Origin of the sequence: Dysgonomonas termitidis (genome assembly GCF_042654545.1) — a bacterium.
GTDB classification, from domain to species: Bacteria; Bacteroidota; Bacteroidia; order Bacteroidales; family Dysgonomonadaceae; genus Dysgonomonas; species Dysgonomonas termitidis.
Map to the genome: position 1 here is coordinate 1 of NZ_JBHSGN010000094.1, position 57,671 is coordinate 57,671.

The window sequence follows — 57,671 nt, forward strand, 5'->3', positions numbered from 1 at the left end:
GGCTCCTTTGCTTTGGGTTGTTTCCTGCTGTTTGTCATAAGGATCAATATTAAATTAAAAATTAAACCGGGGGCAAGATACAAACAAGGAACGACATGGCAAAGGAAAATAAGGATTAATTACCTTTTGATATATATGTTTTTAAATAACTAATAATTAGATATTATATAAATACAAGAAACATAATAATTTACGAAAAACAAATAAAGTAACAATTATAAAAAGTCATAAGTAACAAACAGGTAACAAATAATGGATAAAAAACGATTATGTAAATGAAAAATAAAAATCTGTTTTTACTCTTATTAACTAATTTAAACATCTGTATATAAGTATATTTATTTTCATTAATATCCCTTTTATTTTCGTTTGCTTTCTTGGCGAATTTTGGTGATAACTTTTAAGGTAACAAAGGTTACACTTTTCATTACTTTTTCTAATCAATCTTTAAATTCTTAAATATTAAATTTTTAAATCCTTCCAAATCTGTCAAAGAACCATCAGCTAATAGCTAACGGCTAAAAGCTATATATAGATAAACTTTCCGCCAAAATATACAATTTCGTTTAAATTAAGGACGGAGGTACTGTCGTTCATTGGGAAGACAGAAAAACAGGATATGCCGGACAGTGGCAATAGTTTAAAATGTTTTAAAACAAGAGTGATTCTCTCGACTATATAAAATAAATAAGTATTTTTGATCCCATATTATATCTACAACATGGATGACAGAGTAAAATTATCAGTACTGGGTTTTTCGTTCAACCAGACACAATCAGGGGCATACGGATTGGTTCTGGCGGAAGAAGACGGTGTACGCCGGCTGATGATTGTGGTTGGAACTCCCGAGGCTCAGTCCATAGCATTCAAGCTGCAAGGCTCTTATCCTCCAAGACCCCTTACACATGATTTATTCCGTTCGCTTTTACATCAGTTCGGTATTATCCTGCGTGAAGTGGAAATATATAAATATGAGAACGGGGTTTTCTTTTCCCGCATGATATTAAGCCAGGGTGATAAAAACATTCAGATAGAATCCAGGACTTCCGATGCCGTGGGAATTGCATTAAGGACGAAGTCGCCTATATATACATCGGAAGCCATTATGCAGGAACAGGCAATAGTCTTCGATAAAAATTCTATTCAGGACGCAGCTAGTCCGGAAAACGAAAGAGACCATCTGGCTTTGGATTATTCGCTTCTTAATCTCGATGAGCTGGAGACGCTGCTCAAAGATGCAATCGAAGGCGAGGATTACGAATTGGCCTCTTTGCTGAGGGACGAATTGAAAAGGAAAGGTAAAAAATAGCATAATATTCATTTACTGCACGGAAAAACTACACGGTAAAAACATCTTTTAAGCTTTATAAACAGTACTTTACGCAACGAATCCACGTTTGTTCAGTCTTCTTATTATGAGACAATAAGAAGTAACATTCCTTTTTAGTTTAGCCGTCTCTTCTGTTAACGGGCCGGCCTTTGAAGCGGGGCGCTAAAGCGTTTTCGGTTCCTTTTGCGGCTTTGGGCAAAAGTAACACAAACAATCTTTGATTGCGCGTAGCAGAAAACAATCCAATATTAAACTTGGCATAAATAACAGATACATCTTATAACATTGGCTTTCGCGGTAAACATTATCTCATCGGTCACAAGATTAATGGTGGGTACTGTGGAATATTTGGGAATCTATGGGGCCGGGATTTCCAGGTCGTACAAGCGGATGTTTCCGGTCGCGCAAAACGCCAAGTCAATCTTCAGACCGCTATGTTTAAACACTATGAGAAAGGGTATCAGTAGATTGATACCCTTTTTTTTATCGGGCTCCCTGACATAAACAAGTCTGTTCCCGATCCGTATTATTTATATATCCTTTATCCGTTCACTTTCTTATAATCGGCCAGGAAAGTCGCCAGCCCGCTATCGGTAAGCGGATGCTTCAGCAACCCTTTAATAGCCGCCAGCGGACAGGTAGCGACATCCGATCCTGCTTCAATGCATTGTATAATATGTTGTGTACTGCGGATCGAAGCTGCCAGAACCTGAGTCTTCATATTGTATGTAGAATACATATCCACGATCTTGCTTACAAGCTCGATACCGTCGCTGGAGATATCATCGAGACGGCCAACGAACGGGGAAACATAAGTGGCTCCTGCTTTTGCGGCCAGCAGAGCTTGTCCCACGGAAAAAACGAGAGTACAATTAGTACGGATACCTTTTTTGCTGAAATATTTTATAGCTTTGATTCCCTCCTCTATACAAGGTACTTTTACCACAATGTTTTTGTGAAGGGCAGCAAGTTCCTCTCCTTCTTTTATCATACCGGTATAATCCGTCGCTATTACCTCAGCGCTGACATCACCGTCAACGATATTACAGATTTCCACATAATGTTTCCGCTGGTTTTCTACACCTTTTATCCCTTCTTTTGCCATCAGGGAAGGATTTGTCGTTACCCCGTCCAGTACTCCGAGATCGTTGGCTTCACGGATCTGGTCTAAATTGGCTGTGTCGATAAAAAACTTCATAATGTATTATTTTTTAATGGGTTATTATCTGTCCCTCTAAGTTCCGAATATATTTTAATAAAAACAATTCTAAAGAACAGATTGTTTTTTTAGAAATAACACCGAGTATCGATTCACATCGATATTTAAAAATCTGGTATCATTTTATCCCATGCATCATTTTCATTAAGCGCCTTGACAGGAAGAACAGAATGACTGACGCCGCCCCCGCCATAAATACAAAGAGCATGAAGAAATCATAAAGGTTGGATATCCTGTATCCCATAAATACTTTCGGATTCTCCAGCTGTTGCTTTTCCAATGAATTTTGTATTTCAGCCTTCAAGGTTCTATCCTCCACTTTGTAGAACATTATCCGGTCGAAAGGAATGACTTTTGTTCCGTCTTTTTCGCTGATATCCTTCTCAAATTCTTCGGGTAATAAAGTTAAGGTATTTTCTTTTTCCACCAATTGTACTGCTGCCAGTTCGATAAGCGGCTCGGGGTAATAACTGCTCAAGGTTCCCGAAAATTTATTGGCAGCCGATGTACTCATATACCAGATAGCCATCAGCAGAGAGGCAAACCGTATTGGAGCAAGCTTATTTACCATCGACAATCCTATCGGGGATAAGCAGAGCTCACCGAATGTATGTATGGTGTAAAGGCTTATCAGCCAGAGCATGCTCACTTTTATACCCGGCGCAAGGCCTTTCACGCCAAAGGCTATAATCAGGTAACCGATTGCCAGCAGAAACAAACCTATCGATTGTTTATAAGGGGAGGCAGGCTCTTTTCCTTTTTTGCTCAGCTTTGTCCAGATGGCAACAAAGACAGGTGCGAAAATGATAATGGCGACAGCATTTACCGACTGGAAATACGATGTCGGTATAGTCCAGTCAAACAGCCCCACATGCCTGTCGGTTTGTTCTTCTGCAAAATAGGTTAACGATGCCCCGGCCTGCTCGAATGCCGACCAGAAGAATATCACGAAAAAAGCGATAATATAAATTACCCAGATACGCGACCTCTCTATTTTGGTCAGTGACGGGTCCGATATTACATATCCCGGCGCCGCAATAGCGAGAGAGAATATAATAGACCCGATGATATCGGTCTTCAGCACCGTATAAAGCAAAATGAATAAACCAATCCAGACTGTACCCCATATGACGGCCAGTTTGGCCGTTGACTTACCCTTTGCGGCTGTCGGAGTGTCCCCGGCAGGTTTCTTCTCAGTATCCATCCGCCGCGTGTCGTGGCTATTGGGAATGACACCTATCGCATCCCCCCCGGGGGTTCGCAGGTATTTATCTTTTAAGAAGATAAAAACAACAACACCGAGCAACATGCCGATACAGGCGGCAAGGAATCCCCACTTAAAATCGGCCGGATGTCCTGTGTCTCCCAAGACACCACAAACAATGGGGGCAAAGAACGATCCGGTATTCACTCCCATATAGAAGATCGTATAGGCTGAGTCTTTCCGTTTATCGTCGGGCTTGTACAATTGTCCCACCATGGTAGAAATATTAGGCTTGAAGAAGCCATTGCCGAATATAAGGAATCCCAACCCCGAAAACATCAGCGTGGTAGCCAATTCCACGTTCTCGAAATAGCAGCCGGAAAGAAACATAAGGAATTGTCCTATTGCCATGAGCAATGCGCCCGCAATGATGGAGCGGCGGTTTCCCCAATAGCGATCGGCGATGTATCCGCCAATCAGCGGAGTGAGGTACACAAGGCCTGTATAGCTGCCGTATATCTGCGCGCCGTAGGCCTTGTCGAAAAGCAGCGCCTTTGTCATATACAGTACAAAGAGAGCCCTCATTCCATAATAGCTGAACCGTTCCCACATCTCGGTGGCGAAGATCAGGTATAGTCCTTTTGGGTGTCCTTTTTGAGTTATTTCTGTTTCGGGAGTCATTTATATAAAGTTATTCTATTCAAAACCGGTAAAATAAAAAATCCGGTTGTTTTGAGGAACCGGACTTTTTGCTTTATTTCTTTATGTTTGGTAATTCCAGCCCGTAGCCTTTTTTCTTGTCTTCGCGTTTCAGCAGGAAAGCGACTATGAGGGCGAGTATTCCGAAGCAGGTGAAGATAATCATGGGGAGAGTGTAGTCATAAATAGGGCTGCCATCGGGATTTGTTCCTAAAGTACAATATTTATTCAGGATTGTACCAATAAGCAACGGAACCATACTTAATCCGATATTCTGCACCCAGAAAATAAGGGCATATGCAGACCCCAGTTTATTTTCAGGGATAATTTTCGGTACAGACGGCCACATCGCCGAAGGCACAAGCGAAAATGCGATTCCCAGAAGTACCATTAAAATTGTAGCAAACCACCAGACATTCAGTAGTGGTAATGAGAACAGGAAGTGGATACCTATCAGCATGGCAGCTCCTATTACCATAATTGTCGCTCCCTTTCCTTTTTTATCATAAACCCCGCCAAAGAACGGAGTTAGAAGGATTGTTCCAAATGGAAGTATTGCCGGGATATTCCCGGCCAGTTCAGGATCTAATCCATACTTATTTATCATCAGGGAGGTTGCATATTTAAGGAACGGGAATACGGCTGAATAGAAAAGAACGCATAAAAGGGCGATTAACCAGAATCCTTTATTTGATATGATCGAGCCTATGTCTTTAATACGGAAAGGCTCTTCCGCTTCTTTATCCATATCTGCAACAGATGCGTCCAGACGCCTGTCCATCACACAAAAAACAAGATAAGCGATAAGTCCGATACAAAGAAGCACTACTCCAAACAGTACAGGAGCTGATATATGTTGAAAGTGTTTCGCTAATGGAATTGCAGCAGATAGTGCCAGTGCTGTGCCTATACGGGCAACAGCTACCTGAAGTCCCATTGCCAGCGCTATTTCATGGCCTTTGAACCAACGCACGATTACTTTTGTAACTGTTATTCCGGCTGTTTCTACCCCTACTCCGAAAATGGCAAATCCGATAGCGGCAACCATCACCTGGGATTTGAATCCAAACATTGTCCCTTCAAAAGAACCCAGTCCGGATACGGCATAATATTTAAGGCTACATCCTATGATCATCAAAATGCATGCGCCTAATCCGGTAAACCGCACGCCCATTTTATCAAGGATAATGCCGCTGATAATAAGCATAAACAGAAATACATTGAACCATCCGTATGCACTGGTAAAGAAACCATAGTCACCGGCATCCCACCCTAATTCCTTTGCTAACATATCTTGCAACGGAGCCATTACATCAGTAATAAAATATCCGCAGAACATGGTAAATGCAACAACGCACAGCACAGTCCACCGGGCTGCCTTCGAGTCGCTTAGTTTTTGTCTCAGTATTTCGGTCATTTTTTGCTTGATTAAGTGATTGTTTTAAATTTTTGCTAGGCAAAAGTATGTAAAAGAATTAGAAAAGTATAGTTTGATGCTCTAAAACATAGATATTTGATACGTTAAATAGATGAAAGGTAATTTTTGATACAATATTATTTAATTATAACCGGCTATTTTGTTGAAGATACAATAGTAATAAACAGGTCTGCGACCCTAAGATTTAAATAAATTTTATATCCATTTGAATACTCATATTCCTATTAACCGTATCTTTGCTTTTAAAATGTATCGGAAATATGACACTGAAAGATAAACATATCGTATTAGGTATTACAGGGAGCATCGCGGCATACAAAGCAGCATCGCTGGCCCGCCTTTTGATTAAGGCCGGCGCGGAGGTGCAGATCGTAATTACCCCGTCCGGGAAAGAGTTTATTACTCCCGTCACATTGTCGGCGCTTACAGGAAAACCTGTTGTCAGTGAATTTTTTACCGCTAACGACGGCACCTGGCACAGCCATGTCGATCTTGGCCAATGGGCTGACCTCATGCTTATTGCTCCTGCAACAGCCTCCACCCTGGGTAAAATGGCGAATGGAGTAGCAGACAATATGCTGATTACTACATATATGTCGATGAAAGCGCCTGTGGTGATCGCGCCCGCTATGGATTTGGATATGTTTGCCCATCCCGCAACAACCCGGAACCTCGAAATACTGCGCTCGTATGGAAATATCATTATCGAACCGGCTTCTGGGGAACTCGCGAGCCACCTGACAGGCAAGGGAAGAATGGAAGAACCTGAAAAAATTCTGGCTACTGTTGAGGATTTCTTCACGAAGCAGGAAGTTCTTTCAAAAAAAAAAATACTGATAACAGCAGGACCGACTTATGAACGGATAGACCCGGTTCGATTTATCGGCAACTACTCATCGGGAAAGATGGGTTTTGCCCTTGCCGAAGAATGCGCCGTCCGGGGAGCTGAGGTTACCTTAATTGCAGGTCCTGTATCGTTGACGATAAATCACCCTAACATTACACGTATAGATGTAGAATCTGCGGAAGAAATGTATAATGCTTCCGTAAAGGCTTTTCCTGCAATGGATGTGGCTATATTATGCGCGGCTGTTGCTGATTTCCGGCCCGAAGAGCAGTATGCGGAAAAAGTAAAGAGGAACGGTGATATACTTAATATATCACTTGTACCGAACAAAGATATCGCGGCATCACTGGGTAAAATGAAAAAGGCAAACCAGCTTCTTGTCGGGTTTGCTTTGGAGACGAATGACGAGGAAAACAATGCCCTGAAAAAGATTGTGAAGAAAAACCTCGATTTCATCGTACTTAACTCTTTAAATGACGCAGGGGCAGGATTCAAATACGATACAAACAAAATAGCAATACTTAACCGCAATGGCGAACGTAAAGACTTTGGACTGAAATCCAAGAAAGACGTCGCGTCCGATATTATAGACGAAACCTTTCTCTAAACACTTTCTCCGGCTGACAACCGGAAAACAAATCCTCCCTGTATTTGTTGATAATAAGATAACTAAACAAAACGACATTGTTTAATGACTAAAAAAGGGAAGAAGAGACTAAGGATCATACTTATCACACTTGCATTATTCATTGCAGGCGGATTTGGCCTTAACTGGTATCTGACCTATCAGTTGGAAGACAGTCTGAGACAAAAATTCAGGGAAGAAGTCTCGAAAGCTACAAATGGCTTCTACAGCTTTTCATACAATAATCTTTCTGTCGGGTTCTTTAGCGGGGAACTTATAATTAATGGGGTTGAACTGATACCCGACTCAGCTGTTTTCGAAAAATGGAAAAACGGGGACAGTCTCCCCGACCTCTATTACAAAGTAAAAATAGATAAGATTCACTTCAAAGGCATAAACCTTACATGGCGCAGGAATTATAAAAATCTGGATTTTAGCCTGTTCGAGCTTAAATCCCCTGATATAAAGGTCTTTCAGCCTCAATTACATTCTTTTCTGAAATCATCGTTGGATGGGCAGCAAAACAGAGAGCGGGAAACTTTATACCAGATGATCTCGACATATATAGATGTTCTCACCGTGAAACAAATAAATCTGGGGAATGCCAATATTTATTATATAGTTGAAGACTCCATTTCCCCGGTTCAATATGCACTTAGCGATGCAAATTTCAACGCTTACGGATTCAGACTGGATAAGGATTCGTATTCATCGGGGAAATTACTTTATTGTGATAACTTTGAATTTACAGCAGACAAACCTCAGCAATTATTATACAGCAACCAGCTTATCCTGAATACAAGGAACATTAAGCTGAGCACGATCGACGAACTGGTACGGATAGAAGGCGTGCACCTGCATCCGACCGATGACTTCTGGGCGGGCAGGACGGAGAAAACGGGTGCTTATCTGGATGCGACCATCAAATCGGTGTTTATTAAAGGAGTCAAATTTAAGAGAGAAAATGCTTTGAGTTATCTGAATGCCGATTCTTTCGATATTTCTTCCACCGATATCCAATATTATAGTGTGAAAGACAAATCTGTTGCCCGGAATGGAGATTCTTTGAAGCAAAATAATGCGGATAATGATCAAACATGGTCTTTATACAGTATTACATCTCCCATCCTCCAAAGCATATCCATTGGGAAAATAGGTATTGAAAAAACCAAGTTCCACTATACGTTTACTCAAGACGGCAGGTCTGACGAATATTCTTTAGAGCAATTTGATTTCCACGCAAAGAATTTCGTCATCGATTCCTTATCTGAAAAGCTCAAAAGATTCTGGTATGTCGATAATTTTGCCATGGAGGCAACCAATATAAAGGGACTGATTGCCAGCAATAATTCAAATCTCAATATAGCAACCCTAACGCTCAACACAGAAAGTAAACACTTCAATATCTCTGATATAAGAGTTAATCCGATATCAACCGTAAATGCGCGAAAAGATTATTTTTCGGGTACTATAAAATCAATCCGGATCGACGGGCTTAATTACGACACCGGCGTTTCGGCAGAGCAACTCAAAATAGAATCGCCCGATATCAGGTATTTCAAAGTAAAAAAGAAGAATAAACCGGATTCATCGAAAAAAGACGAAATAGAAATAGCCGATGATGCCCTGGATATATTCAATCCCTATGCAGACTATTTATCTGTAAAAAACATAAATCTGGCTAATGCGAATATTATTATACATGATTTAGGTACCAAAGATAATTTCCGTTTGCAGAAACTTAATTTCTATGCGGTAAAATTCCTGATCGATGAAGAAACCCGAAAGACAGAAAAATACTTATTCACCTGCGACGATATCGGGCTTTCATTTAAAGATTTCGACAACTTTCTGCCGGGAAAGAATTACAGATTACAGATAAAGGATGCAAATATTTCGACGCTCACAGGATTATTACTCTTGCGTGATGTGAAGCTGATCCCCCAGGAAAATATATGGGATAAAGCCCCGGCAACTTATTACGATATCGATATCCCGCTGATAAGAGTGAAAGGGTTTGACAACGACAGCTATCTGAATAAGGAAAGAGCAAAGATAAAATCCCTTGAAGTTGATTCTCCCCGGATACAAATCACTAAAACTGCCAATTCACCGGTAGATAAGGATGATAAAACTTCTTCCGGCAATGCAATCTCTGTTATCAAAAGTCTTGTAGCAGATGATATAGATATAAAGAACGTGCAGGTATCCTATATTGACCGGGTATCTCGCGACAGCCTGCAAACAACATTACAGGCTTTACAGCTGCATTCGTTACAATGGGATTTAAACAGGAATTTCAGAATAGATAAGTTTATTCTGGAATCTCCCGAAGTAGATTATATTGCGAAACATATAAACCCTCACTCGGAAAACAAGCACCAAGCGGAAGGTAATCCCCGGGATATAGATGAATTACTAAAGATATTTGGAAAAAAAGTAACTATCGGAACATTCGCCCTCTCCAACGGTAAATTTAATATTCAAAAACCGGATATAAGCTTCGGCGCAGAATTTGAGGATTTTGATTTATCCGGTATTGATTGGGATCGCCTGACAGGGAAATCTTTTTTGGATATGGTCTCTGTCAATATAACAAAACCAACCCTGGATATAAGGAAGAGAAATTCCGGCGATACTATTCCGAGGCAGAAGAAAGATTCTTCGGGTACCGGCCTGTATTCTTCATTGCATCCATATATAAACAAACTATCAATTAAAAAATTCAATCTGGCCGACGCACATATAAACTATGAGCATTCCCTTGATGAAAAACAACAGGACCGTCAAACAGTAAATACGACGAATTTTGGCATGACCGGATTTTTCATTGACACCGATGCCCGGAAGATAGACATGGAAGATATCCGCTTTAATACTAAAGACCTGCATTTCCCTATTATGAATGGCTTTTATACAATTGATATAGGAGAGATAGATGTAAACAAGAAAAATGCAAGCCTGGCTCTTTCGGGTATAAAAATGACATCTGTTTATCCCAAAATGGATTTTGCCTATAAGCATCCGACACACATGGATTGGTTCGATGTCACCACAGGGAATATCAGCCTTTCGGGCATCGATTTCCAACGCTATTTCTCAGATAATATACTGAATGCTAATCGACTTGTAGTAAAAGATGTTATGCTTCAGAATTTGAAAAATAAAAAGATATATACACCGCCTAAGCTCCAACCCCTTATCTATACTAAATTGTATGATCTTTCGTTCTGGATAGCTATAGACACGACCGATGTTTCTAATTTCTCTGTTATATATGAAGAATTGCCTAAGAATGGAACAGTGCCGGGGCAAATTTCATTCATGGGTATGAATGCCCGTATAGACGGACTTACCAACATAGCCTCACATCCTCAGCAATACATGCATCTCGATGCAAACGGCAATCTTATGGGGACGGGTTATTTTACTGCAAAATGGGATATGTCTGTCAGCCCCGATTATGACTGTTTTGTTTTGGATGCACATTTGCATCGTTTCGATTTACGCGACCTGAACCGGATTATAACCCCATTGGCTAAAGCGGAAATAAAGAGCGGCATGCTCAAAGATCTGACTTTTAGGACAGAAGCCTCAAGTATGAATGCGTCTGTAGGGATGAAATTCCTCTATAATGATTTGAGCATAAATATACTGAAAGGCGATGATCCGGAGTCTTCAAATAAATTTGTCACTAACGTTGCGAATGCATTTATACGGTCAAACAATCCGAACAAAGAGAATTCAAGACCGCGTGAACCCTACCTCTATATAGAAAGGGACCCCTATCATTCGACATTCAATTATTTTTGGCAAATACTACAGCCTGCCGTTGTGGAATCTGTCGGAGTATCACAGAAGAAACAGAATTTTGCGAAGAAAGTTACCGGTTTCTTCTCCAAAGTGAAAAACTTCTTCACAGGTAAAAAAGATAATAAGCCTTCTACATCACAGGAGGATGTAAGGCCGAAAGTGCTTAAGTAAGGTTATTTATAGAAAAGCCGTCCCTGCCATGTCTCCCTTTCTGCAAACCTCTTTAATACTTTAGCGGTGAATTCGAAATTTTTCAAGCCCCAATCGGGAGCGATAAGGAGCTGCTTAGGAGACTGTGAAATAAAACGCTCGATAATAAAATCAGGATTTAACCTTTCCGAAAAATCAATGATTAAGTCGATATAATCATCTGCATCGAACAGGTTGAACCATTCGGGGTGCTCACGATATTGCTTTGCCATAACCGTGCCTTTTATCAATTGTAACTGATGCAACTTTAAGGTTGTCAGAGGTAACTTCGATACCTCGCCGGCATGTGCCAATACCTGCTCTCTGCTTTCATTGGGCAATCCCAGAATCAGATGAGCACCCGTATAAATACCTTTCGCGGCTGTTTTATGGATAGCGTCCACACTTTCGGCATGCGTATGCCCGCGGTTGATAAATTCGAGAGTAGAATCGAGTGTCGACTCCAATCCATATTCTATTATAAGGAATGTTCGCTTATTCAGTTCTGCGAAATAATCGAGTAATTCGTCAGGCATACAATCGGGGCGGGTGCCTATTATCAGCCCCACGACGCCGGGATATGAAAGGGCTTCCTCATATAACGAAATCAGCTTATCAATACTGTCATATGTATTTGTGTAAGACTGAAAATAAGCGAGGTATTTCATTTCAGGATACTTGTAGGAGAAGAAAGCAATGCCATCCCTCAACTGGTCGCTTACGCTACGCTGTTTTCCTCCATATCCGGGACTAAAGCTCTGGTTGTTGCAATAGGTGCATCCCCCCACTGCTTTCGACCCATCACGATTCGGGCATGTAAACCCTGCATTTATCGAGATTTTTTGAACTTTATAGGGAAAATGTTTGGACAGAAGGGTTCCAAATTCTTTATAATATCTGTTATCCATTAGTTGTATTCGAATCTGTGTGCAAAGGTAATACTTTTTCAGTAAACGGCTAGCAGTCAACAATTCGTATCTCGTATAATTTTTCACTTTTCATTTTTCACTATCTTGTAACTTAAAAAAGACCTTTTGTAATTCGCTGCTTTTTCCGTAACTTGTCGCCAATTTTTAATTTATCCCGATGAAATTATTTCTATTAGACGCTTACGCATTAATATACCGTTCATATTATGCTTTTATCAAAAGCCCCAGAGTAAACTCGAAAGGGCAGAATACATCCGCGGTATTCGGATTTGTGAATACACTGGAAGAATTGCTTCGTAAGGAAAACCCGACGCATATAGCCGTTGCATTCGACCCGCCCGGCGGTACTTTCCGGCACGATGCCTACGAACATTACAAAGCTCAGCGGCTGGAAACACCCGAAGACATAAAAGCGGCAGTGCCTGTTATTAAGGAAATTATAGCCGCTTATAATATCAAGGAGCTGGAAGTCGCCCGCTATGAGGCGGATGATGTAATCGGCACAATTGCAAAGAAAGCCGAGAAAGAAAACTTCGATGTGTATATGATGACCCCCGACAAAGACTACGGGCAGCTAACCAGCGACCATATATTCATGTACAAGCCGAAGTTTGCAGGAACAGGATTCGACACGCTCGATGCTAAGGCAATCATGGAAAAGTATGAATTATCATCTCCCGGACAGATGATAGATTTACTCGGGCTAATGGGCGATGCCTCCGATAATATACCCGGATGTCCGGGTGTGGGGCCAAAAACCGCGCAGAAATTACTGGAGGAATATGGTACTATCGAAAACCTGCTTGAACATACTGCCGATCTGAAAGGCACACTGAAGTTAAGGTTGGAAGAAAACAAGGAGCAAATTATTTTCTCTAAATTCCTTGCAACCATCAAAACGGATGTTCCTATCGAATTCAATAAGAATGAGTTTAAACGTCAGGAAATCAACGCGGAGAAGCTCTCTGCCTTGTTTGAAGAACTGGAGTTCAGAACACTTATAAACCGTGTATTGAAAAAAGACGGCACTCCGGCAAATCCTGTGCGGATAACAACCACGCACGAAGCTATACAAGGCGATCTATTCGCGGAATTATTGCCACCAAAAGCCGAGTCGGCGGATACAGTCAACTATTCAGGATTGCAGGAACTGAAGGATATCCCACATACTTATCATTTAGTAGAAAAAGACGATGAAATCGCCAATTTAGCAAAAACAATAGCCTCACAACAATCTTGTTGCTTCGATACGGAAACCACAGGACTTGATCCGAATGTAAGCGAACTGGTGGGCATGTCGTTCGCCTTCAAAGAAGGAGAAGCCTACTATGTGCCTGTACCTGCGGACCTTGAAAAAGCAAAAGCCATTGTAGAGCAATTCAGGCCGTTTTTCGAGAATGGGGAAACAGAGAAAATCGGACAGAATATAAAATACGACATCATCGTATTGAAAAAGTATGGCATTCATGTGCGGGGCAGGCTCTTCGATACCATGATTGCCCATTACCTTATCAATCCGGAATTGCGTCATAATATGGATTATATGGCAGAGACTTACCTGAAATATAAAACCATCCATATCGACGAACTTATAGGTTCGAGGGGTAAAAACCAACTCAATATGCGTAGCCTGCGCCCCGATCAGATAAAGGACTATGCCTGTGAGGATGCCGATGTTACACTGAAATTGAAAGCAATACTGGAAAAAGCAATAGAAAAGCAGGATTTAGGTAAATTGTTATACGACATAGAATTACCATTGATCTACGTGCTTGCCGATATGGAATATACCGGTGTACGCCTCGATAAAGCGGCATTAGCCGAATACTCGAAAACGCTTACACTGGAATTGCAAGGGATAGAATCGGAAATATATAAAGCCGCCGAGCAGGAGTTTAATATCAATTCTGCCAAGCAGGTAGGTGAAGTTCTTTTCGATAAACTCAAGATTGTAGAAAAACCGAAAAAAACCAAAACGGGCCAGTATGTGACCAGTGAAGAAACACTGGAAAGCATGAAAGATGCCCATCCTATTGTAGGTAAGATCCTCGAATACCGTGGACTGAAAAAGCTGTTGAGTACATATATAGATGCTTTACCTCTGCTTGTAAGCCCGCTCGACGATAAGCTGCATACTTCTTATAACCAAACGGTAACCGCTACAGGGCGGTTAAGTTCGAGTAATCCGAACCTGCAAAATATACCAATCCGCGACGCGCAGGGGAAAGAAATACGCAAGGCATTCATTGCAGATGAGACGTGTATCTTCTTCTCTGCCGACTATTCGCAGATCGAACTCCGCATAATGGCACACCTGAGCCAGGACCCTACAATGATCGATGCGTTCAACAGCGGAGAGGATATTCACGCCGCTACTGCTGCCAAAATATATAAGATCCCGATCAGTGAAGTAACAGGCGATATGCGCCGGAAAGCCAAGACTGCAAATTTCGGTATCATTTATGGCATATCGGTTTTCGGATTAGCGGAACGCTTATCTATCCCTCGCGGAGAGGCCAAAGAATTGATAGACGGCTATTTTGCTACTTACCCGAAAGTAAAGGAATATATGGATAAGAGTATATCCGTAGCCCGTACCAATAATTATGTGGAAACTGTTTTCGGCCGTAAACGCTATCTGCCGGACATCAATTCACGCAACACGACCGTACGCGGATATGCCGAGCGAAACGCGATAAACGCGCCTATACAAGGAAGTGCAGCCGATATTATCAAAGTGGCGATGAACCGCATATTCGACCGTTTCGAACGGGAAAATATTAAATCGAAAATGATCCTGCAAGTACATGACGAGTTGAACTTCAATGTGGAAAGCAATGAATTGGATAAAGTGCGGAAAGTGGTAATAGAGGAAATGGAAAATGCTTATAAACTGGTCGTTCCATTGAAAGCTGATTGTGGAAAAGGGAAAAACTGGCTGGAGGCGCATTAATTACAAATAGTGTCTGATGCATGAATATCGATAACCTATCGGGGGGAATACAATCGAATAAGAAAAGCCAATACTACATATTTTTTGTGGTTTTGGTTTTTCTCACCTTATTTATGATGTTTTGCTTCGGTTCGTCCTCTTCCGGTTCCGGTTTCGATTTCAGCTTTCATTACAGGCGGTTGTACACATTGATTGACGCATTAGAACATGGAGTTTATCCTTCGTTCTATGTCGATTTCGCCAATGTGGATGGATACGGCTATTTTACCAAAGGATTCTATTCCGATGTCATCATGGTTCCCTTTGCCTTTGTCGGCACCTTTACAAGCGTGTATTTCGCTTATGACGTGATGGTATTTACCATGACGATATTGTGCGGCGTATTTATGTATCACACAGTCAGTGTCGTTTATAAAAGCTCATATACCGCATCCATAGCAGCGATACTTTATACCTTTGCCGTTTACCGCCTGTACGATTTCTATCAGCGGGGGGCACTCGCCGAGGCCCTGTCTTTTACATTCCTGCCAATTGTCTTTCTCGGTGTTTACTATATCATAAAAGGAGATTACAGGAGGAAATGGTATGTGCTTGCCACCGGATACAGCCTGCTTATTTATACCCATACCATAGCATCGGTGCTGATGTTTGTAACATTACTTGTCTTATTGATAATCTATTCCAGATCATTGATCAAAGAACAGAAACGCCTGATATATCTCCTATTAGCCGGTATAGTCACAATTTTTGTCACATCTTACTATACCTTCCCTATGCTGGAACAATTGTCGTCCAACTCCTTTTACCTCGATTCGCGTAGTCCGGGAGGAGGGGCAGGATACGGCAAAGTAGGTTTTGATTATATTTTATGGGGATTTATAAGCGGAATAGCCTATCCTGACAGGGAATTATGGACAGGGACAGGTATCCTGCTTACACTGCTCCTGTTCTTTCGCTTTTTCATAAAAAGAAAAAAGGATGATAAGTTGAGAAGTGCGGATATAGGTGTAATAATAGGAATATGCTTTATCATAGCCATTTCCCGGATTTTCCCGTGGGGAAGGTTTCCGTTCAGCCTGCTCTCTTTTATACAATATCCGTGGCGGTTATATGAATTTGTATCTTATTTCTTTGCCATAGCAGGGGCATACTATCTGTCTTCGGTAATTATCAAGGACAGGCAGCGGTTAGTGGTAGCGGCTATTATTGTTCTTGCAGTAATGGCAACCACATATATGCAGAGCGAGAACTATAAATCTATCGATTCGTCGAAAGACCTACCCGCCAGTGTAAAAGCATTAGCGTTAGAACCTACCTATGAGAATGGATATAACCTCATCGGGCGCGAATATCTGCCGTCTGCATTGGAAGATATCCATTATGTCCATAGCAGAGGTGAGAAAGTGGAAGGGATGAACGACAGCACCCAAATAAGTAATCTGAGGAGAGAATATAATACGGTTGTATTTAATGTTTCGTTAAATAAACCCGACACCCTGACCCTTCCGTTACTCTACTATCTTGGCTATATGGCTACCCTCGATGGGGAAAAGTTGGACGTAATGCAAGGCGACATGGCCTTTGTGAATGTACCGGTAACCCGGTCGGGTGAAGTAAGAGCCTGGTATGGAGGAACAACGATTCAGAGAATAAGTTTATACATATCTCTGATAAGTGTATTATCTTTGTGTGTTTATATAACTTTACTAAACAGAAAAAAGAAAAATGGACTGGTTCAGCCGCATCCCCGATAATATTGCAGCAAATAAGAAAAGCCACTTCTGGCTGTTCTTCATCTTGTTGGTGTTCCTGTCACTGACAATGATGTATTTATATCAGCCGCTTTGTCCCGGGCAGGATTTCTTTTTTCATTACAGACGGTTACAGGCATTGATGGATGGAATGAAAACAAGCCCCCTGCTTATTTACCTCGACTATAACGCTATCGATGGATACGGTTATTTTACAAAAGCATTCTATCCTGATTTTGTACTGATTCCTTTTGCGTTTATCGGCAACCTGACAAACCTCGAGTTTGCTTATCAGGTTATGGTATTTACAATGACGGTCTTATGCGGGGTATTCACATATATCACTGTAAATCGTATTTATAAAAAACCGTTTGCCGCCGCAATAGCAGCTTTGCTATATACCTTCTGCGTATACCGGTTACTGGATTTGTATCACCGGGCGGCACTGGGGGAAACGCTTACATTCACATTTATCCCCGTAGTCTTTCTGGGGCTATATCACATTATCAAGGGAGATTATAAGAAATGGTATATTCTGGCAATAGGCTTCAGCCTGATGATTTTCACTCATCTGATATCTTCTGTGCTGATGTTCTTCACCTTGCTGATCCTCCTTCTTGTCTACTACAAACCGCTCATTAAAGACCCAAAACGGTTACTATATCTCCTGGTGGCAGGCATTGCTACTTTGGTCATCACATCTTATTACTTTTTTCCGATGCTGGAACAGGCGATAACCGCCACATTTTATTACGAAAGCCGTGAACTGACCATCAAAACGCAGGATTCGGCCCTGCCGTTCCATTGGATTATCTGGGGCATGTTTACGGGGGTTGTTATACCGGCGCAGGCCTTCATTCCGGGGGTGGGTTTTTTGCTTACGGTCGCGGTCGGGTTAAGATTGTTCGTTTATGGGAAATCATCCGCATTGCGGAGTGTGGATGTAGGTGTTGTTATAGGATTGGTCTATATTATAGCTTCTTCCCCTCTGTTTCCTTGGTCTGTTTTCCCGTTCAATAAACTGAACTTTATACAGATGGCTTGGAGGCTGTTCGAGTTCACAAGTTTCTTTTTTGCCGTTGCCGGAGGATATTATCTGTCATTGATACTAAAGTCGAACAAGCGCAAATTCGCGGCAGGATGGATAGTTGTGATATTATTGGTATTTGTTATGGTCAACGATGCCAGATCGTATGAAATGTACCGCTGCGGGCGTCCCATTACCCAAGTGGCAGCCTTCAATAACGACTATCATTTGGGGGGGTTGGAATATGTCCCTTCGGCAGTGCCTTCGATTGAATATCTACATCAGCGTGGGGATAGTATCGGTACTCTTTATGGGGGAACAAGCATTGCAAATTTCAGAAGAATAAAAGGCGTCACTTCTTTTGATGTAAATGCCACAGGCAATATAGGGAGCGAAACACTGGAGCTTCCGTTGATATATTACAAAGGTTATGTAGTTAAACAAGATAATAAGGAAATACCGCCCGTTGCCGAAAGTAAAAACGGGCTGGTGGAAATTCTTATCGATAAACCCGGACATATAACCGTTTACTATGGAGGTACACCGGTTCAGAAACTGAGCTGGATAATAACATTACTCAGTATCCTCGGCCTGTGTGCCTATATTTTCTTATCTAAAAAAGAAAGAAGAAATAAAAACAGCAGATGAATAACGCAACCGACATAAAGACAGACAGTAGATATCCCTTCCGGGTATTTCTGTCCTTATTATTCATCTTATCCCTGTTTATGGTGTGCTGGTTCGGGCCGGTATCGGTATATGCGGGGCACGACTATTTCTTCAATACCGGGCGATTCGATGTATTAATCCAGGCATTGAAAGCGGGTGATTATCCTATTTATATAGATTACAACGCTCTGGAGGGTTACGGCTATTTCACCAAAGGGTTTTATCCGGACCTTATTGTATTGCCGTTTGCGGCGTTAGGCATCCTTACAGGGACAGTTGCAGCTTATAATGTAATGATTTTCACCATGACATTCCTATGCGGACTATTTACATATATAGCGGTGGACAGGGTATTCAGGAATCCGTTCGCAGCATCGGCCGGCGCGATTCTGTATACATTTTCGGCTTATCATCTTTTCGACTGGTATAACCGTGCGGCTCTGGGCGAATCGCTTTCATTCACGTTTCTGCCCATTATATTCCTCGGGCTTTACCACATCATAAAGGGTGATTGCAGAAAATGGTATTTGTTGACAATCGGATACAGCCTGCTTATTTACACACATCTGCTATCATCGTTCCTTACCTTTATTACCCTTACCCTTATTGTCATCATCTGCTATAAACCACTGGTAAAAGAACCCAAGCGGATAGGCTACTTAGCATTGGCGGCAATAATTACCTTACCTATCGTTAGCAGCTATATACTGACATTGCTGGAACAAATGGCTTCCAATACATTCTATTACAGCACAAAAGAAAACATAACAGGGCAAACCAAACTCTATATGCAGGACCTCGGCTGGGGATTCCTCAGCGGAATATTATATCCCAAAACTGAAAATATGGCCGGTACAGGCCCGCTGCTTATACTACTTGTACTGTTGAGATTGTTTATAAAAGAGAAGAGCCCGGCTATCAGAATTGCTGATTTTTGTCTTTTAACCGGGATTATCTTGCTTGTCATTGCTTCTGCTGTTTTCCCTTGGGGACGGCTGCCTCTCGGATTCATCCAGTTTCCGTGGAGGTTGTATGAGTTTATTATATTTTTCTTTGCTGTTGGCGGGGCATATTACCTATCTGCGATAGTGAGAACTAAAAAACACAAAATTGCTGCGGGAAGCGTGATTGTACTTTTTACTCTCATCACCTTTGTTGTAAACAACAACAATTATAAATACTGGCAGTCACTGGCCTTCAGTGAGGCTCCGCATTGGTTCACAGGAATCGCCTCGGTAGACAATGAGTATTATCTGGGCGGACTGGAGTATCTTCCCGTAAAAGTGCCGTCATACCGTTATATACATGAGAGAGGGGATACGGTTATATCGGAAAATAAGGAAACTCTTATCTCTAATTTTACACGGAAAGAAGGTATTGCCTCATTTGATGTGAAGACAGGCAATCCTGATAAGTTGGAACTGCCTCTTGTTTATTACAAAGGATACCAGGCTGCTTATTCAGGCGGAAAAAGGGGAATACCCGTCACCGAAAGTGAAAACGGATTGGTGCAGATTGAAATTGATAAATCCGGGAGAATTGAGGTCGGCTATACACCCACGGCCACGCAACAGTATAGCTGGTATATTTCCCTATCAAGTACTATAGGGCTGATGATATATATCTTTATTTCCAAGCGTAAACGGAGTAATGCAAAGAAATGATGAATACAATAAATAGTCTTATAGCAGCCATAGCAGTGAACAGGAAATATCATTTCTTGATTTTCTTCGCTGTATTGCTGCTCCTTTCAGCATATATGACGAGGGTATTCGGTGCTGTGTATGAGCATCCGGGCTATGATTATTACTTTCATCTGAAACGTTTCGAAGCGCTTATTGCCGCGCTTCGTGAAGGAACTTTCCCTCATTACATAGATTATGCCGCTGCGCTGAATTACGGCTATTTGAGTAAAGTTTTCTATTCCGATGTGGTATTGATTCCTTTTGCTGCATTGGGCATTCTTATAGGTACGTACAATGCATTTGAAGTGATGCTGTTTGTGATGACCATCCTCTGCGGGACAATCATGTATTCGGTGGTGAGGACGATATATAAGAGTTCATTTGCCGCTTTTTTGTCCGGGATACTCTATACATTCTCCGTTTACCGTTTTTATGATATTTACAATCGGGGAGCCCTGGGAGAAGTCTTTGCCTTTACCTTTATTCCCCTGGTATTTCTGGGGCTTTACCATATTATCAAAGGCGATTACAGGAAATGGTATGTTATTGCCATCGGTTTCAGCCTGCTTATCTTCTCGCACGTGATTTCTACGGTTCTCACATTCATTACGGTGGTAATAGTTCTTATTTTCTATCACAAATCATTGATAAAAGAGCCGAAAAGGCTGGCCTGCCTGGTTCTGGCCGGAATTGTCACCTTAGCCATTACGGCAGTCTATATATTTCCCCTTCTGGAACAAATGCAGGCAAACACATACCGCTATGAGACGAATGACTGGACGCTGCCTGCCAATGCCAAGATCCCCTTCGGTTATGTTTTCTGGGGATTGATATGCGGATTTTATTATCCGGATGATATAACGATAGTGGGTATCGGTATCCTGCTTACTGCGGTTGTTCCTCTTCGTTTCTTTGTCAGGGGGAAACCGGAAATGCTCAGGAGTGCAGATACCGGGTTGCTTATCGGATTGTTCTATATTTTTGCATCTTCGAAACTGTTTCCGTGGGGACGGTTTCCGTTCACTTTGCTGTCTTTCATCCAGTATCCGGGCAGGTTGTATTTGCTGGTTACTTTTTTCTTCGCCATTGCGGCGGGTTATTACCTGTCGAGGATATTTATAAAAGAAAAAGGACGTTTTATCGTCGCTTTAGCTGTTATTCTGTGTACTGCCGCGGTGATATATATGCACAATGACAATTTCAGAATTATGCATATTCACCATATCGGGCAAACCAACGAAAAGCCTGATGCCAGCAATTTTTTCTACCTGAATGGAGCCGAATATGTTCCCGATAAAGCGGAATCTGCCTATTATATTCTTCTCAGGGGCGACAGTATCGCCTCCATGAACGGGAATACAACGATTGAAAGCCATAGCCGTGACAAGCGCATACTAAATATCGAAATAAATACCCAAAGCGCGGATTCACTTGAACTCCCGCTTCTATATTACAAAGGTTACGCAGCATTGCTGAACAACAAAGAGTTACCAATTACCCAAAGCACACACGGGCTTATACAGATACCTGTGAACGAAACAGGTGATGTGAAAGTATATTACGATGGTACAATTATTCAAAAAGTGAGTTTTTATATATCTGTCGTAAGTATTATAGCATTATTTGTTTTCATATTTTTATTTTTAAAAAAAGATAGTAAACAAAAAGAATAATATATGTTTCCCTTGGTTCCGGATAAGAAATATCATTTCTGGATATTCCTGCTGATACTTTTGTACCTCTTGTTTTTGATGACGATCGTGTATGGTCGGTCTTTTGTGGGAGGAGATGATTATTTTTTTCATAACGCACGCTTCGAAGCATTGATGCAGGGGCTTCAGGATGGTATATTTCCTTCATATATCGATTATAAAGGCTTGTATAATTACGGATATCTGGTAAAACCGTTCTATTCTGACTTTATCCTGATCCCTTTTGCTGTTCTGGCCATCTTTACCGGTAAATCGTTTGCTTATCTGTCCCTCTTTTTTTCGATGACATTCTTATGTGGTATTTTCATGTATATCTTTATCCGGAAGGTATATAAGGACGGGTATGCGGCAGTTTTGGGTTCGTTATTATATACTTTTTGCCTTTATCGTCTTTATGATTTATATCATAGGGCGGCATGGGGTGAGGCATTTTCATTTACCTTTTTACCGGTCGTTTTTCTCGGCCTTTATTATATCATCAAGGGCGATTACCGGAAATGGTATGTTATCGCTATCGGTTTTTCGCTGATGATCTTTACGCATGTACTTTCTTCTCTGTTGTTATTTATTACAGTATGCATCATATTGGTAATTTATAACAGAAGCCTGTTGAAAGAACCTAAGCGGCTTTATTATCTGGTTTTGGCCGGAGCAGTCACAATTATAATGACGGGCTACTACCTGTTCCCTTTTTTTGAGCAGGTATTATCCAATACATTTTATTTTGGGAAATTCACATATTTACCATATACCACAGCGCAGAGCCTGCTTGATTTTCCCGCCATACTGTACGGTATGATTGCAGGGTTCACAACAGGAAGCCAATCCGTAGGAGTGGGGTTGTTGCTTTTACTGCCATTGTGTTTCCGCTTCTTTGTCAGAAGTAAAGACAAAGAGTCTGCAAAATATTTAAGAAGTATCGACACCGGGGTCATTATCGGTATTTTTTATATCCTTCTTACTTCCGGTCTGGCTCCCTGGACTAAGTTCCCTCTTTCGTATCTAAGCTTTATCCAGTTCCCGTGGCGGTTATATGAGTTTGTCTGTTTTTTCTTTGCCCTGGCCGGAGGATATTATTTATGCTTATTATGTAAGGGAAGGGGCAGTAAGATTGCTGTATTGTCGGCACTGATTATTCTACTATCCGTGGTTGTTGTCATTGATGCTTCTTCGTATAAAGAAATGAAAGTTCGTCCCCGCTTATCCGGTACCGGACTGAACGAAACAACCCACTATGCTATGGCCGGAATGGAATATTATCCTGCTGCAATGCCGTTTCCCGATCCTTTTATACGCGATCGCGGAGACAGCGTTATATCACAGACCCGTAAAACGGCAATTACGGCTTTCGTACGGAATAGAAATATTACGGCATTTAATGTAAATGTGGAAATGAAAGACAGCCTTGAACTCCCGTTGATATATTATAAGGGCTATGCGGCTGCCCTGAACGGAAAGGATATCCCTGTTGCCGGTAGTCGTAATGGGCTAGTACAAATTCCGGTAGATCAGACAGGTAGGGTGGAAGTCTTTTATAAAGGAACTTTAATACAAATGCTCGGTTTTTATACAACCATTCTCGCTATATTTGCATTATGTATTTATATTTTTATACAAAGAAGAAAGAAACCATTTAAAAATTTAAAGTAATGCAATATTCAAACTGGGATTACATATACGCTGTTTTCATGCTCATCTTCGGTATCTTTATGATTATCAGCCCGCGTTCACTCATGCGTAAGGCGAGGTATGACGAAGAAAGCCTGAAAACTGAATCGTGGGTAAAAAAAGCAGGAATAGGTTTATGTGTAATGGCACCTCTTTTTGCCTTCTTCATATATTATAAAATACATGCTTGACGGATTTGTCGAATATGGCTATATAGGTCTTTTTCTGGCATCTTTTCTGGCGGCTACTATTTTGCCATTCGGGTCGGAATTTGTCTTTGCCGGACTACTAGCTATGGGGATGAATGCGTGGGGATGTGTCATTGTAGCCTCGGTAGGCAACTGGCTGGGAGGTATGACAAACTATTATCTCGGTCGTCTGGGGAAAATAGAATGGATAGAAAAGTATCTGAAAGTAGACCGGGGCAAGATAGAAAAAATGCAGCAATGGCTCGAAGGCAAAGGTGCAATTATGGCCTTTTTCAGTTTTATGCCTGTTGTGGGAGACATTATCGCACTGGCTTTGGGGTATATGCGGGCAAATGTGTATATTGTCAATATAGCGATGTTCTCCGGTAAATTGTTACGGTATATATTGATTATGTATAGTGTAAGCTGGATTATATGATGGTATAGTCAAGATGATTCCGGTGTATATTTATTGAGAAAGTTTATCTATATGGTAAGCTAGCTATTAGCTTTTAGCTTATAGCTCTTTGAATAAATGGGAAGGATTTAAAGATTCAATGTTTAAGAATTCATTAATTAAAATGCGTAAAAGCTGTCACTTTTGTTACTTTTTAAGAAAGTTACGAGTTACTTCGCCCTTTGGGCAGTTACGAGTTACAAGTAAACAAGATACGAGTAAACAAGACACAAGATACAAGTTGTTAACTGATGACTGTTTACTGCTAACTGTAAAAAGTGTCAGTTTTGTCAGGTTTTAACAAAAGAATATATATCCGGAATGGAATAGAATAATAATATATGTATAAAATAAGTAAACAATTTTCGTTTTCCGCCTCACATATACTGGAAGGCCTCCCTCCCGCACATCCTTGTTCGAGGCTGCACGGGCACAATTATGTGATTACGGTACATTTGCGGGCAAAAGAATTGAATAATGTCGGTTTTATTAAGGATTACAGAGAACTCGATAGTGTGAAACGGTATATAGACGGCACGCTCGATCACAGGCATCTCAATGATGTATTACCATTTAACCCGACAGCCGAGAACATGGTAAAGTATCTGTATGATATTTTCAAGAAGGACATTCCCGAACTATATGCAGTAGAAGTATCCGAAACTCCTAAAACAACAGCCATCTATGAAGTTGATAGTGAATGAGATATTTTACTCTTTGCAAGGTGAAGGGGGGCGGGTAGGAGAGGCGTCCGTGTTTATAAGGCTTACAAAATGTAATCTGGCCTGCAGTTTCTGCGATACGGATTTTGCCGATGGAGAAGAAATGAGTATAGACGAGATACTGGAGGCTATCAGTGTTTATCCGTGCAAATGGATCATATGGACCGGTGGCGAGCCTACAATCCAACTGAAGGATGAACATCTGGCTGTTTTCCGTGAACACGGGTATAAGCAGGCAATAGAGACAAATGGTACGCGAAGGGTGCCTTCATTGATAGATTATATCACCTGTAGCCCTAAGCAGGACTATGAGACAATAAAGAGCCGGATTCCTTTTGTCCATGAGATTCGCATGCCTGTACAGGCCGGAGACCCGGTACCGGATATTTCGGTATTCCCGCAGGCCGATAACTATTTTCTGAGTCCGGTCTTTGACGCGGATAAAATCAATCCGGAGAATGTCGCCTATTGTGTGGAACTCATAAAACAGCATCCCCGTTGGCGGCTCAGCTTGCAAACACACAAACTGATACATATTGAATAGAAAGAATGGAAAAGTTTGAACTGGATATACTGGGTTGTGGCTCTGCTACACCTACAACCTTACATAATCCTTCATCACAGGTACTGAATATCAGGGAAAAATTATTTATGATAGATTGCGGAGAGGGGACTCAACTGCAATTCAGGCGGAATAAACTGCGTTTTGGACGTTTAAATCATATATTTATCTCGCACCTGCACGGAGACCACTGTTTTGGTCTGATCGGGCTGATCTCTACATTGGGGCTTCTGGGAAGAACAGGCGCCCTTGTCATACATACTGTTGCCGGGCTGGAAAATACGCTTCGCCCCGAAATAGATTTCTTTTGCAAGGACAATCCTTTCGAGGTCAAAGTGGAAGTGTTCAATCCGAAAGTAAGCGAAGTGATTTACGAAGACAGGTCTGTTTCCGTGAAAACGATACCTCTTCTGCACAGAATCCCCTGTGCCGGATTTCTTTTTCAGGAGAAGCAGAAAGAGGCGCATTTGCTGCCGGATATGATCAGGTTTTATAATATACCGGTCAGGGAACTGGCTAAAATAAAGCAGGGAGCTGATTTTGTAACGGAAGACGGCAAGATTGTCCCTCACGGAAGGCTGACGATTCCTGCCGGGCCTCCGCGTTCATATGCTTACTGTTCCGATACGGCTTATAGTGAGAAGATTATTCCTGTCATAGAAGGAGTAGACCTGCTTTATCATGAGGCCACGTTTGCTGATACGGATAAGGCACGGGCTAAAGAGACAGGCCATTCGACTGCCAGGCAGGCTGCGCAAATAGCAAAGATGGCAAATGTGAAGAAACTGATGCTGGGACATTTTTCGGCACGGTATCCCGATAATAATATTTTACTGGAAGAAGCCAGTGAGGTCTTTCCGAACACTGTACTGGCCAACGAAGGACTTCGTGAAAAATTGTGAAAGGCTTCATTTTTTTTCATTTTTTTATTCTTTTATAAGGTTTAATACTTACATTTGTGAATATTAGGAATAATAGATAATGGTAAATTTGAGAAACATACTATTCCTTATACTGTTTGGTGGAGCCACTTTCTCTGCGAATGCGGGAGAAATGGATTTTCCGTCGAATATTTTTGCGTCCGAACCTCAACAGACTACAGATAAAACGATGAATCTGATTGTTGAAGTGAATGGTGGTACAGTCAGGATTCCATTGGAAAATGTACCTACCTCGGGTTACCTTGAGGTGTATAGTATTCTCGGAGTAAAAGTCACCAGTGTCAACCTGAAAACATGTATTGGTACTTGTCCTCTCGAACTGCCCAAAGGGCTTTATATAATAAAGGCAGGAAAAGTAGCACAGAAGATTGTTGTCAGGTAACGATTATATAATGGAGAAAGCCGTTCGGAAGAATGTTTTTTTTATTTAATGTGTTCTTATTTAGAGAGAGATACCTTTACTTCCATGATACCGCCCCATAGGTTGCCTGCCATCATGTTTTCATGAATGGATAGTTTATATATCCCGTCGGAAGATATACTGTAACTCAAATTCTGGCCGAAAGGGCCATCCATACCTTTGTTAGGCAGTGTTATTTGCGAGAACCTGATATTGGCAAGTGAATCCGTCGAAAATAGCTGAGCTGTAATATTCTTATATCCTTTCGACTCGAATTCGATATGTATTGTCTGATTTTTCTTCTTCTGGATCATTACATCCCCTTTACCATTAACTATGTTCAGGCGGATAATCCCATTGCCGGAAGGAATCATAGCCGGGCTGCTCTCTATTTTCTTTATCGGGTTATTGATACTCGTTTCCATGCTGTCCTTCTTTGCTGGAGCAGAACATGCATATAATGATAAGCAAATTGCGAGTGCAGGTATGATTAGTTTGTCCATAATTAATTATAAAAGAATCTGAGTTATCAAAGGAATTAGAGTCTTTTTCGTCCCTAACGGAGTAAAACCGCTGCTGTCTTTTCTTGATGAGCGAACAGGGATACTTCTGTCGTCAGCAGGACAAAATATTTGATATAAAATGATCGTTCAAAACTATTATAGAATAACAAAGCTGAAATATCAATTGTTTGGAAATTCGCATAAAAAAGGATAATCTCGCCGAGATTACCCCTGGTAATATAGTCGATCCTTTTGGAGTCCTGTCAGAACTGATACATAAAGCCGACAGATATCACAAACTGTGAGTAGTTCTTGATGAAGGCTTCTTTTGCTTCAATCTGGATAAATGTGTTGTCGTCCAGGGAAACCTGTCCTCCGAAACCAAAGTTCAACCCGATGCGGTTATCTGAATACTTGGGACCATCGGAATCAGATCTGCCCGGATCATATGTCCAGCGGGTTAAATTCAGTCCGGCGAGAGGGTATAGGGATACGGTTTCTGAGGCACTGAAAACATAATGGCCGTCGGCATTGATACCGAATGCACTGAGATTGTGCCTGTCTATATAGTATTTATATTCGGCAGTTCCTCTCAGATGGCTGGTAAATCCGTATTGCGCCCGCAGGCCTATTCCTAATGATTCTACTTTCGAGCCATAATTGAGGCTTCCGGCAAATGAGAGCTTTCCGGTCTGGTCTTGCGATGAAGCTGTCGTTATTGCAGAGAAACAAATAGTTAAGATGATCAGAATTTTTTTCATAGACATTCTATTTGTGTGTTATTAATTGGTTTTGTAAGCAAAGATACGAATTTTTGAAAGAAGGTGGGGCGTGTTCTTATCAGAGGAATATTGCACACCATCTGTCGAATTGCCGGACAGACGCTTCTCCGAACTTGGACAGGCTTTGCCGCACTTTGTCTATCGGACGTTCTTCTCCCAAGCGGGTTTTGGAGAAGAAACAATCCGCGAAACATATCAGTTTTTCTTCAATGCTCACGGGACGCATATCTCTTTGAGGCAGAGGGAGTTTATTTTCTATGATTTCTTCAAGAGACAATCCTGTGCCGGTATGTCTTTCACAAACAAGCGCATGCAGGGGATAGCCCGACTTCTCTACAATTTCACGCCCGAGATATCCGTGTGCTAGATAAGGTTCTATTCCGAAGCACTTTATAGATGGCGCATTTGTCATAAAGATGCCGATGTCGTGAAGCATGCCTGCCTCACTTACAAACTTACTGTCGATATTCAGCTCCGGATGAGCTGCCGCTATGGATAGAGCCTTATTGGTTACATCGGTACTGTGTTCTATCAGGATATTGTATAAATCCGAGTTCTTTTTATAATATTTTTCGATTATAGCTAATGTATTCATGCAGTATCAGGTCTTTTTCTTATAAAAATAAGTAAGTTTGCAAAACGGCTTTTCGCTTTAAAAACAGTCAGATAAATGAAAAAGTTTTGTATATTTCTCCTTACACTTATAAGCCTCACTTCAAATATAACGGTTTTTACTCAAACACTGTCATTAGGTGCGGACAGGATTGATATTTTATTACCTGCTATCAAAGATAAAAAAATTGCTTTAATAGTAAATCAAACTTCAGTATTATCTAACGGGACGCATCTGTTGGATACACTTTTATCTCACAAGGTACGCATAATAAAGATCTTTGCACCCGAACATGGCTTCAGAGGGAATGCAGATGCGGGAGAAAAGATTGTGGATGGTAAAGATGCCAGGACCGGAACTCCTGTTATTTCCCTGTATGGAAAAAATTATAAACCGACGGCTGACCAGCTGAAAGATACGGATATACTTATTTTCGATATACAGGATGTAGGAGCGCGCTTTTATACATATATCAGTACAATGCATTATGTGATGGAAGCATGTGCCGAGAACGGGAAAGAATGTATTATTCTGGATCGTCCCAATCCGAACGACTATATCGACGGACCTGTTTTAGACCCAAAATATAAGTCATTCGTGGGTATGCATCCTATTCCGGTTTTGCATGGACTCACAGTGGGGGAATTGGCCCGGATGATAAACGGTGAAGGCTGGCTGAAAGGTGGGATAAAATCTGATCTGAAAGTGATTACAATGACGGGGTGGAAACACGGAACTTCGTATATTCTTCCCGTAAAGCCGTCGCCTAATCTGCCAAATCCTTGGGCAATAGGCTTATATCCATCTCTCTGTTTTTTTGAAGCTACAAATGTAAGTGTCGGGCGTGGCACTGATTTTCCTTTTCAGGTGGTGGGAGCTCCTGATCCGAAATATGGTAAATTTTCTTTTACTCCACGTCCGAATGATGGGAATAAAAGTCCGTTGAATGCAAATAAGGCCTGTTATGGCCTCGATTTGAGGAATTATGGATATCACCGGGGATTGGAATTGAAGTTCCTGATCGACTTTTATAAGAAATCGGGACAGGGTGCGGTATTTTTTACAAATCCTAAATTTATGGATTTGCTGGCAGGAACGAATGTGCTAAGATCGCAGATTATTAAGGGTATGCCGGCGGAGGATATTTATGAAACATGGCAAAAAGACCTTGCAAGGTACAGAACAATGCGGGAAAAGTATTTGTTGTATGCAGATGAATAACTACATCATAAAATAAAGGGATATGGCTGATAACGAAAACAAATGTCCGCTTTGCGGAAAAAGCACAAACGAAGGGGAAATCTTTTGTGGCGACTGTCAGGAAATTGCTCATAATGCATATCCGGAAGAATTACTGTCTAATAAAGGAGATTCAGAATCGCTGTCCGGAGAAGGGGAGAAGGCTAATCCGGAGATGGAAAAAGAAGATATGTCTTATGAAGAAAAGCCAATAGATAAAAGTATAGAGGAGAATTTGCAGCGGGCTTCCCTTTCCAGAAGCAATAAGAAGTTGTTTATTTTTGTCGCTGTAGGGTTAGTGTTTATGCTGTTGTTAGGTACCGGGGGTATTTTTATGAAGAACAAAGACGAGGAGGCGACAGAATCTGCATACTGGAATAAATGTATTGAGGAAAATACACCTTTAAGTTATTCCAAATACCTTGTTCATTACCCCGAAGGAAAATACAGTGGCGAAGCTCAGGATAAAATAATGGAACTACGGGAGAAGGAACGAAATGAATGGGAAGCTCTTCGCAAATCGGGAAATATTGATGCTCTTTTTTCTTTTTTGGCAGACCATCCGCAAACTCCATATGAAAGGCAAATAAAGCATGTCGTGGATTCACTCAGTTGGCTTCAGGTGATGGAACAGAATACGGCGGATGCTTACCAGGCTTACCTCGACAATGTAAAAATAGGACGTTTTACGGGAGAATATGAGGATGTGGCGGAAGGAAGACACGATTATCTGATCCAGCTAAAGGCTGTTGAGGGTGATGAGTTGAAGGATGTGGAGAAAGTATTGTCCGGCTTTTTCAAAGCTCTTTCATCAGTGAATAACAAAGAAATACAAAAGTATTCGGCATCTGTGTTGCTTAAATTTTTTGATAAGGAGAATCAGCCTGATACAGTGATTGCGGATTCCTTGAAAGCAGATTTTAAAAACAGGAAGATAAAAAGCATTTCCTATACATTACCTCCTAATCTGCCGGAGATTATCAAGGATAATAAAGGCATCTATTTTACCACACTGTCCGTAAAGCTTGAAACTACATTTGCCGACAGGAAAAAGAAGAAGCAAAGTGCAGAGCGTATATTCAATATAGAACTGGATGGGGAGAAGCGAGTCCGGTCGATGTATCAGAAGGGGAAGTGATCGTTTTATGAAAGCTCCAGACCGAATTCGTCTTTTAACCGGCGGAGACTTTCATTCTCTTCCATCATCAAATTGAATTTCTCTGCCGGCGTAAAGGCGAGTTTCTTCTCATTATCCTCACTTATACGGACTTGCATTTTTATATGGGTATTGCGAAGTTGTGTCCTCAATTTCACCAGAATATCCATTCTGTGCTCCAGCAATCGCTGTTCCTGCACAGGGTTATTCACTACAACCTCAAATAATGTATTTTCTATGAGATTTGGCAAGCAGTTGAGCATTGTGTTCTTCAGATGATGCTCTTCTGTCAGGGCTTCGGCAAATGCTTTCCATTCATTGATGAGTTGCAGGGGGCTGAATCGTTCATTTAAGGATTCAATCTTCTCTTCCACTTTTGCCTCCACTTCTTTTTTCTGTCCAAAGGCCGAAATGGAGATTCCCAGTCCTCCGGGATATGTGGGTTTTGGAGCGCTTGCGGTTGTTGTATTACTTGTGGCTTGCGGCGTGTCAGGAATATTCCTTGTTACGGGTGCTGTGGCGGGCCGGCTGTTTTGGGGAGGTGTTGCAGGCTGATTCGGGGCAGGAGCCTGTTTGGCTTCCTGTTTCGAAAATATGGGATCAATTACCTGCTTTTTTTTTTGATCTTCCAAACCTGTTTGAGGTGAAGATAGTTGGCATAGCCTTATGACGGTCAGATCGGAGAGTAGCCGTTTATTCCGGCTTAGCCTGTAATTGAGGTCACTTTCGTTTACTATATCTATTGCTTTGTAGAGAAATTCATTGTTGCATTTCCTTGCAGTTTCGATGTATCTGTCCCGGATAGAAGCACCGACCTCAAACAATTCAGCGGTTTTCGGGTCTTTGCATAGGAGTAGGTCTCTGAAATGAGACGCAATACCAGTGATGACATTATTACCATCAAAGCCCTTACTTAATATCTCGTTTAATATGAGCAGGCTGTCTACGACATTGCTGGCAAGTATGCAATCGGTAAGCCTGAAATAATATTCATAATCCAGTACATTGAGATTTTCAATGACCGCCTTGTATGTTACATTTCCTCCGGTGAAACTAACCACCTGGTCAAAGATAGATAATGCATCGCGCATTCCCCCATCGGCTTTTTGAGCAAGTACATTCAGTGCTTCCGGTTCAGTCTGCACATTTTCCTGAGAAGCGACATATTGAAGATGTTCGACAGTATCTTTTATTGTAATACGGCTGAAATCATATATTTGGCAACGGGACAAAATAGTAGGCAGTATTTTATGCTTTTCCGTTGTTGCAAGGATAAAGATAGCATGATGCGGGGGCTCTTCCAATGTTTTAAGGAAAGCATTGAAAGCTGCTTGCGAAAGCATATGTACCTCGTCGATAATATATACCTTGTATTTTCCTATTTGGGGAGGTATGCGCACCTGCTCTATCAGTGAACGGATATCGTCGACCGAGTTGTTGGATGCGGCATCGAGTTCATGGATATTAAAAGAGCGTTGCTCGTTGAACGCAACACAGGATTCGCATTGATTGCATGCTTCGCCGTCAGCTGCGGGTGAAAGACAGTTGATAGTTTTAGCAAAGATACGGGCACAGGTTGTTTTTCCTACTCCACGCGGGCCGCAGAAAAGATAGGCATGTGCCAGTTTTCCTGAAGCGATCGCATTTTTGAGAGTAGTGGTCAATGCGCGTTGCCCGACAACCGAGTTGAAGGTCATAGGGCGGTACTTACGTGCTGAAACTATATAGTTATCCATCTCAATTTCTTCTTTAGCAGGACAAAGCTATGAAAAAAAACGGAAAGAAAAAAGCTAAAATTTTCCAGATGGCATTAACTTGAAAATTGTTCGTCTGCTATGAATTTTGAAGCTCTTTTCTAATTTATATTCTCTTATTTTTGTCTAAAATTCTATTTTTTGCAAGTAAAGCATTGTTATTAGAAAAATAATTATACCTTTGTACCCGCTAAAGCAATTGGCTATGCGGATGTGGCGTAATTGGTAGCCGCGCCAGACTTAGGATCTGGTGCCGTGAGGCGTGGGGGTTCGAGTCCCTTCATCCGCACTAGGCCGAAAGGCAAAACAAAGCAAATCCTTGAAAATCAGTTGGTTTTCAAGGATTTTTTTATTCCCTGAATTTTACGAAAACAGCAAAATAATGCATTTTTGAGCATTATTCCATAGCCAATTCGTAGCCAAGAATTATTTTTCAGTTTTGGCTACGAATTGGCTACGAGAATGACTTCAATTCACTGTTATACAATGTCTTGCGTAGGGTTGGTTTAATGTTAAAAAAGTAATTTTACAACAACAAAAAATCAATTTTATGGAAACAAAAATGACAAAACAACGAAACACTTTTAATGTAGTCTGCTTAATCAGAAAAAACAGGGTGATGAAAAACGGACAGGTCCCTCTATTTATTCGTATTACTGTCAACAGTAATGTGGCCGACATTCCAATTGGTGGCAGTGTAAATCCCTCTCAGTGGAGTCAGGCACAAGGGAAAACAAGAGGTAGCAGTAGAGAGGCACAAGAGTTGAATTATAATATTCAATCCGTAAAATCCCGGATTCATCAAATCTTTTGTGACCTTGGGTTAGCCGCTAAGCCTATCACGGCACAGATTATAAAAGATATCTATTTAGGAAACCACAAAGACGAAGAAGATGGTAGAACTCTAGTTGAAGTACACTCCGATCACAATGAACGGTGCAGGCAATTATTAAATATCGAATATGCGCAATCAACCATTTATAAGTTTGACGCCTCGCTGAAATACCTGAAAGAATTTATGGATAAGGAATTAGACATGGAAGATATTCCTCTAAAGAATATTAATGAAGACTTTATCCGCAAATATGAACTGTACCTAAAGACAGAAAAGGGGTGTTGCAATAACTCCGCTATCAAACATCTAAAAATCTTTAAGAAGATCATTCGAATAGCAATACTTAATGATTGGCTGCATAAAGACCCATTTGCTTCAATTAAGTTTCGTCAGGATGAAGTTCATGTAGAATTCTTAACTATGTGTGAACTGGAAACTCTCATTAATAAAGAGATTTCTACAAAGCGACTATCGCAAATCAGGGATGTATTTGTGTTTTGCTCTTTTACGGGATTAGCATTCGTTGATGTAAAGAATCTGAAAGAGGAGCATATTATAAGAAACGGCAACGATGAAGTATGGATTCGCAAGCCTCGTGAAAAAACGAATAATATGTGTAATATCCCTCTATTAAATATTCCGAAGATGTTATTAGAGAAATACAAGGATGATAAAGGGTGCCAATTGAAAGGTCAGCTTCTTCCGGTTCCTACAAATCAAAAATATAATACATATTTGAAAGAGGTGGCTGATTTATGTGGTATAAACAAGAGACTGACAGCGCATTGCAGCAGGCACACATTTGCCACATCGGTTACGCTAGCTAATAAAGTAACGATGGAAAATGTCGCCAAAATGCTAGGACATTCTTCTACCCGCATGACGCAGCACTATGCAAAGATTTTAGACCAGAGCATTTTGGAGGATATGATGAATGTAGATAGTAAAATTTCTAACCTTAAATTACAGTAATCATGGAGTTACAAATAATTCAGAATAAAATACATGAAATTAGAGGAGCTAAAGTATTATTGGACTTTGACCTTGCAGAAATGTATAATGTAAAAACTAAAGCCTTAAAGCAGGCTGTAAGACGGAATATAAAGCGATTTCCATTTCCCGATTTCATGTTTGAGCTATCAGAATCTGAATGGATTGAACTGGTCACAAATTGTGACCGGTTGCCTGAAACACTCAAACATAGTTCAGTATTCCCCTTTGCTTTTACAGAGCAAGGAGTTGCCATGTTATCCAGTATTTTACGCAGTGATGTAGCCATTGAAATAAATATCGCTATTATGCGAGCTTTTGTTACACTCCGTCAATATGCTTTAGGATATGCAGAACTTCATCAAAAACTAGAAACTTTTATGATTGAGACCAATATGCAGTTTAATGACATTTATCAGGTGTTGACTGAATTGGCAAGTAAGAAGGAATTAGAAAATACGCCAAGAAAGAGAGTCGGATTTGTAAGGGATGAATAACCTTGAAGCTGCAAATTTCATTCTCAAAATATGAAAAATAACTGGTCGTCACGATCAGTTATTTTTTTGGGGGGACGAGACAGAATAACCAGCTACGACAAATTACGACAGAACGCGACAAATCACGACAATGCTCTGAAATTCAATAATCTGTAATGCTTTTGATCTTATATTCGCTTTTGATTTGCAAATCATCAAATGTTATGTATTGTTTAACTAAAAAGTTCATTATGGAAACAACGAACATAGATAAGGTTGTATTTGAAGCCATGATATTAAAGGTCAGAAATTTTAAGAATAGAATTGAATCATTATGCAGTAAGTATAAAAACAAAGGACTGGATCAGTGGCTCGACAATCAGGATGTATGCTTAATCCTTAATATCTCTCCCCGTACCTTACAGACCTATAGAGATACAAGAAAAGTGAGTTTCAGCCGGATTAATAATAAAATTTATTATAAGGTTTCAGATATTGAAGAACTTCTGAAGTCATGTAAATGAAAGAGTAAAAACATATAATAAAAATATTATGGAAGAATTAATTACAAAACGCAACAAGGATGTTGTTACATTTTTTGAAAGCTTGGAAGAGCTAATTGCTTGTTTAGAAGATACTTTCGAAGAAACCAGACCGTTACTTAATGCAGAGCGTTATCTTACAGATAAGGAGGTTGCAGAAATATTGAAAGTCAGTCGCAGAACCTTGCAGGATTATCGTAATCAAGGAGTGCTTTCTTACATATTGTTGGGTGGAAAAGTCTTGTATAAAGAATCTGATCTGGAAAAGACATTAAACAGTAATTATATCAAAGCCTTTCAGAACTAAATAAATACTGTTAATAATATTCATCTCACAATTTAAATAAAGAAACTATGGAAGAAGAATTTATCATGATTAAAAAAAACGTTTTTAATAAAATGCTGTATCGTATAAATCACCTCGAAGGATATGTCAAAATATTATGTTTAAGGCATACTCCGCCTGATTTATTAACATGGTTAGACACACAACAAGTTTGTTCAATTTTAAGTATTGGTCCTAAAGCGTTGCAAAAGTACCGGGATGCTGGCAAAATCGGATTCTCACAAGTGGGAAGAAAGAATTTTTACCTAAAAAGTGATATAGAAGTATTTTTAAAAACAATAGTTAAAGCAAAAAATAAATATAATAAACTATGAAAAGAATAGCTGAAAATGATGCTAGAGTTTTCTATTTCTTCAACTCTATTGATCGTATATTGAATCAACTCAGAACTCTTTCCAAAGACTGTAAACTAGGGTTAAACGGTGACCGTTATATGACTGATGAAGAATTGTCAAAATATTTGAGAGTAAACCGACGTACATTAACAGATTATCGTAAAAATGGAGTATTGCCTTATATAAATTTTGGTGGTAAGACTTTATATAAAGAATCTGAAATTCAGGAAATCTTGGATAAATCTTATTCTCCTAAAAGAAAATAATTGAGGCTCATTACATCATGTGATCAATAAAATTTTAATCAATGATAAAATATCCTGCTACTAGAATTCGGCAGGATATTTTATTTAAAACAAGCACAACTTCCAACCCATCTTTCTCCTAAATCTCGACTGATAGTATAAGCATTTATTTCGTCTTCATCATCCTATTTTGTTAAATTAAAGGTCTTCTGCACGAAAACCTACCCCATTATATATCTTAATGTTCAGTTTATTTTTCAATAGCAATTAATACAACGGTTTCTTTGTCTTAGAGTTTTCTCAAATATTTCAGATATCACGGTTGAAAAGATCTATTCATTTATCTAAAGTAGGACAATAATGCCCATAACATTAATTACTAAAAGAGATTATAATTGAGATAAAGTATCCTCCTCATTTATATTCATAAGGTCTTTTTTTTTAATATTTAACTTATATTTATCCACTTTACATTTAGCTTTCAAATACTTATTTATCAGTTTTGTATAGGTTTTTCAGCTCTGGAAATATACCCTACTTCCCTCAATGGTAATAGGTTTTCTATGTTATTCAGTATATGAAGAAAAAGTCATCAATTTAACACATATTGAAATGCCCTAAAATAGAGATAAGTAGACATTTTTAGGGACTGAAAGGCCTGGTTCTGCCTGGGACTACACACGATGAATAATAAACAGAAAGTAGTTTTCAGGAATTCTACAAGAAGCACAAAATCAATCGATTGATTGTTTTAACGATTAATAGTTAAAATCGATTTTTCCATGAGTTTACACTTGTTCGTTTGACTATTGTTTAACTACAAACAATTGAGTCATGAGAGCATCCATTAAAATTTTCCAACGTAACAATTACAGTACAAAAGATGGTAAACGTCAGTTGTGTTTAAGGTACACATCTTTTAGACAAACAACTTTTATAGGGTTAGGTATATCTGTTCATCCCAGACACTGGAGCCAAAAGCGTTCAATGGTTCTGTCGGGGGAAAGAAACTATTTACATTACAACCGCATTATTGAAGAAGAATACTGCAAAGCCGAGAACATCCTTCTGGCTCATTTCTATAAGCCCTTATCCACCAAAGAATTTGTTGATAAATTCCGGGATAAGTATTATGGCAATACAGATTTTTATGTTTTTATAGAAAAAGAACTGGAATTGCTCCAATCTACCCGTGCAAAGCAAACCCTCTCCAATTACCGTAACCTGCTCAATAAGATGAAGGAATGGAAATCCATACTGACCTTCAACGAAATCACCCTTGAATTTATCCAACGTTTTCATGATCATGAAATTAAGGAAGGTAACTTGCTGTCCACGATCTATAAGAAGCATGCAAACTTTAAATTTCTGTTGGGTTTGGCCATTGATAAAGAACAACTTGTAAAGAATCCTTACGAAAAATTTGAGATCAAGAAAATCACGAAGGCACAGAACAACGATGTACTGACAGAAGAAGAGCTGAAGATATTGCAGCAAGCATATGACGCAGAGCAATATACAGAAGGCAAGCGTGAGGTGTTAAGGGATTTCTTGTTTAGCTGCTACACCAGTTTATCTTATGCCGAATTTCATAATGTTACTTACGATGATTTAAAGCCTGTAAGACTAAAAAAAGAAAATACAGAAGAAATGTATCAATTGCTCAGCAATGAGCGTCAGAAAACGGGCGTACCATATAAAATACCCATAGTTTCGCCCGTCGTAGAGCTGCTAATGGAACGAAAAGCCGGAGATACGGATACTTCCCGGAAGATCTTTTTGCCTTTGGCCAATCAGCCTACCAACAGATACCTTAAGGAAATAATGAAGGATCTGGGAATTAATAAGACGATGACTTTCCACCGGGCCCGGCACACCTTCCGAACGATAGCTGCGAAAAAAGGTGTCAGAGATTCAATAGCCGAGCGTACCATGGGGCATGCAGAAGGTAATGACATCCAGGATATATATACTCACCTGCATGATGAAGATATTGTCCGGGAGATGTTAGATAAATGGGTTGTATGAGCTTGTAAAGCAGACCCGACACGAGGCTAATAATACATAAAGGCATAGGTTTTAGACCTATGCCTTTTTTTCTGGCAATTAAAATGCGCTGCAGAAATGATGTCCAGTCGGTACAAATCATTATATTTGGAGAAAATGTATATAAAACAATAATAACAATGCAAGCAAAAGATATTCTATACCTGAAATTGCGATATAGCTTTGAATCCTCTACAGGAAGTTCTTATATGGAAGGTTTTGATTGTTACACACAATATGCAATTGATGTCTACGGATGTGATTCCGCAGATATTGACGAAGATACGAAGGAAGTCTTAATCGGAAAAGCTCGGGTGTCTTTGTTCTATCTAGGATATCTCATCAATAACGGACTTCTTTTGGAAGATCTCCTATCGAATTCGAGTAGTGATGCATGTGGATATGTCGGTGATTTTATCATGGACAGAAAAACCGGAGAGTTAAAACCTGAATTTGACGAATTGCTTGCTGAGAATGGTAATTTTAACGTCTTGTATATAAATGATATCGTTCTGTTTCCTGAATATCGGGGTTACGGCTATGGAAAATTCATCATAAAGGACATCCTCTGCCGGTTTGACGGTACTGTAGGCTTGGTGCTTGCCATTGTGTATCCATTGCAGTTAGATACATCCTCTATGCAACCTGCAATGCAATATCACCGGATGGATCAGGACCTTGAATATTCTTCATTTAAGCTTTATGGATATTTTCTGGATCTTGGGTTTGAGCAGGTCGAAAGGACGAATTATTTTTATATTAATCCTTGTAAAGTCAATGAAAAGCTGAATGCGATTGATTTGGAACAGCTTTTTGATGAAGAGTATTATGGTAATATATTAAAACAGTAACCATGCACAGGATATATTTATGTTAACTACGACAAATTACGACAAATAGAGACAAATCGCGTAAGTTAATATCCTCATGTATTTCTTTTATTTATATATGTGGCATTTTTTATTCATTAACAATCAATGTAATCAGAATGAAAGCCACATTAAAAGTAATACAACGTCTCAGTCACGAAGCAAAAGACGGCACGTGCCCGGTTTGCCTGAGGTATACATCCTACAGGCGTGTCACTTACATCGGTCTGAATATATCAGTACATCCGAAGCATTGGAGTGATAACAAAAAAATGGTTTTGGCTAGCCACAGGGACCATTTACTATACAATAGGATTATACAGGAGCAATACACGAAAGCACAGACAATTATCCGGGACCACTTTATTAAGCCATTGCGAGTTGGAGTGTTTCTGAACAAGTTTAAAGATAAACTATATGGCAATACAGATTTTTATGTTTTTGCGGAGAATGAACTGAGGTTTTTGGAATTAACCAGAGCCAAACGCACAATAGCCAATTATCGTAATTTTCTTAACAAGATGCAAAAATGGAAACCTGTCCTGACTTTCGATGCAATTACACTGGACTATATAAAGAAGTTTCATGAATACGAAATCCAATCCGGGAATTTGTTGAATACTATTTATAAAAAACATTCCAACTTTAAATTTTTTCTGGGGATTGCTGTCGATAAAGGAATCCTGGATAAGAACCCTTATTCTAAATTTAAAATTAAAAAGATTACCCAGGCTCAAAACAATGATATACTAAATGAGGATGAATTAAAAATATTGCAGAAAGCTTATGATTTAGGTAAATATAAAGGCGGTAGACGTGAAGTGTTAAGAGGCTTCCTCTTTAGTTGTTACACTTCTTTGTCTTATGCAGAGTTTTATAATGTCACCTATGATGATTTGAAGCCCGTTGTGCTGAAAGAAGATAAGAATGATGATATATGTCTTTTATTGAGTAATAATCGTCTTAAAACGGGTGTAAAGTATAAAATACCAATAGTCTCTTCCGTGGTAGAATCCTTATTGGAACGAAAGAATAAAAAAACATATCTGCCAATATTTTACCCTTTATCTAATTGGCGAACCAATCAGCATCTGAAAGAGATAATTGCAGAATTGAGTATTAACAAGACGATTACTTTCCATCGGGCCCGGCATACCTTCCGGACCATAGCAGCGAAAAGAGGCATTAGGGATGGTATTGCCGAACGTATTATGGGGCATGCAATAGGCAATAATATACAGGATATTTATATGCACCTGGATGATGAAGATATCGTAGCGGAGATGAAAGCTAAATGGATCGTAGCTCCATAATTGCAATATAAGCTACAGGAAAGAACCGTATTGCTTGTCTGTATAGTTTGTGTCATACTCTTATTTATGATGTTAAATAAGAGTATGACAATTTATTTAACAATTATACCAGTAGACTGTAAAATTTCATTTTCTGCCAATAAAGCAATCGTATTTTTCTCCTATTTTTGCCGGCTTTCTTTTTAATATATTTATATCAACTCAAATAAAACTGATAAATATCCATCAAGCATAATACAAACTGCAAACAAAATCTTTCTAAAAGATGGCTAGACTCAAGGAAGTATTTTTACAAATATAAAAATACCAAATATATAGTATGTTATTTGTGTCGTTAAAAAAAACAAATAATAGCTTTTTTAGTCGATTTCTTATAAGTTCCTTTAGGCTGATAATTGAATCTGTAGATTGTTTTACAAAACAGTTGTTATTTTTTGTTTCATCAGGTGTGTAGTCTGTAATTTAGAAGATATTGTAATCTAAGAAAAAAGAATACGACCGTATAATAGTCTAAATTTTGTGTAAATTGAAAATGGAATATCTTGTTATTAATGTTATAATAGCGAATAATATTTTCAACCTTTTCTATTTTGGGGTGGCGTACATGTAAACAATTTATTGAATAATGGACGCTTCCGAATGTATTCCACGGTATCGAAACCCTTGCCCTCTTTCAGAATATCAACTAATCCCCAATATGAAAGGAAACAGTCAAAAGTACGCCAGCAACTATAAAGAATGATATTACTGTATGGAAAAGATGGGGAGGAAAATGTTATATTATAATTGGAAAATATCAAGGATTATCATCTCCAAGTGAAAATATTGATTATATTGAGATTTCAAATGCTGGTAATATTGTAATTGCTTATGATTCTATAAATATTAATCGATTGAATATCAAATGTGGTAATCAAATACAAGTAAATAGCATCAATTACATATTTAAGATATATAAAACTTCAGATTGGGATCTATTTGATCATGAGTATTTTGATATTAATAGTATATATGGTTATATCTCTGTGGATATTAAAGAAAACTCTGTTACAAAAGATGGTGAATTATTAAAAAGAGGTAATCTTTTTGGTTGGTAATGTATATATATCTTAAAGGACTTCTAAGTTTCTATAATACGTTATCCTCAGACACATTGCCCCCGCTTAATCTTTCGATAGTGGGGCAATTATATATCCTAATATGATTTTTATAGCATGACGTTCTCGTGTACACAAAAACACATCTTGCATTACAAAATAAACAAGACTTTTTAAGCCACAGGAAACCCATGTACAAATGCACATGTACATGTACATTATGGCAAAATACCACATGGCAATATAGTATAAACACATTTGTACATATTGAATAAATATATTTTGACATGATGAAAAGTTTACAATCAGCTATTAATTTTGTACGGACAAAAACACATCTTCATTACGAAATAAACTTGAGCGGATATATATCATATTCTCCTCCCTTTTTTCCTATTAAGATCATCTTTGGTTAATACTTGATTTATATTGCCAGATTGGGTTGGAGCGATTAGAAATCGGTTCAATTCTTTGTCATAAAAAAGACTACTGTTTGAATAGATTTTGCTCCCGCTTTTTACTTCTAAAAATGTTTGCGACCCACCACTGTATAGATTTCGAACTTGTTCAAATGTCAGATTTACTTTCCCTGTCAATATTTTTTCAAGCCTCTCGTTAAAGCTGTAAATATTCTTTCCATTCTTTATTTCCATAGGAACCAAGTTCTTTATCCCGGCATTTCGGTTAGCCAGTACCGCTTTCAGGCAGAAATCGGGATTTTTTAAGAACACAGGCACAACCGCCATAGCTTTGTAAGTATTCTTTATAGCAGACAAACATAACTCCTCATTGATTTGTTTTGGCGGAGCGTAAGCCAATAGAATCCCGTCTAAGGCTATGGCCTTTTCTGTCATCTCCTTACTTTTATATAAATTGGGAAAATGCTTATAGGCATTATGATCCCATTCAAAGAGCTTATCACACATACCGGCGGACATCACCTCTTTGTTTACGATTGTCTTTGCCATAGCTTCCCCGCTAACGGACATTTTATTAAATTGCCGGATTACTTCATTACAAATGAAAGTATAAGGTATATGTGCTAATACATGGTAACTTTCATTTTTAGTGTCATCAACCGCTCCTTTAACAGCCATACGGCATAACTCCTCACTTTTAAATTTGAAAGGCACATACTGCAGGGCCATATAGTCATTTTCAACAGCCTTTAGGCATATTCCGGCATTCAATCTTTCCTGAGGTATATATTGCAAGGTATTCCCTTCTATACATACACAGGAGTCAATAGTATCTTTGGATAGCATATAATCCGGTATATGACGTATATTATAAGGATCTATCCTTATTGCTTCCCGGCATACCCCTACAGTCTTTCTATAATCGGGCAACAATTCCAGTGAATTATAACCTATGAACTCCATATCTTCAAACTGCTGTTTCATCAATTCACTCAACCTGAGCCTGGGTATCTGTTCAAAAGATTGTTTAATGCCCAGTTTGTCGAATTCCGGCTGATCCATATATGCACTCAGGTTCCTTATCTTATTCTGAAAAATAAAAACGACAGGCTCCTTACTTTTACTAAACCGCTGAAAATAATTAACCATGTTTTCCTTGTTGCCATCAGCGATAAATCCCATATGGTTCAACTGGTCGATCCGGTGCTTTGCATCAATTGCCGGTGCATCACAGATCAGGAAATAATAATTTTTTTCCTGTATGTCTATATTTGTTTCCATGATTTTTTGTCAGATAAATGTGAATAATCGGATGAAGAATAATTATTACCTGCTATATTCTTCTTCCTTTCTTAGACCGGGAATTATCCGTATCAGACATGGCTGTTTTATTATCCTGTTTTTGGCTACGGGCAATAACAAACCTGTCCTTTATACCGTTATATGATAGAAACCTGTTATTGAATATTTGCCCGCCGCTCTTTACTTCTTTTACCAATGCAGAACCGCCCTGATAGATTCCCTGCACCTGATCAAAGTTCAGCCTATCTTTACCGGTCAGTATTTTTTCCAGTCTCTCATTAAAACTATATATGTTTTTATTCCTTTTTATATCTTCAGGAACATCCTCTTTTAGCCCGGGATTTTTTTTCGTCGCCATTAAATATAATTCAGCTGTACGTCGATTCTGAGGAATAAGAAGTATTGCAGCCGGAAACATAAAAACAGCCACTTCACAAAGCTTTTGCGAACAATATCTGTCCGGGGTTAGCATCAGGATATCTCTTACTTTATGTGTATGGTAAAGAGCAAGCAGGGCAAGCTCTTCGTTTCTAAGTCTTTCAGGAACAAAGTCATAGCATGCACCATCAGCCATGACTGCTTTTTTTGCGATTTCTTCATTGTAAGCATTTTCATTTATGGAAGAATAGAGTGGTATCGATTCGGTCTTCGATTTAAATTTCTCAATCGCATTTAGTATGATGTCGGGAAATGGGATGTCCGGCATAATACGGTAATTTTTAATATTTGCCGGCTTTTCGCAATTATCCAATGCTGTTTGACAAATTTGTTTGGTCTTCTTTCTTTCCGGAACAAATTCCAGCTGGTATCCATCCCTTTCGACTGCTGACAGGCACATCTGATAGCTTCTTTTTTTTTCGGGTACCCATTTTAATGCTGTTTCGTTAGTCTCTACGGCAAGTTTGTATATCTTTTTTGTTCTCAGGTGTTCGGGGATATAATCGAACACTTCACCAAAAGCTCCCGTCTCTTGAATGGCTTTCAGGCATAAACCTTCCGTTTTCAGATTATCCGGCACGAATTTGAAGCAATTTACATCCAGATCGACAGCCAATTGAACAATATCGGGATTTAACACATCCTTTCGTATAGCTGTAAAGACTTCATACACATCGATTTTTCCGGCTGCTTCTTTGAGGTACTCCAAACAAACTTTAGGAAACGGAACATAGGCAACAAGCCCTAAATGTCCGTATCCCAGATCCGGTGAGGCATCTTTAGCAGCAAGGCACATTTGGGGAGTTTTCATCTCTTCAGGTACATGCTGTAACATCCATCCGTTTATTTTAACCGCTTCATCGTAAAACCCGGCAGTTCTGATTTCCTGAGGAATAAGCCCAAAGCAATCGATGTCCTGCTTTATCGCTTCCAGTGCAATTTCCTGGTTAATTATTTTGTCAGGAAACCTTTTTGATACATCGGTGGCATCATTAATATCTACGGCATCTTTAAAGATATTCAGACAAATATCAGGGTAGGGGATATACTTTGCTATTGAATAACCTTCATAACCTATATTTAAAACCTGACTTAATGCCGAGCAACACATGTCTTTTGTCCTTTTATTCTCCGGGACAAACTGCAAAGCCCAGCCGTCATTCGCGATGGCAGCCTCGAATAGTTCGTCAGAATGGAATTCCTGCGGGACATACTTCAACGCCATACCATCATCATTAACGGCATTCAGGCACATTTCTGCGGAAATAAACTCACCGGGTATAATTTCCAGGGACATTCCATCCCTGCGGGCCATCGCCTCGGCGATTTTCTGATTGATTGCAAATACAGGCACATGCTTTATGTTGTCATAATCGGCATCAATAGCTGCAAGAATTACACTTTCCGTTTTACAGTATGTAGGTAAACCTGAAAAATGGCCTGTCATGCGGAAGTCGTTCTTCACAAGATAAATGTCCCTTTCATGCTTCCTGACCAGATCACTTAACCTTTCAGTCCTGATTTCCTCACCCGGCAATATTCCGAGTTTTTGCATTGCTTCTTTCCCGATTGTATTTTCGGAACCGTATATTTTATGATTCAACACCAGAAACCTGTCGGTTGGCCACGGATAATTAACCAGGCCTTCCAGCTCATTTTCATAGATTAAGCCCAACCGGCAACACTGTTCTGCAATTTCCGTTCGGGGCAGGTCTTTATTTGTTTCCAACCAGTAGAAATCATAGATATTATCTTTCAGCAGTTCTTCTATTTCCACAGATGGTATTTTATCAACAGCTGGCAGCCCAAGTATTTTCAGCATTTCAGCAGGGGAAATACCAGATAAATTCTCCGGCTTCTTCTCCGATACACCATCAGTCCATGTCCAGGCTTTTTTATTGTGAACCAATAATGTAATTTGACTGACATCTTTCTCTTTTAAATCATTAAAATATTCGTTCTCGTCAAAAACCGGCTTTATATCTAATCTGCGGAATAATCGAAAAGCAGAGGATATCTCCCCCGGATTAAGATTCAAAAAATAAGTCTGATTAATCATATTATTTTCCATAGTGTTAAACTATTAAATAGATATTTACATTTTTAGCCCTTTACCTTTATCCGGAATTGTATTTTTCTGTTTATTTTCATTACTCTTTGTATCCCGGACACTATCATAATAATTTAAGGATTCTTTTTGTGAGTTATATTCAATTTCCACTTTCCGTGGAATCTGGTTTGTAGGTTCGGTATAATCGATTTCCACTTTTTTCCCTTCGTACAAGTCCTTGACCTGCGAAAAATTTAGTGACACTTGTTCCTCGACCAGCATACCAAACCTGTACATATTCAGTTTCAGATCATTTACAATAGATTCCGGCACATATTTCTGTAGTGATTCATCCTGTTTAACAGCCATCAGGCATAATTCCGGTGTCTTCTTGTCTTCCGGCAATAGTTGGCGGATTGCCTCGGGAAATTTGTTCACGAGTTCACTACATACTTTATCACTCATAGAGTCTTTAGGTATCGCATAAAGAGGTTTCATATCCCCTGTACCTCTTATTGCCTCTATACAAATGTTTTCATCCTTCAGATGAAACGGGATATCAGGAAGGCATCCCGCATCCCGTTTTATTAATTCCATTGCCATAGGGGTGTTTATGACATCACGTTCTATATATGTCAACAACATTATTGGTGAACAATCTTTGTATCCCTCAGACTTCAATGCTTCCAATATCAGGTTTGGATAAGGAATTGCACGAAGTATTCTGGCCTTATCCATTTCTTCCAATTCAGAAAACAGGGACTGCCTGCATATTTCTTCCGTTTTATACCTGTCGGGAACCTTATTCAATAAGATGGGATCAGTTTTCAATGCCGTAAATGCCATTTCTTCGGAAATAAATCTGTCAGGTATATCGTGTATTGACTCTTTATCGATTCGCATCGCAACATCGGCAATTTCCTGATTGAATACGTTTTTCGGGATTGACATAAATATTAGAGAGAATTCTGCGGGTTCTGTATATTTTCTGAGTAAATCGATACAAACACTGCTATAAGGGATATTTTCCACGAACGGCATCAGCCGCAAAGGGTCTTCAGTATCCTCTCTGATCCTTTCATAAGCTTCTATGCACATCTTTTCTGTTTTATATTTGTCAGGTATATAGCAAAAAGTATTACAGTCCCTTTTAAAAACATCCATGCATAGTGTCCTGTCAATTTTGTCGGTAGGAATAAACCCGAGGTTCTTAGGATTCATTTCAACGATATCGCTGATAAACTTCCGGGTTAAAAAATATCCGGGTACATCCTTTATGTTGAAAGGATTATCTTTTACAGCTTCCATACAAACCGGTAATGTGCGGCTAAAATAGGGGATGTAGCTCAGGCATCTTTCTTCCAATGCCTTGAGGTTTTTCCGCTGTCTGGAGATCAATTCGTCAATTGGTTCGGGTGGGTTATTAAAATTGTCCCAATCCAGTCCTATGGTATCCATTGTATCCAGTGTATGCTTTTTGCTGTTGCAGGGATATACGGTATTATTAAAAGCTAAAAATAAGGAACTGGGGTTCTTTGTTTCAAAATCTCTATAGTAAGATCTGTAATCCAGGCCTAATTCCAGCATCTTTTCAGTCGCTTTACCCATATTGTTCTCTGTTGTAAAAAAGAAGGCGGAGTAATGCCCGTTGGACATCCTGAACCGGTCATCCTCTACATCGCTCATTGTATAGACAGGTATTTCCACGTTTTCTCTGTAAGCTTGCGGGAAATCAAAATCGTTTACAATTCTCTTACCGGAGATACACCACTGCTTATTTTCACGATCATGCAGGATATTGGACTTTTTAATATCATCAGCATCTATCTCCAGCCGGTCGAGCAATCGCTTTCTTTCAGGGGGATCTAAATCCGGTACCAGATAATAATTTCCATAAATATTTATATTGTTATCCATTTTATAAGTATTAAATTATCCGGACGGCAAAAGAGACGTCCGGACAAATGATTATTCAACTTCTTCACCCCACAGCTCAATATCCGTAGGAGCATTCCGTATGCTTACAGCCATCCATATCCATGATATAAACTGATAAGCTACTAAAAAATAGTATGTTGCATTCATCTTTCAGTTCTAGTTTATTCGTTATTGTTCTCGTCCTTACTGTCATAGTTGAAACTAAGGTTTAACGTGAAGCTATTTCCTTCTGAATCAAAGAAGTAAATGTCGATGTTGTTTTGCTCTTCCGATCCGGCGGTGAAAAAGAGCCTGAATGTTTCCCTGTCCAGGTCGTAATAATCGTTTGGCAGGAATATGGTTCCGTCGTCGAGCCGTAATGTACCCTCCCCATCAGTTTGGAAATAACGAAGTTTGTATGCCGTATTTTTATAATATCCGCTGCGTTCTATCTGGCACCGGATTTCGGCAGTTTCTCCGACTTTGAGCTTTTGGGGTACCGGAAGGTAAGTAACCTTGAATTCATAAGACTGCTTAAGATCAAGATCGCTGCTACAGGCACATGCGATACATGCAATCAGTATCGTGTATATTATATATGCTGCTATTTTTCTCATATTGATTTATAATTTTTTAATTTTACGTCAAAATTGATCGCTATGTTTATTTTCATTCTAACCTATCAAAAACCGCTTAATGAGGTTGAAAAATATCTGGGTATGCACCGCACTTACCTGGATATAAATTATAAAGAAGGACATTTCATTGCTTCAGGACCTCAGGAACCTCGTACCGGAGGTGTTATCCTATGCAGGGCGGTAACAAAAGAGCATGCTTTAGAAATAATGAAAGCCGATCCTTTTTATATCAATAAGATTGCAACCTATGATATTATCGAATTTCTTCCAACCAAATACGCTGATGGTTTTCAGCGGCTTATCTAATTGATAATAAACTTTACACCCACGTTCAACTGGAAATGAAAATCCGCAACGGAGGATGAGGGCAGAAACCGTTCCCTGGCTCCGACAAGCAAAACGAGCCTGTCAGCCAGATAGGTTTCCGATTCAAGAGTGATAGCTCCTCCATAAAGGAAATTATCTTCGTTTTGGATAGTCGTTCCGTCTTTCAACACTTCTTTCCCCCAATTGACTGTTTCGTAACCGCCTAATAATGAAATTCCCAGAGATAAGTATACTGTTTTGGAATTATCAGATAAGAACTTAAAATAATGTCCGGCTTCCCCGGTGAACTGTGAAACGGGAATATACATATCCCCATACCGGTGGTTTTTCTGTAAATATTCCCCACCGAATACCCATCTGTTCCCGCTCCTGGTATAAGTAGCCAGTGCAGCACCCAAAGAAAATGCCTGTCCGTCCTGTTTGCTGAGCTTAAAGCCATCTACTGCCCCTGCTGTGACCTGTATCCCTTTCATTCCCGGAAGATAACGCTGGGCATGTGCCTGCCCTAAAAAGGCAAGGCACAATACTGTAATTAATATCCTGATCTTCATAACTTATCTTATTTTAAGTTCATTGATACGCTCGGCCCTGACCAGATCTTCGTTTTCAATGACAAAAGACTGGTTTCGCCCTCCGTTTTGTTCATAGAGGTCAAATACGAGCTGTTTACCGTTGGGTATCGTGATTTTTTGAATAGCCAGTACGGTGCGTTCCACAGCCTGTCCGTTCACCCGTGTCACATAATTATGGGCGCGAACAGGGACAATAAGGGTTTCCTGCACGGCAGTCCTCTTGGCTACTTTCTTATCGACAATTTTCATGCGGATAAAATCGATATCATAAGGCACGTTTGTTGAGTTTTTAATCTGGGTATGCAAATACAGCATGCCGTCATAGGCATAAATACCCTTCAATAGAAACTGGATACCGAATTTTTTACTGCCGATATGCTTATAGATACGCTTATCATTGTCATAAATGGACTTCATGATCAGTTTGACCAGCTTTGGGGTTTCCTTGCCTAATTCAGAGAGATAAATATCCAGCGAGTTGTTCGGACGGTTGACGGCTTCCCCGTCATGAGTGAAATCTTTCAGCTCGATATTCAGTTTTTGGGGTTCATCCGCATATTTGACATTGAACGAATAAAAACTACCTTCATCGGTGACTACCGAAAAATTCGTTTCAGTCGAAAAATCCCTGATCGCAGCTTTTACACGCAGGATATTATCCACTCCGTCCGCTTTTCCGGCAACAATATTGGCAGAACCCAGATCCACATAAACAATCGGGGAGGGGAATATCAGATGAACAGTCTTGTCAAAAGTGACCTCGATGCCGTGTGGCGGAATCATCCGGTCATACATGATCTTACGGGTAAGTCCGTAATATAAGTCACCCGAAGACGGGTTGATTCCTGTTCTTATACCGTCCGATTCGGGAGATTCCTGTGCCTGCTTTTCCGTAACAGGATTGTTTTCTTCTGTATTCTGTGCAAAAGCCGGTATGGATAATACCGCTAAGAATAATGCTATAATTAAATTTTTCATATGCCTATTTTTATTAATTAAATGTTTATTGGATTATTTAAATCGATCACTGTTTTTCAGGATAGAGTAAAACCTTATGGCCCGCTTTAAGATTTATCTTTACCATCCTTATTTTCTTGGCAAAAAGCTGTGATGCCCCCTGTATAACACCTTTTGTCAGGTCGGAAGCGATTTGTGCACTTGCGCTTTGAGTCATGGTAAAACTTTGTCCCATACTGTTGCCCATATTGGCGGCAATTTCCTTAAGTGCATCCAGTTCCATAGAAGCAGGTATATATACTCCCTTGGTACCGTCCGTATCATAAATACTTATCTTAACCGGATAGATAGCTCCATCATATTCTATGGATGATACCTGTAAACCGAGCCGCTCTCCCTGCAGGTTGGCGTTGGCTGTGAGGATTGTATTGACAGGGATGGTCACATCATCGATAATAATCGCTTCCAATAGCCTCAAAAATACACTTTGTCCGCTCATTACCGTCTGGTCACCATGTATGCAGGCCTTAATTGTATTCTTATCCGCTTTGCTTTCCTGACTTTTAAGCGTATTAAACCCGAAATTCCTGGGTTGATCATACAAGGTTATCAACTCGTCATTCGAGTAATCCTGCCTTAAAGCCGATACTGTCCTGTCGCGAGCCTGCCTGACTGGAGAAATCGTCACCTTTTCATTTCCGTTCTTAGATGATCTGACAATCTTATTTTTCATATCCTGCGCACTCAGGCCTTCGCTGATATTCTCAGTAAAAGCCGTTTCATTCGGGTATTGAACATTACCGGCAGTCTGTGTCTGTGGCATATACTTTGCCGCCAGTTCATAAGATTTCTCCATTAAAGCGATCTGCTCATCCATTGAGGACTGCTTGCTTTCTTTTTCAGTAAGCTTATCCTCGAGTTCCTGCATCTTTTTCTTCATTTCCTCTTTTTCCGGATCATAGGCCGGTTTTTCATAAAATGTGCCCAGAGTCCGGTTGATATCCCTGTAAGAGGAAACCGAGTTTCCGATAGCAGCATGCCTTTCTGATTGCTGCTGAGGTTTTAATTCCTGTTCAGGTAAATCGATCCCGTCGTTATTATTCTCCCGGGATTTGAGCATGGATGAATAATCCTGCAGGTTCACCATATCTTTAGAATTCCTCTCTTTGAGGCTGGCCTGTTCATAAGCATCCCTTTTATCCTCAATGATTTCGTTATTGGTCGGGTCTGGAATCTTATCATTATAACCGATACCCAGCTTCTCTTTCTCCTTCTCATCTGACGATGGTTTGAAAATCAACCAGATGCATGCGGCAAAGGCAATGCCCATCAGGGCGAATACCGCATATTTCTTAAGCTTTTGCCTGTTGTTCATAATATTTCAGTATATCATTTAAAATATTGCGGATGCTATCCTGTTCAATCCTTTTTTTATCTTCCGGTAAAGAGTTAACCGGGCTATCAATTAGCTCAGTCGGGTTTAAAGAGTCGATCCGTAAAATAATCGTATTGAATTTCTTATCGATATTTTCCTCGATCCTTTCGATTTGATCCCTGTAGTCCCAAAACAGGAATACACTCCTGTCATACATATCGGATAATTTTATTCCTGCCCATATAACCCCACCGCAGACAAGCAGAATAAGGATTGTCAGGATACCTATCCTTCGTTTGATGTTTTGTTCATTGTTAAAGCTCATAATTAGTCGTTTTAAAGATTTATAATACTGTCAGGATCTAGTCCGCAGCTTAACAGATACTCATTTCTTATACTGTCAAAAGCACTCTTTGAGGGGTTTTCTTCAGGTAAATATTTTTCCTCCGGGGTATTGGAGTCAATACCTAGAGAGATTTTCTGCCTGTTAACAGGAACTGAAAACAGGATGTCCAGAAAGATTCCTGTCAGCGTACAGCAAAACAGTAGCAGTATCCAGTTCCGTAAGATTTTATTACAATTAATCCGTTTCATCAGAACCTCCTTTCAGTGAATCACCGGGATATGTATTATCAGATGTTATTATTTCCGGTTGTCCGATATGACGGATGTTCAGAGTGTTGTTACCGTTATTACTACCCATACTCTGTATAGCCCTGAAAGTCATATATAAATTGGCCAGGGTTCCGACAAGCAATATGGACAGGATAATGACAAGTTTTTTTTCAGGAGTAATTTCCCCGACTATCTTTTTGAAGATATCTTCAAAGGCATAGCCTATTTCCTTTATCCTTTCTTTCATAGCCTGAAAATTTTAGCGTTTAATAACCCGTATATCCTTATTTTCCTTCACCTCGAAGCCTTCGATAAAGAATCCATGCGGATTATTCTCCGAACGGGACGAATTCATCAGTTTGCAGTTGGTTACCAGGCTTCTTTCGGTAATGTTGCTTTCCCTGATAATCATTTGCCTGGCATAAGTATTTACATCATACGGATATACGCTGAAATTGCAGATGATACTATCTACCTGTATATTCTGGATAATATTTCCTGAGATAAGCCGGTTATAGTAACCCTTTTCCGAGAGGTCTTTGTAGTAGTTGAACGCACTGCGGTCTGCCAGTAACAAAGCCCTTTGTATATTACTTTCGATGGCACCTTTTTCCGGAGCCAGGGTAAAGAACAGCTCATGGAACCGTTTGACATGCTCACGTGCTTCAACCGGACGGTTCTGTGACAAATCCTGTGACAGAGCCAGCATCAGGGATTTCCCATTGTCCAGCACATAGATCTTTTGCCGCTGTTTTTCGGCAAAATCGTAAGCGCTATAGATGGAGTAGCCTGTAATACCTGCACAGAGGCAAATAAATATAATGGCAAAAACCCGGAGTTGCCTGAAGCTGGTTTCTATATTCAATAATGATTTAAACTGCATATTCTAATTGTTTTAATAGAATTGATAATTGCTTGTTAAGAGTTGTTTTGCCTGTTCTGTCTGCGGTTTTTTATACTTCTGACCAAAGCTCCTGCTCCCTGTTTGAGTTTTCCGCCGATAGCCCCTACACCTTTACCTGCCTGCCCGGCAATATTACCAGCGGCAGCTCCGGCAAGACCTCCGGCAAATGCTCCCCCTTTCATCGCCGCAGTATTAATACCCCTGCTCATGGCACCTCCGCCTCCGGCCTGTACAATCCATCCTGCAACCGTAGGAATAGTGAAATATCCGATAATCCCGATAATCATAAAGATGATATAAATTGCATCAGAAGAATCCAGTGAAAAGTCCGGGTCTTGCCTCATACGAATAATATCATTCTTGAGCATTAATACTTGTATACGGGCCAGGATACTGCTGAACAGGTCGGAAACCGGCAGCCACAGGTATACGGATATATAGCGCATCAGCCAACCGGTCAGGGAAGACTGGAAACCGTCCCATACTGCAAAGGCAAAAGCAATAGGCCCCAGGATGGCAAGGACGATCAGGAAAAAGGTCCGGACTACATCAATTACAAGAGCAGCTGCCTGGAATAATAGTTCAAGTAAATTCCTAAGGGCTTGTTGCAGCCATTTTTTTAACTGGAACATCCCCCTGTCGATATATAATCCCGCCTTAGATCCCACATCGGTAATGCCCAGCTCACTGAGTCTGGCTTCGAAAACATCGTCATCGACCAGGTAAGCCGTCTCCGGATTCCGTCTTTTAATCTCATATTCGAGTTGGTCACGTTGCTCTGCATATTGTTTCATATCCATGGTTTGTGTTTCTAACATGCCATGTGTACCTTGTACAATGGGACTCATCACACTATTTATTGTTCCGATAACAATTATAGGAAAGAACATAATACAAATACCGATGGCTATAGGGCGAAGTAGAGGAAACACATCGATGGGTTCCGCCCTGGCTAATGACTGCCATACACGGTATGCGACATAAAACAATGCACCCAGCCCTGCAATTCCTTTAGCTACCCCGACCATATTGCCGCATAAAGGCATCATATCGTCATATAGCTGTCGTAAAATCTGATGTAAATTATCGAAGTCCATAATTACCAGTATTTTTGGTTATCATTTCCGTATAGGGAGAGAATTCGCTCGGTTTCGCCTTTCTTTTTGGCTCTGAGATAGGAAACGCCTATGTTCTTATTGGTATAATAATTGACCAGGTTTTTGTAATTAAGGGCTTCTTTATAGCAATGGTCCACGACATCCATTCTGTCCTTATCACTTAATGACAGCGTCGAAATATTGACGACGGTCTTAATCTGATCCAGGACAATACTGCTTTCTTCCAAAAGGATAGCATAACCTTCGGCTATTGCATTTAGTTCCTCGATGCTAAAGTTCGGATCGGAGAGCATTTTCTGGAAACTGTTAACATATATGTCGGATATTTCACCAACTAAAAGGATTGTTTTCTGAACCTTTTTTGCGTCTTTAACCAGGTTATTTACAGACTTTAATGCGTCATAATATTCCTTGCCTTGGGAGTATACTTTTTGAACTTCTTTAAAGTTATTTAACATATTAGAGGCCGTCGAGGACGTTTGAACAATCTGGCGGGTCGTATTGACTATTCCCTGAGCCAGGTTGGAGGGATCTGCTACCACCCATTGTGCATGCATATTTGTTGTGAAGAGCAAAAGGCTCACACACAACATAAAAATCTTTGTTTTCATGTTGCTGATTTTAATTATTAAATAGCTGTTTAATCAGGGGCTATACTATGTTCTGAAGGTATAGCCCACTGGTTTATTTAAAGATTCATATTATTCAAGAAAAGCGTTTCCACCTGTCCCGTTTATCCAATCGGCAATTTTCACTTCACCGATACGTAGTTCATTCCCGTTGAGCAAGACGTCGTATGTATATTTAGTTCCCTGTTTCCACTGTGTCCCGGCAGGTACTTCCCAAGAGAATTCCTTCCCGTCGATATCGAAAGTAATGATAACCTCTCCCCGTAATGATGTTGGTAAAGTCGGAATTAGTAAAAGTTTCATATAATCTTTCTCATCCGTTGATTTATCATCGGGGATCATCAAAAGAGATGTACTGTTTATCTGGACCGTCCTGTCTGTTCCAGCCAGATCCGAAATTTCTCCGGTTTGTATATTCAGTTTTCCGCTGTAATGAACAACAGTCTTGTCCGGAGCATTGTAAATGCGGATTGCTACCAGCTTTCCCTGCCAGGGATAATTGGCTTTATAAATATTGAATTGCACCAAAGTTAATGCATGGTTCATGGTCAGGTTTACCGTCCGGTTATCCTTGTTGATGGCTGCCTGTCCCGGAGTATGTGTTCCATACATGTAGTCTGTCTGTCCGCTTTGTACAGGTATTTCCACCCCGTTGATATTACTACTGTTATACGGGTAATAGGCGAATATCGTTGCATTATGCTCATACAGGTTTACCGCCGGGTTTTGTTTCCAGATATCCCCGGTCAGTGTTGAGAGGATATTTCGCGAAGCGGAAGACGAATAGTCATCACCCAGGTTTCCATTTGTTATAAATAGTCCGAGCTTGCTGTCTTCCGGAAAATCGGAAACGGGCCCGCTTTTCAGAAGACTTGCCATTTGGCTCAAACCTGTTTTTATTACCAGTTGTGAAGAACTGTCACCTATGGTTTCCACCGCATCATCCTGATTACAGCCAGTAAACCATATCATACATAATGAAAGGAATATGCTTTTAATTAATATTGTTTTCATTTCGAAATAATTTAAAATTGTTTTTTAATTTTTAGTGGATATTCGGCATTCTGCCTCATTTTTAGTACAGGTTTATTTCCCCTTTAGCACCTTCCGTCCATTCTGTGATGATAATATCGTCTATTACCAGCTCCGTACCATTGAAAGTGACATTGTACAGGTACTTTGTGCCTTGTTTCCAAGAAGTATTTACCGGAACCTTATAGTTGTAAATGGCCCCGTCAATAAAAAAACGAATTAAAATACTGCCGTCGGCAGATGTTTTATTTACAGGCATAACAAGGACTTCCTGCGGACTTGCAGTTTCATCCTCTGTAATGGTATATAGTCCATTTGCATTTTCAATAAATGCAGGATCATAATATCTGTCTATATAGGTCATCTCTCCCGAAGCAATATTAAGCGTAGCTGCACTTCTCAGGTCAATTCTTCCGCTGATGTTCGCCACTTCAATCCGTGTCAGCTTACCCTCACCGGGATAATTCATCTTACGGATATTGAACCGGAGTAATGTCAAGGCATGTTTCATACGTAAATGCAGATTCGGATTGTCCCTGTTAATATTACCCTGTCCTTCGGCATTGGTCCCATACATATAGTCCATCTGATTGGTATGGTATATATTCATATTGGCTGTGCCGTTTGTATAAGCCGCACCGTAGGGGTAAAAAGCAAATACGGCAGCAGGAGTTTCTCCCAGTTTAACACTAGGAGTCAATTCCCATTTGCCTGATTTGTATTCTGCCTTCACATTGTTATACGGCCCTTGCGGGTAGTCACTTCCCAATGTCCCGTTTGTTACAAACAGGCTTAGAGCCGATCCTTCAGGAAAACTGCTTAAAGCGGCTTTTGTGGAACGCAAACCTGTCTCAGCAGAAGTTATTTCCGTTTGGATGCGTAAATCCACTTTCTGCCCCTGTGACGGGTTAACAACTTCATCCTCATTGTTACAGCTTGAAAAACCAAATACTGTAGCGGAGACTACCGCCATTGCTATAAATAATCGTTTCATCTTATTAAAAAATTAGTTGTTTATAAATAAGCTGCTTCACAGTTTTTGGCGCCTTATTCCCATTAGGCAGCTTCGGGTTATTTATTATTATTGTTTATTCGTACCAGGGCAGGCTTATCCCGTCTGTTCCCGCATCTATCCAATCCTCTATCCGTACATCTAAGATTTCGAGCAGGCGTTCCTGAACCAGTACCTTATAGCTATATTTCTTCCCG

Annotated in this window: 51 protein-coding genes and 1 tRNA gene (1 of these 52 running past the window's edge); 29 read left to right on the forward strand and 23 right to left on the reverse strand. The window is 40.0% G+C overall.

The genetic code is table 11. The features are described from left to right. Positions 1-721: 721 nt before the first annotated feature. On the forward strand, positions 722-1,309 hold the full coding sequence (locus ACFO6W_RS15960) for a bifunctional nuclease family protein (protein WP_379998212.1): 588 nt from the start codon (positions 722-724) through the stop codon (positions 1,307-1,309). Between the two features lie 562 nt (positions 1,310-1,871). On the opposite strand, the gene fsa is transcribed toward ACFO6W_RS15960, so the two are convergent. From fsa to ACFO6W_RS15975, 3 genes are all read right to left on the reverse strand, one after another. Further along, positions 1,872-2,528, reverse strand: a complete 657-nt coding sequence (gene fsa / locus ACFO6W_RS15965) for a fructose-6-phosphate aldolase (RefSeq protein ID WP_379998214.1) — start codon at positions 2,526-2,528, stop codon at positions 1,872-1,874. A 139-nt stretch (positions 2,529-2,667) separates the two neighbouring features. Beyond that, positions 2,668-4,434 carry a peptide MFS transporter gene (locus tag ACFO6W_RS15970; RefSeq protein WP_379998216.1) on the reverse strand — a complete coding sequence of 589 codons (1,767 nt, stop codon included), beginning with the start codon at positions 4,432-4,434 and terminating at the stop codon, positions 2,668-2,670. Positions 4,435-4,507: 73 nt separating this feature from the next. Further along, positions 4,508-5,869, reverse strand: a complete 1,362-nt coding sequence (locus ACFO6W_RS15975) for an MFS transporter (protein ID WP_379998218.1) — start codon at positions 5,867-5,869, stop codon at positions 4,508-4,510. Positions 5,870-6,150: 281 nt separating this feature from the next. On the opposite strand from ACFO6W_RS15975, the gene coaBC reads away from it, so the two are divergent. Both coaBC and ACFO6W_RS15985 read left to right on the forward strand, forming a co-directional pair. Beyond that, the gene (gene coaBC, locus ACFO6W_RS15980; RefSeq protein WP_379998220.1) at positions 6,151-7,344 is read left to right on the forward strand and encodes a bifunctional phosphopantothenoylcysteine decarboxylase/phosphopantothenate--cysteine ligase CoaBC; all 1,194 of its coding nucleotides are present in this window, start codon (positions 6,151-6,153) and stop codon (positions 7,342-7,344) included. 84 nt (positions 7,345-7,428) lie between these two features. Continuing rightward, positions 7,429-11,346 (forward strand): AsmA family protein, encoded by a 3,918-nt coding sequence (locus ACFO6W_RS15985; protein WP_379998222.1) that lies wholly within the window; start codon positions 7,429-7,431, stop codon positions 11,344-11,346. Positions 11,347-11,348: 2 nt separating this feature from the next. Here ACFO6W_RS15985 and mnmL read toward each other — a convergent pair whose 3' ends face one another. Then, on the reverse strand, positions 11,349-12,272 hold the full coding sequence (gene mnmL / locus ACFO6W_RS15990; RefSeq protein ID WP_379998224.1) for a tRNA modification radical SAM protein MnmL/YtqA: 924 nt from the start codon (positions 12,270-12,272) through the stop codon (positions 11,349-11,351). 178 nt (positions 12,273-12,450) lie between these two features. Between mnmL and polA the strand changes: the two genes are divergently transcribed. The 12 genes from polA to ACFO6W_RS16050 all read left to right on the forward strand — a co-directional run bounded on the left by polA (position 12,451) and on the right by ACFO6W_RS16050 (position 27,010). Continuing rightward, entirely contained in the window at positions 12,451-15,246 is a 2,796-nt protein-coding gene (polA, locus tag ACFO6W_RS15995; protein WP_379998226.1) for a DNA polymerase I, read from the forward strand. Between the two features lie 20 nt (positions 15,247-15,266). After that, positions 15,267-17,000: a hypothetical protein gene (locus ACFO6W_RS16000; RefSeq protein WP_379998228.1), complete on the forward strand. Its 1,734-nt coding sequence runs from the start codon at positions 15,267-15,269 to the stop codon at positions 16,998-17,000. Then, a complete protein-coding gene (locus ACFO6W_RS16005; RefSeq protein ID WP_379998230.1) occupies positions 16,972-18,672 on the forward strand; it encodes a hypothetical protein in 1,701 nt (566 codons plus the stop codon). The genes ACFO6W_RS16000 and ACFO6W_RS16005 overlap by 29 nt, the downstream gene beginning before the upstream one ends. Beyond that, positions 18,669-20,357: a hypothetical protein gene (locus ACFO6W_RS16010; RefSeq protein WP_379998232.1), complete on the forward strand. Its 1,689-nt coding sequence runs from the start codon at positions 18,669-18,671 to the stop codon at positions 20,355-20,357. Before ACFO6W_RS16005 ends, ACFO6W_RS16010 begins: the two co-directional genes overlap by 4 nt. Next, positions 20,354-22,051 carry a YfhO family protein gene (locus ACFO6W_RS16015; RefSeq protein ID WP_379998235.1) on the forward strand — a complete coding sequence of 566 codons (1,698 nt, stop codon included), beginning with the start codon at positions 20,354-20,356 and terminating at the stop codon, positions 22,049-22,051. Before ACFO6W_RS16010 ends, ACFO6W_RS16015 begins: the two co-directional genes overlap by 4 nt. A 3-nt stretch (positions 22,052-22,054) precedes the next feature. Further along, positions 22,055-23,740 (forward strand): hypothetical protein, encoded by a 1,686-nt coding sequence (locus ACFO6W_RS16020; protein ID WP_379998237.1) that lies wholly within the window; start codon positions 22,055-22,057, stop codon positions 23,738-23,740. Continuing rightward, entirely contained in the window at positions 23,740-23,949 is a 210-nt protein-coding gene (locus tag ACFO6W_RS16025) for a hypothetical protein (protein ID WP_379998239.1), read from the forward strand. Before ACFO6W_RS16020 ends, ACFO6W_RS16025 begins: the two co-directional genes overlap by 1 nt. Next, complete coding sequence (locus tag ACFO6W_RS16030) at positions 23,942-24,385, forward strand: YqaA family protein (protein WP_379998241.1); 444 nt, start codon at positions 23,942-23,944, stop codon at positions 24,383-24,385. Before ACFO6W_RS16025 ends, ACFO6W_RS16030 begins: the two co-directional genes overlap by 8 nt. Before the next feature lie 359 nt (positions 24,386-24,744). Then, positions 24,745-25,107: a 6-carboxytetrahydropterin synthase QueD gene (queD, locus tag ACFO6W_RS16035; protein WP_379998243.1), complete on the forward strand. Its 363-nt coding sequence runs from the start codon at positions 24,745-24,747 to the stop codon at positions 25,105-25,107. Then, positions 25,088-25,669 carry a 7-carboxy-7-deazaguanine synthase QueE gene (locus ACFO6W_RS16040; protein WP_379998245.1) on the forward strand — a complete coding sequence of 194 codons (582 nt, stop codon included), beginning with the start codon at positions 25,088-25,090 and terminating at the stop codon, positions 25,667-25,669. The genes queD and ACFO6W_RS16040 overlap by 20 nt, the downstream gene beginning before the upstream one ends. 5 nt (positions 25,670-25,674) lie before the next feature. Beyond that, a complete protein-coding gene (locus ACFO6W_RS16045) occupies positions 25,675-26,589 on the forward strand; it encodes a ribonuclease Z (RefSeq protein ID WP_379998247.1) in 915 nt (304 codons plus the stop codon). 79 nt (positions 26,590-26,668) lie between these two features. Further along, on the forward strand, positions 26,669-27,010 hold the full coding sequence (locus tag ACFO6W_RS16050; protein WP_321753887.1) for a hypothetical protein: 342 nt from the start codon (positions 26,669-26,671) through the stop codon (positions 27,008-27,010). 56 nt (positions 27,011-27,066) lie between these two features. Here ACFO6W_RS16050 and ACFO6W_RS16055 read toward each other — a convergent pair whose 3' ends face one another. The 3 genes from ACFO6W_RS16055 to ACFO6W_RS16065 all read right to left on the reverse strand — a co-directional run bounded on the left by ACFO6W_RS16055 (position 27,067) and on the right by ACFO6W_RS16065 (position 28,908). Continuing rightward, on the reverse strand, positions 27,067-27,531 hold the full coding sequence (locus tag ACFO6W_RS16055; protein WP_379998249.1) for a hypothetical protein: 465 nt from the start codon (positions 27,529-27,531) through the stop codon (positions 27,067-27,069). A gap of 263 nt (positions 27,532-27,794) precedes the next feature. Then, positions 27,795-28,292 carry an outer membrane beta-barrel protein gene (locus ACFO6W_RS16060; protein ID WP_379998251.1) on the reverse strand — a complete coding sequence of 166 codons (498 nt, stop codon included), beginning with the start codon at positions 28,290-28,292 and terminating at the stop codon, positions 27,795-27,797. Between the two features lie 79 nt (positions 28,293-28,371). Then, positions 28,372-28,908 carry an HDIG domain-containing metalloprotein gene (locus ACFO6W_RS16065; RefSeq protein WP_379998253.1) on the reverse strand — a complete coding sequence of 179 codons (537 nt, stop codon included), beginning with the start codon at positions 28,906-28,908 and terminating at the stop codon, positions 28,372-28,374. Between the two features lie 75 nt (positions 28,909-28,983). On the opposite strand from ACFO6W_RS16065, the gene ACFO6W_RS16070 reads away from it, so the two are divergent. Both ACFO6W_RS16070 and ACFO6W_RS16075 read left to right on the forward strand, forming a co-directional pair. After that, positions 28,984-30,147 (forward strand): exo-beta-N-acetylmuramidase NamZ family protein, encoded by a 1,164-nt coding sequence (locus tag ACFO6W_RS16070; RefSeq protein ID WP_379998255.1) that lies wholly within the window; start codon positions 28,984-28,986, stop codon positions 30,145-30,147. Between the two features lie 22 nt (positions 30,148-30,169). Beyond that, on the forward strand, positions 30,170-31,303 hold the full coding sequence (locus ACFO6W_RS16075; RefSeq protein ID WP_379998257.1) for a hypothetical protein: 1,134 nt from the start codon (positions 30,170-30,172) through the stop codon (positions 31,301-31,303). Between the two features lie 5 nt (positions 31,304-31,308). On the opposite strand, the gene ACFO6W_RS16080 is transcribed toward ACFO6W_RS16075, so the two are convergent. Beyond that, complete coding sequence (locus ACFO6W_RS16080) at positions 31,309-33,057, reverse strand: DNA polymerase III subunit gamma/tau (protein WP_379998259.1); 1,749 nt, start codon at positions 33,055-33,057, stop codon at positions 31,309-31,311. A 225-nt stretch (positions 33,058-33,282) separates the two neighbouring features. Here ACFO6W_RS16080 and ACFO6W_RS16085 point away from each other — a divergent pair. The 11 genes from ACFO6W_RS16085 (at position 33,283) to ACFO6W_RS16135 (ending at position 41,072) form a co-directional block, all read left to right on the forward strand. Beyond that, positions 33,283-33,364: transfer RNA gene (locus tag ACFO6W_RS16085), tRNA-Leu, on the forward strand. Positions 33,365-33,625: 261 nt separating this feature from the next. Beyond that, positions 33,626-34,882: a site-specific integrase gene (locus tag ACFO6W_RS16090; protein ID WP_379998261.1), complete on the forward strand. Its 1,257-nt coding sequence runs from the start codon at positions 33,626-33,628 to the stop codon at positions 34,880-34,882. Positions 34,883-34,884: 2 nt separating this feature from the next. After that, on the forward strand, positions 34,885-35,397 hold the full coding sequence (locus ACFO6W_RS16095; RefSeq protein ID WP_379998263.1) for an ORF6N domain-containing protein: 513 nt from the start codon (positions 34,885-34,887) through the stop codon (positions 35,395-35,397). Positions 35,398-35,427: 30 nt separating this feature from the next. Beyond that, a complete protein-coding gene (locus ACFO6W_RS16100) occupies positions 35,428-35,553 on the forward strand; it encodes a hypothetical protein (RefSeq protein WP_379998265.1) in 126 nt (41 codons plus the stop codon). 74 nt (positions 35,554-35,627) lie between these two features. Then, positions 35,628-35,900 (forward strand): helix-turn-helix domain-containing protein, encoded by a 273-nt coding sequence (locus tag ACFO6W_RS16105; protein ID WP_379998267.1) that lies wholly within the window; start codon positions 35,628-35,630, stop codon positions 35,898-35,900. 28 nt (positions 35,901-35,928) lie between these two features. Continuing rightward, positions 35,929-36,225: a helix-turn-helix domain-containing protein gene (locus tag ACFO6W_RS16110; RefSeq protein ID WP_379998269.1), complete on the forward strand. Its 297-nt coding sequence runs from the start codon at positions 35,929-35,931 to the stop codon at positions 36,223-36,225. A gap of 47 nt (positions 36,226-36,272) precedes the next feature. Continuing rightward, positions 36,273-36,578, forward strand: coding sequence for a helix-turn-helix domain-containing protein (locus ACFO6W_RS16115; protein ID WP_379998271.1), 306 nt, complete (start codon positions 36,273-36,275; stop codon positions 36,576-36,578). Continuing rightward, entirely contained in the window at positions 36,575-36,865 is a 291-nt protein-coding gene (locus ACFO6W_RS16120) for a helix-turn-helix domain-containing protein (RefSeq protein ID WP_379998273.1), read from the forward strand. The genes ACFO6W_RS16115 and ACFO6W_RS16120 overlap by 4 nt, the downstream gene beginning before the upstream one ends. A gap of 813 nt (positions 36,866-37,678) precedes the next feature. Next, positions 37,679-38,872 carry a site-specific integrase gene (locus ACFO6W_RS16125; protein WP_379998275.1) on the forward strand — a complete coding sequence of 398 codons (1,194 nt, stop codon included), beginning with the start codon at positions 37,679-37,681 and terminating at the stop codon, positions 38,870-38,872. 158 nt (positions 38,873-39,030) lie between these two features. Next, the gene (locus tag ACFO6W_RS16130; RefSeq protein WP_379998277.1) at positions 39,031-39,741 is read left to right on the forward strand and encodes a hypothetical protein; all 711 of its coding nucleotides are present in this window, start codon (positions 39,031-39,033) and stop codon (positions 39,739-39,741) included. A 137-nt stretch (positions 39,742-39,878) separates the two neighbouring features. Continuing rightward, positions 39,879-41,072, forward strand: a complete 1,194-nt coding sequence (locus ACFO6W_RS16135) for a site-specific integrase (protein WP_379998279.1) — start codon at positions 39,879-39,881, stop codon at positions 41,070-41,072. 1,468 nt (positions 41,073-42,540) lie between these two features. On the opposite strand, the gene ACFO6W_RS16140 is transcribed toward ACFO6W_RS16135, so the two are convergent. The 4 genes from ACFO6W_RS16140 to ACFO6W_RS16155 form a co-directional block, all read right to left on the reverse strand. Then, positions 42,541-43,869 carry a hypothetical protein gene (locus ACFO6W_RS16140; protein ID WP_379998281.1) on the reverse strand — a complete coding sequence of 443 codons (1,329 nt, stop codon included), beginning with the start codon at positions 43,867-43,869 and terminating at the stop codon, positions 42,541-42,543. Positions 43,870-43,921: 52 nt separating this feature from the next. After that, the gene (locus ACFO6W_RS16145; RefSeq protein WP_379998283.1) at positions 43,922-46,399 is read right to left on the reverse strand and encodes a DUF4116 domain-containing protein; all 2,478 of its coding nucleotides are present in this window, start codon (positions 46,397-46,399) and stop codon (positions 43,922-43,924) included. A 24-nt stretch (positions 46,400-46,423) separates the two neighbouring features. Beyond that, complete coding sequence (locus ACFO6W_RS16150) at positions 46,424-48,295, reverse strand: hypothetical protein (RefSeq protein ID WP_379998285.1); 1,872 nt, start codon at positions 48,293-48,295, stop codon at positions 46,424-46,426. 182 nt (positions 48,296-48,477) lie between these two features. Then, complete coding sequence (locus ACFO6W_RS16155) at positions 48,478-48,912, reverse strand: TraQ conjugal transfer family protein (protein WP_379998287.1); 435 nt, start codon at positions 48,910-48,912, stop codon at positions 48,478-48,480. Positions 48,913-48,954: 42 nt separating this feature from the next. On the opposite strand from ACFO6W_RS16155, the gene ACFO6W_RS16160 reads away from it, so the two are divergent. Further along, positions 48,955-49,239 carry a YciI family protein gene (locus tag ACFO6W_RS16160; protein WP_379998289.1) on the forward strand — a complete coding sequence of 95 codons (285 nt, stop codon included), beginning with the start codon at positions 48,955-48,957 and terminating at the stop codon, positions 49,237-49,239. Here ACFO6W_RS16160 and ACFO6W_RS16165 read toward each other — a convergent pair. From ACFO6W_RS16165 to ACFO6W_RS16215, 11 genes are all read right to left on the reverse strand, one after another. Then, the gene (locus ACFO6W_RS16165; RefSeq protein ID WP_379998291.1) at positions 49,236-49,811 is read right to left on the reverse strand and encodes a conjugal transfer protein TraO; all 576 of its coding nucleotides are present in this window, start codon (positions 49,809-49,811) and stop codon (positions 49,236-49,238) included. The genes ACFO6W_RS16160 and ACFO6W_RS16165 overlap by 4 nt on opposite strands. 3 nt (positions 49,812-49,814) lie before the next feature. After that, positions 49,815-50,810, reverse strand: coding sequence for a conjugative transposon protein TraN (gene traN, locus ACFO6W_RS16170; protein WP_379998293.1), 996 nt, complete (start codon positions 50,808-50,810; stop codon positions 49,815-49,817). A gap of 46 nt (positions 50,811-50,856) precedes the next feature. Further along, entirely contained in the window at positions 50,857-52,164 is a 1,308-nt protein-coding gene (gene traM / locus ACFO6W_RS16175) for a conjugative transposon protein TraM (protein ID WP_379998295.1), read from the reverse strand. Continuing rightward, the gene (locus ACFO6W_RS16180) at positions 52,142-52,489 is read right to left on the reverse strand and encodes a hypothetical protein (protein ID WP_379998297.1); all 348 of its coding nucleotides are present in this window, start codon (positions 52,487-52,489) and stop codon (positions 52,142-52,144) included. The genes traM and ACFO6W_RS16180 overlap by 23 nt, the downstream gene beginning before the upstream one ends. A gap of 255 nt (positions 52,490-52,744) precedes the next feature. Beyond that, positions 52,745-53,026: a TraL conjugative transposon family protein gene (locus tag ACFO6W_RS16185; RefSeq protein WP_379998300.1), complete on the reverse strand. Its 282-nt coding sequence runs from the start codon at positions 53,024-53,026 to the stop codon at positions 52,745-52,747. A gap of 12 nt (positions 53,027-53,038) precedes the next feature. After that, on the reverse strand, positions 53,039-53,662 hold the full coding sequence (traK, locus tag ACFO6W_RS16190; RefSeq protein ID WP_379998302.1) for a conjugative transposon protein TraK: 624 nt from the start codon (positions 53,660-53,662) through the stop codon (positions 53,039-53,041). 35 nt (positions 53,663-53,697) lie between these two features. Then, positions 53,698-54,780 carry a conjugative transposon protein TraJ gene (gene traJ, locus ACFO6W_RS16195; protein WP_379998304.1) on the reverse strand — a complete coding sequence of 361 codons (1,083 nt, stop codon included), beginning with the start codon at positions 54,778-54,780 and terminating at the stop codon, positions 53,698-53,700. Positions 54,781-54,782: 2 nt separating this feature from the next. After that, positions 54,783-55,412 carry a DUF4141 domain-containing protein gene (locus tag ACFO6W_RS16200; protein ID WP_379998307.1) on the reverse strand — a complete coding sequence of 210 codons (630 nt, stop codon included), beginning with the start codon at positions 55,410-55,412 and terminating at the stop codon, positions 54,783-54,785. A 90-nt stretch (positions 55,413-55,502) separates the two neighbouring features. Then, the gene (locus ACFO6W_RS16205) at positions 55,503-56,444 is read right to left on the reverse strand and encodes a fimbrillin family protein (protein ID WP_379998309.1); all 942 of its coding nucleotides are present in this window, start codon (positions 56,442-56,444) and stop codon (positions 55,503-55,505) included. A gap of 61 nt (positions 56,445-56,505) precedes the next feature. Then, positions 56,506-57,456, reverse strand: coding sequence for a fimbrillin family protein (locus tag ACFO6W_RS16210; RefSeq protein ID WP_379998311.1), 951 nt, complete (start codon positions 57,454-57,456; stop codon positions 56,506-56,508). A gap of 94 nt (positions 57,457-57,550) precedes the next feature. Then, positions 57,551-57,671 carry the 3' end of a fimbrillin family protein gene (locus ACFO6W_RS16215; RefSeq protein ID WP_379998313.1) on the reverse strand. Its footprint extends 761 nt past the window's final position, so 121 of the gene's 882 nt are visible here — the last part of the coding sequence; its start codon lies beyond the right edge, outside the window — the gene reads right to left on this strand; it ends in the stop codon at positions 57,551-57,553.

Coding starts and splice junctions, on each gene's coding strand:
- ACFO6W_RS16065 (WP_379998253.1), bottom strand. CDS start 28,908: ATGAATACATTAGCTATAATCGAAAAATATTATAAAAAGAACTCGGAT.
- ACFO6W_RS15975 (WP_379998218.1), bottom strand. CDS start 5,869: ATGACCGAAATACTGAGACAAAAACTAAGCGACTCGAAGGCAGCCCGG.
- ACFO6W_RS16165 (WP_379998291.1), bottom strand. CDS start 49,811: ATGAAGATCAGGATATTAATTACAGTATTGTGCCTTGCCTTTTTAGGG.
- traM (WP_379998295.1), bottom strand. CDS start 52,164: ATGAACAACAGGCAAAAGCTTAAGAAATATGCGGTATTCGCCCTGATG.
- ACFO6W_RS16155 (WP_379998287.1), bottom strand. CDS start 48,912: ATGAGAAAAATAGCAGCATATATAATATACACGATACTGATTGCATGT.
- ACFO6W_RS16005 (WP_379998230.1), top strand. CDS start 16,972: ATGGACTGGTTCAGCCGCATCCCCGATAATATTGCAGCAAATAAGAAA.
- mnmL (WP_379998224.1), bottom strand. CDS start 12,272: ATGGATAACAGATATTATAAAGAATTTGGAACCCTTCTGTCCAAACAT.
- ACFO6W_RS16095 (WP_379998263.1), top strand. CDS start 34,885: ATGGAGTTACAAATAATTCAGAATAAAATACATGAAATTAGAGGAGCT.
- ACFO6W_RS16025 (WP_379998239.1), top strand. CDS start 23,740: ATGCAATATTCAAACTGGGATTACATATACGCTGTTTTCATGCTCATC.
- traK (WP_379998302.1), bottom strand. CDS start 53,662: ATGCAGTTTAAATCATTATTGAATATAGAAACCAGCTTCAGGCAACTC.
- ACFO6W_RS16015 (WP_379998235.1), top strand. CDS start 20,354: ATGATGAATACAATAAATAGTCTTATAGCAGCCATAGCAGTGAACAGG.
- ACFO6W_RS16185 (WP_379998300.1), bottom strand. CDS start 53,026: ATGAAAGAAAGGATAAAGGAAATAGGCTATGCCTTTGAAGATATCTTC.
- ACFO6W_RS16000 (WP_379998228.1), top strand. CDS start 15,267: ATGAATATCGATAACCTATCGGGGGGAATACAATCGAATAAGAAAAGC.
- ACFO6W_RS16115 (WP_379998271.1), top strand. CDS start 36,273: ATGGAAGAAGAATTTATCATGATTAAAAAAAACGTTTTTAATAAAATG.
- ACFO6W_RS16070 (WP_379998255.1), top strand. CDS start 28,984: ATGAAAAAGTTTTGTATATTTCTCCTTACACTTATAAGCCTCACTTCA.
- ACFO6W_RS16055 (WP_379998249.1), bottom strand. CDS start 27,531: ATGGACAAACTAATCATACCTGCACTCGCAATTTGCTTATCATTATAT.
- ACFO6W_RS16205 (WP_379998309.1), bottom strand. CDS start 56,444: ATGAAAACAATATTAATTAAAAGCATATTCCTTTCATTATGTATGATA.
- ACFO6W_RS16060 (WP_379998251.1), bottom strand. CDS start 28,292: ATGAAAAAAATTCTGATCATCTTAACTATTTGTTTCTCTGCAATAACG.
- ACFO6W_RS16040 (WP_379998245.1), top strand. CDS start 25,088: ATGAAGTTGATAGTGAATGAGATATTTTACTCTTTGCAAGGTGAAGGG.
- ACFO6W_RS16110 (WP_379998269.1), top strand. CDS start 35,929: ATGGAAGAATTAATTACAAAACGCAACAAGGATGTTGTTACATTTTTT.
- ACFO6W_RS15985 (WP_379998222.1), top strand. CDS start 7,429: ATGACTAAAAAAGGGAAGAAGAGACTAAGGATCATACTTATCACACTT.
- traJ (WP_379998304.1), bottom strand. CDS start 54,780: ATGGACTTCGATAATTTACATCAGATTTTACGACAGCTATATGACGAT.
- polA (WP_379998226.1), top strand. CDS start 12,451: ATGAAATTATTTCTATTAGACGCTTACGCATTAATATACCGTTCATAT.
- ACFO6W_RS16160 (WP_379998289.1), top strand. CDS start 48,955: ATGTTTATTTTCATTCTAACCTATCAAAAACCGCTTAATGAGGTTGAA.
- ACFO6W_RS16210 (WP_379998311.1), bottom strand. CDS start 57,456: ATGAAACGATTATTTATAGCAATGGCGGTAGTCTCCGCTACAGTATTT.
- ACFO6W_RS16030 (WP_379998241.1), top strand. CDS start 23,942: ATGCTTGACGGATTTGTCGAATATGGCTATATAGGTCTTTTTCTGGCA.
- ACFO6W_RS16090 (WP_379998261.1), top strand. CDS start 33,626: ATGGAAACAAAAATGACAAAACAACGAAACACTTTTAATGTAGTCTGC.
- ACFO6W_RS16135 (WP_379998279.1), top strand. CDS start 39,879: ATGAAAGCCACATTAAAAGTAATACAACGTCTCAGTCACGAAGCAAAA.
- ACFO6W_RS16200 (WP_379998307.1), bottom strand. CDS start 55,412: ATGAAAACAAAGATTTTTATGTTGTGTGTGAGCCTTTTGCTCTTCACA.
- ACFO6W_RS16125 (WP_379998275.1), top strand. CDS start 37,679: ATGAGAGCATCCATTAAAATTTTCCAACGTAACAATTACAGTACAAAA.
- ACFO6W_RS16105 (WP_379998267.1), top strand. CDS start 35,628: ATGGAAACAACGAACATAGATAAGGTTGTATTTGAAGCCATGATATTA.
- ACFO6W_RS16050 (WP_321753887.1), top strand. CDS start 26,669: ATGGTAAATTTGAGAAACATACTATTCCTTATACTGTTTGGTGGAGCC.
- ACFO6W_RS15960 (WP_379998212.1), top strand. CDS start 722: ATGGATGACAGAGTAAAATTATCAGTACTGGGTTTTTCGTTCAACCAG.
- ACFO6W_RS16010 (WP_379998232.1), top strand. CDS start 18,669: ATGAATAACGCAACCGACATAAAGACAGACAGTAGATATCCCTTCCGG.
- traN (WP_379998293.1), bottom strand. CDS start 50,810: ATGAAAAATTTAATTATAGCATTATTCTTAGCGGTATTATCCATACCG.
- ACFO6W_RS16075 (WP_379998257.1), top strand. CDS start 30,170: ATGGCTGATAACGAAAACAAATGTCCGCTTTGCGGAAAAAGCACAAAC.
- fsa (WP_379998214.1), bottom strand. CDS start 2,528: ATGAAGTTTTTTATCGACACAGCCAATTTAGACCAGATCCGTGAAGCC.
- ACFO6W_RS16120 (WP_379998273.1), top strand. CDS start 36,575: ATGAAAAGAATAGCTGAAAATGATGCTAGAGTTTTCTATTTCTTCAAC.
- queD (WP_379998243.1), top strand. CDS start 24,745: ATGTATAAAATAAGTAAACAATTTTCGTTTTCCGCCTCACATATACTG.
- ACFO6W_RS16140 (WP_379998281.1), bottom strand. CDS start 43,869: ATGGAAACAAATATAGACATACAGGAAAAAAATTATTATTTCCTGATC.
- ACFO6W_RS16180 (WP_379998297.1), bottom strand. CDS start 52,489: ATGAGCTTTAACAATGAACAAAACATCAAACGAAGGATAGGTATCCTG.
- ACFO6W_RS16045 (WP_379998247.1), top strand. CDS start 25,675: ATGGAAAAGTTTGAACTGGATATACTGGGTTGTGGCTCTGCTACACCT.
- ACFO6W_RS16020 (WP_379998237.1), top strand. CDS start 22,055: ATGTTTCCCTTGGTTCCGGATAAGAAATATCATTTCTGGATATTCCTG.
- coaBC (WP_379998220.1), top strand. CDS start 6,151: ATGACACTGAAAGATAAACATATCGTATTAGGTATTACAGGGAGCATC.
- ACFO6W_RS15970 (WP_379998216.1), bottom strand. CDS start 4,434: ATGACTCCCGAAACAGAAATAACTCAAAAAGGACACCCAAAAGGACTA.
- ACFO6W_RS16145 (WP_379998283.1), bottom strand. CDS start 46,399: ATGGAAAATAATATGATTAATCAGACTTATTTTTTGAATCTTAATCCG.
- ACFO6W_RS16150 (WP_379998285.1), bottom strand. CDS start 48,295: ATGGATAACAATATAAATATTTATGGAAATTATTATCTGGTACCGGAT.
- ACFO6W_RS16130 (WP_379998277.1), top strand. CDS start 39,031: ATGCAAGCAAAAGATATTCTATACCTGAAATTGCGATATAGCTTTGAA.
- ACFO6W_RS16080 (WP_379998259.1), bottom strand. CDS start 33,057: ATGGATAACTATATAGTTTCAGCACGTAAGTACCGCCCTATGACCTTC.
- ACFO6W_RS16100 (WP_379998265.1), top strand. CDS start 35,428: ATGAAAAATAACTGGTCGTCACGATCAGTTATTTTTTTGGGGGGACGA.